This window comes from Spirosoma spitsbergense DSM 19989 (assembly GCF_000374085.1).
Classification (GTDB): Bacteria; Bacteroidota; Bacteroidia; order Cytophagales; family Spirosomataceae; genus Spirosoma; species Spirosoma spitsbergense.
Window position 1 is genome coordinate 1 of record NZ_KB893576.1, and the last position, 47379, is coordinate 47379.

General features: G+C 51.6%; 47 protein-coding genes and 2 pseudogenes. 22 read left to right on the plus strand and 27 right to left on the minus strand.

Translation table 11 applies throughout. From position 1 onward, the window contains the following. Positions 1 to 137: pseudogene (locus B157_RS38535) on the plus strand (ISLre2-like element ISRsl1 family transposase); the annotation flags it as partial. Here B157_RS38535 and B157_RS0125095 read toward each other — a convergent pair. After that, the gene (locus tag B157_RS0125095) at positions 119 to 556 is read right to left on the minus strand and encodes a hypothetical protein (RefSeq protein WP_020606068.1); all 438 of its coding nucleotides are present in this window, start codon (positions 554 to 556) and stop codon (positions 119 to 121) included. The pseudogene B157_RS38535 and the gene B157_RS0125095 sit on opposite strands and share 19 nt — an antisense overlap. Then, a complete protein-coding gene (locus B157_RS0125100) occupies positions 553 to 1896 on the minus strand; it encodes a DNA cytosine methyltransferase (RefSeq protein WP_020606069.1) in 1344 nt (447 codons plus the stop codon). The genes B157_RS0125095 and B157_RS0125100 overlap by 4 nt, the downstream gene beginning before the upstream one ends. A 219-nt stretch (positions 1897 to 2115) precedes the next feature. Here B157_RS0125100 and B157_RS0125105 point away from each other — a divergent pair, with 219 nt between their 5' ends. The 4 genes from B157_RS0125105 (at position 2116) to B157_RS0125130 (ending at position 5227) form a co-directional block, all read left to right on the plus strand. Next, positions 2116 to 2853 carry a TIGR04255 family protein gene (locus tag B157_RS0125105; RefSeq protein WP_020606070.1) on the plus strand — a complete coding sequence of 246 codons (738 nt, stop codon included), beginning with the start codon at positions 2116 to 2118 and terminating at the stop codon, positions 2851 to 2853. Next, a complete protein-coding gene (locus tag B157_RS0125110; protein WP_020606071.1) occupies positions 2850 to 3344 on the plus strand; it encodes a hypothetical protein in 495 nt (164 codons plus the stop codon). The genes B157_RS0125105 and B157_RS0125110 overlap by 4 nt, the downstream gene beginning before the upstream one ends. Before the next feature lie 208 nt (positions 3345 to 3552). Then, on the plus strand, positions 3553 to 3732 hold the full coding sequence (locus B157_RS0125120; RefSeq protein ID WP_020606073.1) for a hypothetical protein: 180 nt from the start codon (positions 3553 to 3555) through the stop codon (positions 3730 to 3732). Positions 3733 to 3967: 235 nt separating this feature from the next. Continuing rightward, positions 3968 to 5227, plus strand: a complete 1260-nt coding sequence (locus B157_RS0125130) for a plasmid pRiA4b ORF-3 family protein (RefSeq protein WP_020606075.1) — start codon at positions 3968 to 3970, stop codon at positions 5225 to 5227. A 12-nt stretch (positions 5228 to 5239) separates the two neighbouring features. Here B157_RS0125130 and B157_RS0125135 read toward each other — a convergent pair whose 3' ends face one another. From B157_RS0125135 to B157_RS0125175, 9 genes are all read right to left on the minus strand, one after another. Then, positions 5240 to 7054: an SWIM zinc finger family protein gene (locus B157_RS0125135; RefSeq protein ID WP_020606076.1), complete on the minus strand. Its 1815-nt coding sequence runs from the start codon at positions 7052 to 7054 to the stop codon at positions 5240 to 5242. Positions 7055 to 7086: 32 nt separating this feature from the next. Continuing rightward, positions 7087 to 7428 carry an L-rhamnose mutarotase gene (locus B157_RS0125140; protein WP_020606077.1) on the minus strand — a complete coding sequence of 114 codons (342 nt, stop codon included), beginning with the start codon at positions 7426 to 7428 and terminating at the stop codon, positions 7087 to 7089. Positions 7429 to 7464: 36 nt separating this feature from the next. Further along, entirely contained in the window at positions 7465 to 8277 is an 813-nt protein-coding gene (locus B157_RS0125145) for a sugar phosphate isomerase/epimerase family protein (RefSeq protein WP_026308957.1), read from the minus strand. 19 nt (positions 8278 to 8296) lie between these two features. Continuing rightward, a complete protein-coding gene (locus tag B157_RS0125150; protein ID WP_020606079.1) occupies positions 8297 to 9322 on the minus strand; it encodes a zinc-binding alcohol dehydrogenase family protein in 1026 nt (341 codons plus the stop codon). A gap of 59 nt (positions 9323 to 9381) precedes the next feature. Then, positions 9382 to 10338, minus strand: a complete 957-nt coding sequence (locus B157_RS0125155) for an aldo/keto reductase (protein ID WP_020606080.1) — start codon at positions 10336 to 10338, stop codon at positions 9382 to 9384. A gap of 251 nt (positions 10339 to 10589) precedes the next feature. Continuing rightward, positions 10590 to 11057, minus strand: coding sequence for a pPIWI_RE_Z domain-containing protein (locus tag B157_RS0125160; protein ID WP_020606081.1), 468 nt, complete (start codon positions 11055 to 11057; stop codon positions 10590 to 10592). Positions 11058 to 11155: 98 nt separating this feature from the next. Then, positions 11156 to 11413 (minus strand): hypothetical protein, encoded by a 258-nt coding sequence (locus B157_RS0125165; protein WP_020606082.1) that lies wholly within the window; start codon positions 11411 to 11413, stop codon positions 11156 to 11158. A 1-nt stretch (position 11414) separates the two neighbouring features. Continuing rightward, the gene (locus B157_RS0125170) at positions 11415 to 12026 is read right to left on the minus strand and encodes a poly(ADP-ribose) polymerase family protein (RefSeq protein ID WP_020606083.1); all 612 of its coding nucleotides are present in this window, start codon (positions 12024 to 12026) and stop codon (positions 11415 to 11417) included. Positions 12027 to 12047: 21 nt separating this feature from the next. Continuing rightward, positions 12048 to 12443, minus strand: coding sequence for a pPIWI_RE_Z domain-containing protein (locus B157_RS0125175; protein WP_020606084.1), 396 nt, complete (start codon positions 12441 to 12443; stop codon positions 12048 to 12050). Positions 12444 to 12637: 194 nt separating this feature from the next. Here B157_RS0125175 and B157_RS0125180 point away from each other — a divergent pair, with 194 nt between their 5' ends. The 3 genes from B157_RS0125180 (at position 12638) to B157_RS0125190 (ending at position 15647) form a co-directional block, all read left to right on the plus strand. After that, positions 12638 to 13714: a helix-turn-helix transcriptional regulator gene (locus tag B157_RS0125180; protein ID WP_020606085.1), complete on the plus strand. Its 1077-nt coding sequence runs from the start codon at positions 12638 to 12640 to the stop codon at positions 13712 to 13714. Between the two features lie 124 nt (positions 13715 to 13838). Next, positions 13839 to 15110, plus strand: coding sequence for an amidohydrolase family protein (locus B157_RS0125185; RefSeq protein WP_020606086.1), 1272 nt, complete (start codon positions 13839 to 13841; stop codon positions 15108 to 15110). Between the two features lie 30 nt (positions 15111 to 15140). Beyond that, the gene (locus tag B157_RS0125190) at positions 15141 to 15647 is read left to right on the plus strand and encodes a YdeI/OmpD-associated family protein (protein ID WP_020606087.1); all 507 of its coding nucleotides are present in this window, start codon (positions 15141 to 15143) and stop codon (positions 15645 to 15647) included. A gap of 3 nt (positions 15648 to 15650) precedes the next feature. Here the strand turns inward: B157_RS0125190 and B157_RS0125195 are convergent, their stop codons facing one another. Beyond that, positions 15651 to 16586 (minus strand): tryptophan 2,3-dioxygenase family protein, encoded by a 936-nt coding sequence (locus B157_RS0125195; RefSeq protein ID WP_020606088.1) that lies wholly within the window; start codon positions 16584 to 16586, stop codon positions 15651 to 15653. A 98-nt stretch (positions 16587 to 16684) separates the two neighbouring features. On the opposite strand from B157_RS0125195, the gene B157_RS0125200 reads away from it, so the two are divergent. Continuing rightward, positions 16685 to 17407, plus strand: coding sequence for an SDR family oxidoreductase (locus tag B157_RS0125200; protein WP_020606089.1), 723 nt, complete (start codon positions 16685 to 16687; stop codon positions 17405 to 17407). Positions 17408 to 17629: 222 nt separating this feature from the next. Here B157_RS0125200 and B157_RS0125205 read toward each other — a convergent pair whose 3' ends face one another. Next, on the minus strand, positions 17630 to 19825 hold the full coding sequence (locus tag B157_RS0125205; RefSeq protein WP_020606090.1) for a TonB-dependent receptor: 2196 nt from the start codon (positions 19823 to 19825) through the stop codon (positions 17630 to 17632). Positions 19826 to 19958: 133 nt separating this feature from the next. Between B157_RS0125205 and B157_RS0125210 the strand changes: the two genes are divergently transcribed. Continuing rightward, on the plus strand, positions 19959 to 20162 hold the full coding sequence (locus B157_RS0125210; RefSeq protein ID WP_020606091.1) for a hypothetical protein: 204 nt from the start codon (positions 19959 to 19961) through the stop codon (positions 20160 to 20162). 218 nt (positions 20163 to 20380) lie between these two features. Then, a complete protein-coding gene (locus B157_RS38540) occupies positions 20381 to 20635 on the plus strand; it encodes a PIN domain-containing protein (protein WP_157618586.1) in 255 nt (84 codons plus the stop codon). Here the strand turns inward: B157_RS38540 and B157_RS0125225 are convergent. The 3 genes from B157_RS0125225 to B157_RS0125235 are packed head-to-tail and all read right to left on the minus strand — an operon-like array spanning position 20615 to position 23592. Then, positions 20615 to 21886 (minus strand): sensor histidine kinase, encoded by a 1272-nt coding sequence (locus tag B157_RS0125225; RefSeq protein WP_020606093.1) that lies wholly within the window; start codon positions 21884 to 21886, stop codon positions 20615 to 20617. The genes B157_RS38540 and B157_RS0125225 overlap by 21 nt on opposite strands. Then, positions 21883 to 22560, minus strand: coding sequence for a response regulator transcription factor (locus tag B157_RS0125230; protein WP_026308958.1), 678 nt, complete (start codon positions 22558 to 22560; stop codon positions 21883 to 21885). The genes B157_RS0125225 and B157_RS0125230 overlap by 4 nt, the downstream gene beginning before the upstream one ends. 60 nt (positions 22561 to 22620) lie before the next feature. After that, a complete protein-coding gene (locus tag B157_RS0125235) occupies positions 22621 to 23592 on the minus strand; it encodes an aldo/keto reductase (RefSeq protein ID WP_020606095.1) in 972 nt (323 codons plus the stop codon). Positions 23593 to 23708: 116 nt separating this feature from the next. Between B157_RS0125235 and B157_RS0125240 the strand changes: the two genes are divergently transcribed. Then, the gene (locus B157_RS0125240) at positions 23709 to 24038 is read left to right on the plus strand and encodes a putative quinol monooxygenase (RefSeq protein WP_026308959.1); all 330 of its coding nucleotides are present in this window, start codon (positions 23709 to 23711) and stop codon (positions 24036 to 24038) included. A gap of 35 nt (positions 24039 to 24073) precedes the next feature. After that, positions 24074 to 24289, plus strand: a pseudogene (locus tag B157_RS0125245) (carboxypeptidase regulatory-like domain-containing protein); the annotation flags it as partial. A 140-nt stretch (positions 24290 to 24429) separates the two neighbouring features. Here B157_RS0125245 and B157_RS0125250 read toward each other — a convergent pair. Together B157_RS0125250 and B157_RS0125255 are read right to left on the minus strand one after the other, a co-directional pair. Beyond that, on the minus strand, positions 24430 to 24834 hold the full coding sequence (locus B157_RS0125250; RefSeq protein WP_020606098.1) for a putative toxin-antitoxin system toxin component, PIN family: 405 nt from the start codon (positions 24832 to 24834) through the stop codon (positions 24430 to 24432). Then, positions 24831 to 25094, minus strand: a complete 264-nt coding sequence (locus B157_RS0125255) for a hypothetical protein (protein ID WP_020606099.1) — start codon at positions 25092 to 25094, stop codon at positions 24831 to 24833. The genes B157_RS0125250 and B157_RS0125255 overlap by 4 nt, the downstream gene beginning before the upstream one ends. 162 nt (positions 25095 to 25256) lie before the next feature. On the opposite strand from B157_RS0125255, the gene B157_RS0125260 reads away from it, so the two are divergent. Both B157_RS0125260 and B157_RS0125265 read left to right on the plus strand, forming a co-directional pair. Next, the gene (locus B157_RS0125260) at positions 25257 to 25586 is read left to right on the plus strand and encodes a putative quinol monooxygenase (protein ID WP_026308960.1); all 330 of its coding nucleotides are present in this window, start codon (positions 25257 to 25259) and stop codon (positions 25584 to 25586) included. 35 nt (positions 25587 to 25621) lie between these two features. Then, positions 25622 to 29179 (plus strand): carboxypeptidase regulatory-like domain-containing protein, encoded by a 3558-nt coding sequence (locus B157_RS0125265; RefSeq protein WP_020606101.1) that lies wholly within the window; start codon positions 25622 to 25624, stop codon positions 29177 to 29179. Between the two features lie 49 nt (positions 29180 to 29228). Here the strand turns inward: B157_RS0125265 and B157_RS0125270 are convergent, their stop codons facing one another. The 3 genes from B157_RS0125270 to B157_RS0125280 all read right to left on the minus strand — a co-directional run bounded on the left by B157_RS0125270 (position 29229) and on the right by B157_RS0125280 (position 32430). After that, positions 29229 to 30464 (minus strand): hypothetical protein, encoded by a 1236-nt coding sequence (locus tag B157_RS0125270; RefSeq protein WP_020606102.1) that lies wholly within the window; start codon positions 30462 to 30464, stop codon positions 29229 to 29231. A gap of 89 nt (positions 30465 to 30553) precedes the next feature. Further along, on the minus strand, positions 30554 to 31093 hold the full coding sequence (locus B157_RS0125275) for a putative metallopeptidase (protein WP_026308961.1): 540 nt from the start codon (positions 31091 to 31093) through the stop codon (positions 30554 to 30556). A 98-nt stretch (positions 31094 to 31191) separates the two neighbouring features. Further along, positions 31192 to 32430 carry an MFS transporter gene (locus B157_RS0125280; protein WP_020606104.1) on the minus strand — a complete coding sequence of 413 codons (1239 nt, stop codon included), beginning with the start codon at positions 32428 to 32430 and terminating at the stop codon, positions 31192 to 31194. 158 nt (positions 32431 to 32588) lie between these two features. On the opposite strand from B157_RS0125280, the gene B157_RS0125285 reads away from it, so the two are divergent. After that, positions 32589 to 32864, plus strand: coding sequence for a hypothetical protein (locus B157_RS0125285; RefSeq protein ID WP_020606105.1), 276 nt, complete (start codon positions 32589 to 32591; stop codon positions 32862 to 32864). Further along, positions 32854 to 33063 (plus strand): hypothetical protein, encoded by a 210-nt coding sequence (locus B157_RS40320; RefSeq protein ID WP_342664715.1) that lies wholly within the window; start codon positions 32854 to 32856, stop codon positions 33061 to 33063. Before B157_RS0125285 ends, B157_RS40320 begins: the two co-directional genes overlap by 11 nt. Before the next feature lie 122 nt (positions 33064 to 33185). On the opposite strand, the gene B157_RS0125295 is transcribed toward B157_RS40320, so the two are convergent. Both B157_RS0125295 and B157_RS0125300 read right to left on the minus strand, forming a co-directional pair. Next, the gene (locus B157_RS0125295; protein WP_020606107.1) at positions 33186 to 33944 is read right to left on the minus strand and encodes a LytR/AlgR family response regulator transcription factor; all 759 of its coding nucleotides are present in this window, start codon (positions 33942 to 33944) and stop codon (positions 33186 to 33188) included. A 132-nt stretch (positions 33945 to 34076) separates the two neighbouring features. Continuing rightward, the gene (locus tag B157_RS0125300; protein ID WP_041952275.1) at positions 34077 to 36050 is read right to left on the minus strand and encodes a histidine kinase; all 1974 of its coding nucleotides are present in this window, start codon (positions 36048 to 36050) and stop codon (positions 34077 to 34079) included. Positions 36051 to 36283: 233 nt separating this feature from the next. Here B157_RS0125300 and B157_RS0125305 point away from each other — a divergent pair, with 233 nt between their 5' ends. The 3 genes from B157_RS0125305 to B157_RS0125315 are packed head-to-tail and all read left to right on the plus strand — an operon-like array spanning position 36284 to position 41212. Next, the gene (locus B157_RS0125305; protein WP_041952276.1) at positions 36284 to 37678 is read left to right on the plus strand and encodes an OmpA family protein; all 1395 of its coding nucleotides are present in this window, start codon (positions 36284 to 36286) and stop codon (positions 37676 to 37678) included. 36 nt (positions 37679 to 37714) lie between these two features. Continuing rightward, positions 37715 to 38470, plus strand: coding sequence for a hypothetical protein (locus B157_RS0125310; protein ID WP_020606111.1), 756 nt, complete (start codon positions 37715 to 37717; stop codon positions 38468 to 38470). 27 nt (positions 38471 to 38497) lie between these two features. Continuing rightward, positions 38498 to 41212: a M4 family metallopeptidase gene (locus B157_RS0125315; RefSeq protein ID WP_020606112.1), complete on the plus strand. Its 2715-nt coding sequence runs from the start codon at positions 38498 to 38500 to the stop codon at positions 41210 to 41212. 72 nt (positions 41213 to 41284) lie between these two features. On the opposite strand, the gene B157_RS0125320 is transcribed toward B157_RS0125315, so the two are convergent. Together B157_RS0125320 and B157_RS0125325 are read right to left on the minus strand one after the other, a co-directional pair. Further along, positions 41285 to 42325 carry a sensor histidine kinase gene (locus B157_RS0125320; protein ID WP_020606113.1) on the minus strand — a complete coding sequence of 347 codons (1041 nt, stop codon included), beginning with the start codon at positions 42323 to 42325 and terminating at the stop codon, positions 41285 to 41287. Continuing rightward, entirely contained in the window at positions 42300 to 42965 is a 666-nt protein-coding gene (locus B157_RS0125325; RefSeq protein WP_020606114.1) for a hypothetical protein, read from the minus strand. The genes B157_RS0125320 and B157_RS0125325 overlap by 26 nt, the downstream gene beginning before the upstream one ends. 289 nt (positions 42966 to 43254) lie before the next feature. Between B157_RS0125325 and B157_RS0125330 the strand changes: the two genes are divergently transcribed. Together B157_RS0125330 and B157_RS0125335 are read left to right on the plus strand one after the other, a co-directional pair. Beyond that, the gene (locus B157_RS0125330; RefSeq protein WP_157618587.1) at positions 43255 to 43848 is read left to right on the plus strand and encodes a hypothetical protein; all 594 of its coding nucleotides are present in this window, start codon (positions 43255 to 43257) and stop codon (positions 43846 to 43848) included. A gap of 132 nt (positions 43849 to 43980) precedes the next feature. Continuing rightward, positions 43981 to 44634, plus strand: a complete 654-nt coding sequence (locus B157_RS0125335) for a hypothetical protein (protein WP_020606116.1) — start codon at positions 43981 to 43983, stop codon at positions 44632 to 44634. 17 nt (positions 44635 to 44651) lie between these two features. Here B157_RS0125335 and B157_RS0125340 read toward each other — a convergent pair whose 3' ends face one another. Beyond that, positions 44652 to 46250: a serine hydrolase gene (locus tag B157_RS0125340; RefSeq protein ID WP_020606117.1), complete on the minus strand. Its 1599-nt coding sequence runs from the start codon at positions 46248 to 46250 to the stop codon at positions 44652 to 44654. Between the two features lie 119 nt (positions 46251 to 46369). Then, positions 46370 to 47344, minus strand: coding sequence for an IS701 family transposase (locus B157_RS0125345; RefSeq protein WP_020605019.1), 975 nt, complete (start codon positions 47342 to 47344; stop codon positions 46370 to 46372). Positions 47345 to 47379 lie beyond the last annotated feature (35 nt).

The following is a 47379-nucleotide window of genomic DNA, read 5'->3' on the forward strand; positions in this document are numbered from 1 at the left end:
GGTTGAAGCGGTCTGGGCAACGCTGGAGTATTCGGGGTGCGCAGCGTGTTCTAAACTTGCGCGTTTGCCTGATGAGCAACCGATGGAATTTGGTTCGTCAGCAGATTGAGCCAATCAACTATGCGATGGCCGCATAGCGACATTTTGAATTGCACCCGACTGGTTGACCATCTAGCCAAAGTAATAGCAGAAAATCTATTTGCCCATTTATATCGAAAAGACCAATTCTCCCTTTAATTTCTACTTCGCGAGCGTATGCAGACTGTCCCAGTGGAATACTTGTTAACCCAGCTAAAAAACCATTCCAAGATGTGGTCGCTTTACCATGATTGTTTTGATCAGTTTTTATTTCGATCAGCCCACCTTTACGAAGCGCTTGTTCCCAAGATTTCTCTTTGTCTTTCCCTGTTTGAGCTAATACAATATTTAACGGATTATTTAAGCGATTCCAAAATGGTATAGTTTCGCTTATTTGATTATCTGTAGTGAGTTTAAAACGTCTTTCGCAGGAGTTATACCGGATGAATTCTCCTATCGTTGAGGCTGTGGTGTTCATATAGTTAAGTTTACTAAGGGCGATATAGAAGCTATTTTTTGTACTTTCTGCGAATTAATTCTGATTACTTTTTTAGGCCTGATTAATTGGTCAGCTATCAACTTAACTATATAAGAATTAACAGCATTACCTAATGCCTTGAAGCACGTCGTATCATTTTCTGGCAGTGTAATCCCTTCAAGCGCTTGAAGTTTTGCACCCTCTTGTGATGTTATATAGCGTCTTTGCCAACCTATAATAGGCTTTTGAGTATTTGTGCAAACTAATGAAGGAAAGAAGTCTGTTTTCTTAACGCGTATTCCTGATGCTCTAAATTGAATAATGTAGTTAAATAAGTTTCTATCGGCACTCTCGCCCACGTTCCATTCTAATTTTTGCCAACTCTGAGAACTGTATTGGGCAATTTGAGCTACAATTTGTTCAACGTAGCTTTTGTTTAATTCATAAAATTGACGGCTTTGACGAATATAGCTCTGTTTCCAAGTGGGGAATGGCTCATCATTTCTGGCATAACTTGGTAAATTCTGCAACTGCTCTGTACGATCCATCCCACTGAGACTTATGCCAAAATTACCTTTGTATTTGCCGAGTTCTTGGACAGATAAAGTTGTAGGCGAAGCTTCTTCAAAGGGATACGTGGCTCCAAATTCCATCCCCCATATTGGTGCTGCCAATATTTTATTTTCTGCTGGAATAGCGTTTATAAATGCTTGCCATAAGTTTAAGCAATTCATTTCTTCCTTCCCAATAGCCGTATTTTCTGAAGGATTATCTTCAATATAATGGCTTATATTCGCTTCAACGATACTTGGTTGAGGCCATTTAATATGGGATAAACCATTTCGGCTGCCAATAATAAACACGCGGTGACGATGTTGAGGGATTTCAAATTGATGAGGGGAGTAAATTTGATGGTCGACATGATAGCCAGCGGCTCTCAACTCACCTTCCATGTAATTCCAAGTTTCTTCATTCTTATGCTTCGCCAAATAAGCAACATTCTCTAATATGAAGAACTGAGGCTTTCTGAATTTTAGGATTTTCACGATCTCGTCAAAAAGGGTTCCACGGTTTTCATCGCCAAAGCCTTGTTGTTTACCTGCCTTTGAGAAGGGCTGGCAGGGAAACCCTGCACATAAAATATCGTGCTTAGGGATACTTTTGAGATTGGTGCTAATTATCTTACGAATGTCACCTTCAGGTAATATTCCCCAATTCTTAAAATATAACTTTTGTAGCGTTAAATCAATTTCACTGGCAAAGACACATTGGTGTCCCAACTCGTGCAATGCTTTGTGAAAGCCGCCCAAGCCAGCAAACAAGTCAATAAAAGTGGACATTTAGTTAAGAAAGTCTTGTTTCGCTAAGCTAACTCATGTTCATGATTTAAATGAATATTTGTCTATAAATGTTGTAAGTCTAGGGATATAAGAATAATGGCGGTTACAAGCAAGGGTCTAGTTTTCAGTTACTTATTTATCCTACCCACCTTATTGTATACTCGCGGTGTCATTTTTCTGCATATTGCATTGAAATAATAGTAACTGTTCAAACAATTTATGAACAAACTGCCTAAAGCTCCCCTAAAAGAGGTTGTGTTCGATATACTCTGGGAAATGAAGCAGGCCGAGGGCGGGTTCCCATATGATCCTGGTTTTGAATTTGCTCAGGGAATTTTCGCGCAAAAGATAAAACATTTTTTACCTGTTCGTAAACGTACAGTGCCTGAAAATGCCCCCTTTACAGTTTATCCACAGGTGATTCATCAATTTTGGCAAGATGAACTGACATGGCCACTAGTACAGTATGGACCCGGTATTCTAACGGTCAATGAAGTAGAAGGAAGCTATGATTGGAAGCATTATGGCCAACTTATTGATAGCGCACTAATTATGTTGGATGACAGTTACGAACAGTCTTTATCTTTGACCCAGATGCAATTACGGTATGTAGATGCTGTTGAACTTACAAAAGAACAATTTCAGGCTCTGGACCGTTTTGTGGCTGAAAACTTGCGAATTAACATAACAAATGGATTCGACTTGCCAGGTGTATTAACATCCCTCCAAGTGCAACAGGGTTTTCGGCTAGATGACGGTACACTTTTGAACTTAAGTATAAACGACGGTCGTAACACCATTACACAACAACTAGCTGTTATTTGGACAACTACTGTTGTTAAAAGAGGTCGTTTCTCATTACAGGAAGCGAAAGATTGGAAAAATGTTGCCCATCAGCAGGCATCGGATATATTCCGTAAAATGATGAGCCCATCTTTTTACCAAACATTTTTATGAGTTTGCTCTTAGATACCTACGCTGTTAGTCCTGAATTAAACCACCTACGTAATACAGGAGTAGCTAATGTATGGCAGTACGAATTTAACCGACCTAAGCGAGTAAATGATGGATTTGTGTTGATTCGACCTGATGAGGCATTTGATGTATTGACCCTAAACCGTCAAAAACTATCCGATATTGTCTCGTATAAAAATCTTGTTGATAATTGGGACGAAGACGATGCGGTTGCCCCCTCGCCACAAACTATAATGGTTGCACTTGGTGTAGCACTGTTGCTTACTGCAACCGGGCAGTCCATCTATCACATAGTGCCAGGTCCTAATGGGGAAATTATGATTAATCTTCGCAACGGCACTAAATCCGCTGAATTATTAGCTTATCCGGGTGGGCGTAACAAATTTGTACGGATTGGACCGAGCGAAATGCCTGAGCAGGGAGCATTAACGCCGGAATCACTACGGGAAACGCTACAATGGCTAAACCGGTAAAGTAAGAGTTAATGAATGACAGCCTCGTAGCGGACGAAGAAGAATTATACCGAAGTATTTACCGTACTCCTTGGCACAAATACGTTGACCCGGACGGCCAACATCAAGAAATTTCAAACTTCGGCCCAAAGATGACGGAAAATTATCAGTCGATGCGGCCAGCCTGACTACGCCGGAACAATCTGTACGGGACCTCACTAAATTCGCTTTGGCATCTGTCGCAAACGTCGATGTGAAAGCGATTGGCCTATCGACTTATCTTGATCCTTGCACCCTGGAAGAACACGGATTCGACAATCCAGCTCACGCCTATATCTGGGGAATGGACGAAGAGGATGACATTAAACCGGCTCTTCTTGCACAAAAGGCCGCCGTTATTTTAAAGTAACTACCCCCGGTGCAGGTGCAACCTGCTCTCCCATTTATCCGTTTTCGCTTTTGAAATGGTTTTCAGCAAATCATCAATAGTTAGCAGTATATTCTTGAGATACTTTAAGGCCATCTCCCATAGCTAACCTTAAAATAGTCTCATTTTAAGGTTAGCTACTAGACGGGAGACAATCACTACTTCGTTAACCGGAAATTGTACCCTATTTTGGCCGGGTAATAGGACTACTTCCATCATGTTAACTCCGTACGATTTTTCATCCTCCCTTCTCATTGACGACGTTGATATCTTCCTTCGGTATCTGGAAGGCAAACCCAATTTACCGCTGACAGCAGCGGGCGACCTGAAAGCCGCCGATTTGTGGATACTCAACGACCGGGTTAACTACAAAGCGCCGGATTACGTGACGAACCGCAGTCGGCAAATCGACTACCCGTTGCTGGGTTTTCTATTCCAGATTGCTACGGCCAGCCGGTTGTTTTTGGTAAAGTCGGTAAAGGGGAATGTGCTGGTAGCCGATGCGGCCCGGCTCGACATGTACCGTTCGCTAACCGTAGAGGAACAGTACGTTTTTCTGCTGGAAACCGCCTGGTGCTATGCCGACTGGTCGGCTATCGACGGCGACGAACGGAGTGGGGTGGGGGCTAACTGGTTTCAGAGTGGTATCCGGCAACTTCTTCAGAATCCGGTTGGCGCAGTAGTTACGTTTTTTGAGCGGGGTGGGTCGCTGGAAAAGAATCCGGCGGTTATTCATACGTCGTTCTCCGCCAATGCGTACATCCGGGTTGGGTACTGGTTCGGGTGGTACGACATTCGGGAGGTGGCCCGTACCAAACGGGATAAATACGAACTGGATATCGATCAGCTAATCCTGACTGAATGGGGCCAGCAATGCCTGACGGTGCTTCTGCGCGACCGCCCCTTCCGCCAGTGGAATAGACAGGCCGGGAATTACGCGTATTTTGATGAATATCAGGATGATGACGAACGCGTCAATATCAATGCCTTTGCCGATGTGTTCCGAACGCTGCTCGATGAGCCGGACCTGCTGAGTCTATACCCAATCAACCCGAATCCGCCAACCGGGGTGTACTGGATTCGCGCTGAACTGCCCGCTTTAAAGGTGTCGCGGACCATTGAGTTGCCTACCGACATGACCCTCGAAGACCTGCACGAGATGATCCAACAGGCGTTCGACTTCGATAATGACCACCTGTTTAAGTTTTGTATGAACCTCCGTAACCCGTACCGGGGTGAGCAGTATTATGATCCGCGCCCGGAAGCGGGCTGGTCTGACGGATACCCGGCCGATGATGTATCGCTGGCTAGCCTGAACCTGTATGAAGGCCAGCAGTTTCTGTACATCTTCGATTTTGGCGACCGGTGGGACTTCAAAATTACCGTTGTCCGGCATTTGCCCGATGAACGTACCGACAACCCCCGAATTGTGGAAGCAGTGGGCGAGGCCCCCGCGCAATACGGTGATGAGGAGTAATAAAGCCAAACCTTATCGCCGTACCAGCCCCTGCATCCGTAACTCATCCCGGAGAGCAATCAGTCGGCTATAGTTCGCGACGAGTTGACTGGCGAAAAGCGTTACGGACGCTTTGAGCGATGGTAGGGTGTTGAGCGCGGCAAGCCAACCGGCAATGGTGTGATACAGGCTCCGGTCGCGCTTGCCGTTTTCGAGTAAGTTGGTAGCGTGTTTCTTCACCAGGTTCATGCATTCGGTGGGGTGGGTTTCGGCGGCTAATGGCAGTATATCAGGCAAACTCCGGGTGTATTGCCACGATAGGGTTTCGATCCAGGCAAACAGATCGTTAGAGCGGCCTTCGGTGTGTAGCACCTGGGCATAAAACAACGGGAGCGACGTGTAGGGTGTTTTCAGACTGTCGGCAAACTGACGACGCCGGCTCTCCGTCCAGTATTCGCGTAATTTCAGGTAATCAGACAGCTGCCCCGCCGACCGACATCGGTTTTCAAGGGCGTTCAGGTATAAATTCAGGTCCACGCCGGGGGTGAGTTGTTTATCATCAAGCGTATCCAACACGAAATTGTCAAACGTGTTGGGGAACTGCTTTGTCAGCCGGTGCAGCGTCTGAATCAGTACCGGCATGTCGCCCATCTGCCGCCGACGCTGGAGCAGTTGCAACGCAATGACCGGGTCGTGGTTAGCAAACTGATCGGCGGTGTTGAGCCAAAGGTCGGCATCGGACAACACCTCGGCGATGCGGAGTTGTAAGTATTCGGTGTTCCGGTTTTGCCAGGTATGCTGCCCGATGGCCTGCTGCACTGCCCGCGCCGAAGGCGTATCCGTCACTAAGGCCAGCAACAGCGGCTCAAACGATTTCAGATTATAGTAGATTTGAGCGGGCTCCTGTTCGTCATAATCGTCCTCCTCGTCATAGTCCTCTTCGTCTTCCTCATTCTCGTCAAAGAACGTTACGCGTTCGGCTAACTGGCTTAGTGCCTGACTGATCTGGTCGGGATGCAGTACCCGGCTGGCTAATTGTGTATAGGCCTCGGCCAGCAAGCCGTGCCAAACGTCCCAGGTTTGCGATGGGTAATCGTCAATAGAGCCATATTCGTCATATTCAGGTTCTGACGCAGCCTGTGTCCCTTCATACACGCCCATATAGCTGGTCATCGCATCGGTAAGCCGCCCTTCACGGAGGGCTTTTATCACATCGTCGGCATATTCGGTCAGGACACTTTCAATGAGTGGGTCAGGGTCGGGCGACTCTTCCGAGTAATAATCCTCGACTTCCATCTCCAGTCCGTCGTCATCGAAACGCAGGTTGGAAAGTGCCGCAAATACGTCGTTACCAATACCCTCCACACTGCTCACGTTGTCGGCCTGGGTAAAGAAAACCAAGGTAGGCGTGCTGCTTTCCATCACCGCAAACTGAGCAAATTGCGCCCGGAGATCAGGTTGTTTATCAAGCAGTTGATGCAGGAAATCTAGTTTCTGGTCATCTGAAATTTCCTGCCAGAGCGTGTTCAGGTCGACAACCGGTGTTTCTATGGATGGGATAGCATCGACCAGGTCGATGACTGGCCCAAACTGGTCGATGACCGCCAGCCCAAACGCTACGCTGTGTTTGCAGATGCCCTCGAAATTATACGGGCAGTCGCAGGAGAAGTCAGGCTCTACTCCGCCGATTGTGAGCGAAACGCTATACAGTTCCGAGCCTTCGACGTTTCCCGTGAACGTATTGCCCGACCGTTTGATGCGCCGGACGTAACTATTCCGGAAATAGCTTTCGCCTTTGCTGTAGCTGCTGGGATTAGCGAGTTGTTGAAGGATAGTTTTGGTTAGCATGTCTGTCCTGCTTTAGTCCGTAAAAATAAACCCTACTTCTCAAACTGGAATATTTGCTCCATCAGGACCCATTTTTCGCCGGGTTTCGCATCTGGCAGGGGTTGTTGATAACCCCACATCAGCCGCTCCCATTCCTGCACGTGTGGGTTGGTGGCATCCAGAGCGGCTTTTTTCTCGAACGAAAAATCGTCGTCTGTTTCCATAATCATGAACATCCGGGTGCCGGTTCGGTAAATCTGAAGGTCGATTATCCCGGCGTTCAGGTCGTTTTTCCGGACTTCCGGCCAGCCCGCACCGGGCGCATGCCAGCGTTCGTATTCCGCAATCAGTTCGGGGTCATCTTTCAGGTCGAGGGCCAGGCAGTAGCGTTTCATAGGAAGAACGTTAAAGGAAATGTTAGTGGCTGGTTATCAGCCAAAATACTGGTTGAATGATTGAATTGTTTGTTGGGCGGCTTCGTCAGGCGTGGGCCAGGGAAAGGCTTCGGCGGAAATATATCCCTGATAAGCAATGTCGATCAGCGCTTGTGCTACGTCAGCCATAGCCGTGTGTCCCATGCCGACTGGCCCCCGGTTGCTGTCGGCAAAATGAACGTGGCCAATCAGCGAACCGGCCCGGCGGATGCTGTCGGGCAGCGATGCTTCTTCAATATTCATGTGGAATAAATCGGCTAGCAGCCCCACGTTCCGGGTGTTGAGGGAGCCAAGAAAATCGACGCCATCATCCAGTCGGTTAATCAGGTTGGTTTCGTACCGGTTCAGGGGTTCATAAATAAGCGTTACCCCGTTCGTTTCGGCAAAACTGCCCAGCGTCGTCAACCCTTCCGCCAGCCAGTCCATTGCCTGCTCCCTGGCAATGCCGTTGGGTACATTGCCCTGCATGGAACCGATAATGGCTGGTGCGCCAACCGACGCCCCGAACGAAATCATGTCCTGAATGAAGGCAACGGCCCCGGCACGAATCGCTGGATCGGGGTCGGTGAGGGTCAGGCCGTGAATCACTTTTCCGGCCCCAGTACCTACCGCCCCCACTGATAAGCCCAGTTCCCGGGTTAGCTCCGACAGGTTGTCGGACGCAACGGCATCGGCCGAAGCGGTGAATAGTTCGATACCCGAAAATCCCAACGCAGCCGCTTTCCGGGCACTCACTTCCAGCTCGTCCCAGTAAATCCAGGGGCCCGATGTGATGGATGGCACTAACGCAATGGTAACGCAGGATTTCATCACAGATTTCATGAAAAGGCTAGTCGAAGTGAACCATGATTTTGGTAATGGGGCCGGAATTTTCCGACCATTCGGCCAGTGCCGAGCCGGCCTGATCCAGTGAAACCGTCCGGCTGATGACGTCCTCCACCGGAAACCGGCCCGATTCCAGGTAGGCGATTACGTCGGGGAATTCGCCCAGGCAGTTGCGGGAGCCCAGTATCTCAATTTCCTTACGCACGAAGGTTCCGGTTTGATAGTCGACCGGTTTTTTAGCGTACCCGATATACACCACCCGCCCTGTATAAGCCACTTCGTCAACGGCGGCCCGGTAGGTAGCCGGATTTCCCACTGCTTCGATGATTACATCCGGTCCGTCGCCGTTGGTGATATGCATCAGGGCTTCGTGCAGGTCGACTTTGGCCGTATTGATGGTATGCGTGGCCCCCGCTTTTCGGGCAATAGCCAGTTTGGAGTCGTCAATATCGATAGCGATAACTTCGGCACCCCGGTGCGCGGAAGCGGCAAGTGCGCCCATGCCCACGATGCCGCAGCCAATAACGGCTACGATGTCGCCGGCCGCCACCCGTCCCCGGGCAGCCGCGTGGAAACCCACCGTCAGCGGTTCAACCAGGGCAAGCTCCCGTAAGGATAATCGGGAAGACGCGTGGAGTTTTTGCCAGGGAACGGCCACCAGGCTGGTCATGGCACCCGGTCGCCGGACGCCCATCGTTTTGTTGTCCTGACAGGCATTTGTCCGGCCCTTCCGGCAGGAAACACAAACGCCACAGTGCTGGTAGGGATCGATGGTTACGCGCATGCCCGGCTGAAACTCGGCTGGTACCTGCGCACCGGTTTCCAGGATGGTAGCCCCTATTTCGTGTCCCAGTACATTGGGGTACTCCTGCAACTCAAATAAGCCCCGATACCCGTTCAGGTCGCCCCCGCAAAAGCCTACCCAGCTCACCTGTAACAGTACTTCGCCCTCCCTGGGGATGGGTGTGTCAATTTCCCTTATTTCGGTTTTGCCGGGTTCTACCAGCACAAGCGCTTTCATTTTATCCATTTTTCAATGAGTGAATCAATGCATGAGCGAATAAGAATCAGAACGGAGGGGTTTTCACTTTACTCATCCCTGAGGGGTTGTTTGGGAATGTTGTTTTCAGGTTTCCCCTCAAACCACATCCAGTTTTTTACCGGGGCCACTAACGCGTCAATCCGGTCCAGCAGCCCGTCGTGAATCCGGAAATCCAGTACGCGTACATTTTGCTCCACCTGCCGTTGCTCCGACATGCCAATGATAGTCGTGGCAATGGCCGGATGGTCGAGGGCGAAACGAAGGGCTACATCACTCAGCGCTACCCCATACTCCCGGCATAACTGAATAAGGAGCGGTTGCAGGTCTTTTACTGGCTGGGGGGAACTTTGCCAGACGGGCACCGGAGCATCGGAAAGGATGCGCTGCATCAGCGGGGCCGCATTCATCAGACCAAACCCTTCCTGCTGAGAAAGCGGTACCAGTTCATCATTAATCTCATCATCGAGCAGGGTGTAATGGCCCCATGACAATACCGTGTCGACCGCCACCCGTCGGGCAATCTGGGCCAGGTAGCGGACTGGCAGGCCGGAGAATCCAACATAACGGGCTTTTCCCTGTTTTTTCGCTTCCAGTGCGGCCGGAATCGCTTCCTCCAGTACCTGTTTTCGGTCGCCAAACTCAATGTCGTGGACCTGAAGTAAGTCTACGTAGTCGGTCTTTAGTCGCCTGAGGGATTCGTCGATACTAGTCAGTACGCGCTGGTACGAAAAATCGAAAATACCGTTTCCGTATCGGCAGCACTTTGTGGCCAGAAAAATTTCGTTTCGTTTGCCGGACAGGGCATTGCCCAACCGTGTTTCTGCCAGGGTATCGCCGTAGAAGGGGGCAACGTCAAAGAAGTTAATACCAGCGTCGATGGCGGTATGAACGGCCCGAAATCCTTCCTGTTCATCCGTCACATCGAAAACGTCGCCCAATGGGGAGGCACCAAAACCAATAACCGAGAGATGCATATCTGTTTTCCCCAGCTTTCTATACTCCATACGTTGGCTCCGTTTTTTGAGTCACGAAGCTAGAAAACTCTGCGGTGCCGGTCAACTTAAATTCTGGAAGGGTTCGCCATCCAGCATACATTCATGCGCTGCTTGAGAGCTGTTGCACCTACTCATCCGATAAAAAAAGCCCGCTGAATTTCCGGAAAATTCAGCGGGCCGAAACGGTTCTGTGTATTCTTCTGCCAGTACTACTCGTCAGGCAACGTTCAGTGTGTTGTTGTTACGTTATCAAACAGGGGCTAAGCCAGCGCCCGGGCGAATAGACCCACCCGTTCGCGCAACAGATAGCTGCTGACGTCCGAACGCAGGTTACCATTCAGGGTGAAAGCCCGCAGGTCGGGGGTAAGGTTTGCGTATTTATCCAGTGCCCGTAACCAGGCATTGCGGTCCAGGTAAGGGGCCAGCAGCATGCGGGCCTGACCCAGGGCGCGGTGCTGCCGGGGCGACCAGATGGGCCGTTGCCGGTAAGCGGCTCCCTGTTCGTTCAGCAGGTCGGGTAAAAACTGGGGGGGCACCAGAGGCAGTAATTCGGCCAGCAGGTACAGGCCCAGTTCAACGTTTAGAATGCGGTTCGCTACCATGCCGGGCAATGCGTGCCGGAAACGAAGCCGGGTTGCCAGCGGCTCCTGCCACTGTAACAGACTGGCAAGAGCCGGACGAGTAGCAGAAGCGGTAGTAGGATATGCCGATGTGAAAGCCGTGTTCATTGGTAGGTTGTTGTTTATTGTTCTATACAAATATCAATCCCGTAGAACGTAATCTTTTTACGTTGTTCTATTTATTTTTGATTATTTTTTTGTTCTTATCAGTTCGTTGCCAGCTGGGCGGACAACACGCGTGGGAACGAGTACACCCGCTGCTGCCCCGTGTCTTTCACGGCCCAGTTTTCCCAGAAACAAATGACCAGCAGCCACTGCGCTACATCGGCCTGCCGGGCTTCGTAACCGCGTCGGCGCAGGGCCTGTTTAACCGTCTCGGCGGTGGTGCTGCCATGAGCCAGAATGAGGGCGGTGGCCACAAAACGGACAACGAGCGGTTCCAGTTTTTTGCGTTGTGTATGCATACTAGGCATTGATTTGGACGAGATACCGAATGGTATACTGCGACGGGTTGTAGACGATAAATTCGCTGGTTTTCAACTGGTTGTCCTGGCGGACGAACACGGAATCGTAGTGATCGTCCAGGCTGTTCAGGAATAGGGGGGTTACCTGTTCCGGTTTGTGCATAGTCAGTTCCAGCTGGTTGCCCAGGTGTACTTCACAAATAGCTCCGTACACGATGCGCTGTTGACTGTCAGGCCAAAGGCTTGCCTGTTTGAACTGGTCTGTGAAGCGGATTCCCTGCCCGAACGGTTGCCTGCCTTTGACCGCCGTTCGGGTTACACCGCCCGGCTGGAGCATACGCAATCCATCCGGACAGTCGTGCCAGAGGGCCAGTGTTTTTCGGTTTGGCCGCTTTCGTACGTAGGCGTTGAAGGCCGCGTCTGTTGTGGCCTGCCGGACGCTGAAAACCGCGCCAAAATTGCTTTTTCCGGCACCCATCATGCGCTGAATGAGCGTCAGTACGTGGCTGTCTGTAACGGGTTCAACGGTTATGTTCCGCTGTCCAGACAGGTGGGTTAAGGCATTGGCCGGGTTTGACCGGCTCCATACCCGTTGCAGCAACTGGTTGAGCATGATGATGGGTCGTTAGCGGGTTTAAGCCAGCATTTTACGCAACACGCCCAGGCGATTGCGCGAGAAGCCAACGGTTTTCTCGGCAAAATGCGTGCATTCCTGGTTGAGGTCGTAGGCCAGTCGGTAGTCGGGTGCCGAGGCATAGACGCGTAGCAGGGACTGCCAGTGCAGTTTATCGGTAAACTGGGCCAGAAGCATCCGGCCTCGGTTCAGGTATTTCTGCTGCCGGGGGGTAAACTGGTTGCTGGTTTCATCGCTGAACCGAAGCAGCTCCGGCAGGGCGGCAGGAGGGGCAGATGGATGAAGTTGATGAAGCAGGTACAAGCCCAGTTCGAGGTCAACTAATTGCCGGGTCGAAAGAACCGTGCGGGGCGCAGTGGCCGGGGTGTTTGAGCGGGGACGCGATGTATGAGTCATGAGATAAGCTATGTAAATGTCCGTGTCAAAACTATATCTCCTAAAACGTAATCTATTTACGGCCTTCTTTTTTTGTTGAAAAAAAAGTCATTAGCTTCACGTCATTAAAAACTAGTCATCGGTTGTCACTCATCGCCGGTACCAATAAGGCCGCGCAGCGAATGACAACCGATGCCAATAAGTGACACATAAGTATGCCCATCACCCGTTCTGCGTTTCAGCGTTATCGTTTGATTGACGAGACCATCAGCCGGTATCCGCGTCGCTTTTCCAAACAGCGTTTGTTTGAACTCTGTCAGGAAAAATGCGGCATTCGTTCCATCTCATCGCTCGAAAAGGACATTCAGCGGATGCGTGAAGACCACGAAGCCCCCATCGAATACGACAAACGGGCCAATGGCTACTATTACAGCAATCCGCAGTTTCGGCTGCTGAGCCTGATGCTCTCTCCCGACGATATGGACGCGCTCGATTACGCCCGTGAGGTGCTGGCCGCAACGCAGGGCGCTACCGTGGCCGACGAACTGACTAATGCGCTGCAAAAAGTACGGCAGAGTCTGGACATTATCCGGGAGGTGAAAAGTGACGGTAGTCCGGCTAACTCCCGCCGGATCGTGTATGTGGAAGAGAAAATTCTGGGGGGAAATCGCCAGTATGTACCCATGCTGATTCGGGCGGTGAACCAGAACCGGCAGGTGGCCTTTCGTTACCTCAAACATGAAGATGCCGTATCCATGCGTACCATAGCGGTCACGGTTAAAAGTAAGACGAGTGCCCGCCCGCTTCCGGTAATGCCCGAACGCCCAAAGCTGCGGATTCTGCACCCTATTTTATTGCGAGAAGTAGCGGATAGCTGGTACGTAATTGGCTATGACGCGGCTAGTGGGGGCGAGCGTACCTTCGCCCTCGACCGCATGAGCGAACTGGAACTGCTGGACGACCCCTGCGATGTGCCACCCGCCATCCTGACCAATGTGAGTGAGTTGTTCGAGCATATTTACGGCATCACCGACAGCCACGGGCCGGTGGAGGATATCGTGCTGTCGTTCAGTCCGTTGTTTGGTCGGTACGTAAAATCCAAACCCATTCATCAGACGCAGGAAGTATTGAGCGATACCCCCACCGAGTGCGTCGTACGACTCCGGCTGGCGCCCAATCGGGATCTGCTGATGCACCTTCGCAGCTACGGCGAGCACCTCACAATACTGCAACCGGCCAGTCTGGTCCAGGAGATGAAAGAGTCGCTGTCTGCTACATTGGCGCGGTACTGAACCAGATAAAGCCGCCATAGCCTGTTTCTTTGTGGTCGTACATGCACGAGTAAGAGTCTTTTTTGATTATTAACCAAACCTGGGCTAGCTTAACCCAGATTCAACAAACTTAAAACTGAGTTCTATGAAGAAGTTATATTATGCGTTGGTTATTGCCGTAGCAAGCCTGGTTTTTGGTTCACCCGGCGCCCGTGCGCAAACCACTACACTCCGGTTTGGAAAGCTCATAACAGGTCAGGGAGACGTTATTGCCGATGCCGTAGTGGTAATTGAGGGAAATAAAATCAGTAAAGTTTCTTCCGGGGAAAAAAGTATTCCGCCCAACACAACGCTGATTGATCTTCGTCCGCTTTGTGCCATTCCGGGCCTTATTGATGTGCATACGCACATCACCTATTATTGGGATAAAACCTCCGGAACAAATCCGTGGGGTAGTCGGCTGGACCCCGTCACAACGGTTTTTCTGGCGCAGGAGAATGCGTTGAAAACCTTAAAAACCGGTGTGACAACAATCCGGGATTTAGGCTCATCGGGGGGTACGGATATCGCCATGCGGGATTTGATCAATCGCGGTGCTATGAAAGGCCCCCGCATGTTTGTTGCCGGTAATGGCCTGCACATTTCAAGAGCCCGGGTAACGCCCGGCGTTAGCACTGTGGATCCGGGTCGGGCCGATGGGGTCGATGAGGTGATAAAAGTAGTGCGGCAGGAACTAGGGGCGGGGGTGGATTGGATAAAGATCTACGGTTCTACCGGAAGTGCCCAGAACGTTACCGGTTTTCAGACGTTTACGCAGGAGGAAATGGCGGCTGCCGTTACCATTGCTCACCTGGCGGGCAAACGGGTGGCTATCCACTCCTACGGTCCGGATGGATGCAAAGCGGCCGTACTGGCCGGTGCTGAATCCGTCGAACACGCTACCGATGTGGATAAAGCAACCTTTGAGGAAATGATTAAACGGGGTACTTACTACGTGCCAACGGTTGATCATAATCGTTACTACATCGATCATCGGGACGAGTATGGCTATACGGACCAGATTGTAAAAGGGCTAAATGACTACATCGACCGGAATTTTAAAAGCCTTCAGTTAGCCATTAAAATGAAGGTAAAAATAGCGATGGGGTCCGATGCTGTTTTTACCGGATTTGGCGAGAACACCAGAGAGCTGCGCTGGTTTGTAAAAGCAGGAATGACCCCGCAGCAGGCCTTGCAGACCGCTACGGTCAATGCCGCCGAGCTGCTGGGAAAAAAGAATGAATTAGGGGCCATTGCCCCGGGCTTTCTGGCCGATATTGTTGCCGTTGATGGGAATCCAGCAGAGAATATCGATGTCGTGATTGATAAGGTACGCTGGGTGATGAAAGACGGGAAAGTCGTTGTCGATGAACGATAGTCATGTTAGAGAAAAGTAACGCTTTTACCCATGCTCACCTTTACAACCACCCTGCTGAAATTTGACGATAAAGGGGAGAAAACCGGCTGGACGTACATCAGAATTCCGCTGGACATCGCCGAAGCCATCCGGCCCGGCCAGAGAACAGCCTTCCGGGTAAAAGGAAAACTGGATGAATTTTCCATCAGTCAGGTGGCGGTATTGCCCATGGGTGAGGGTGAATTTATTATTCCGGTCAATGCGGCTATGCGCCGGGGCATCCGTAAAGAAGCGGGGGCGTCGGTTCGGGTAGCGCTGGAAGCCGACGACTCGCCCATGCCGCTATCCACCGATTTGCTGGCCTGTCTGGACGATGCCCCCGATGCGCTGGCCTATTTTCAGCAGTTGAGTCAGGGGCATCAGCGGTATTTCAGCAACTGGATCGATGAGGCCAAAACAATGGAAACCAAAACCAAACGGCTTACCCAGGCCGTTCGGGGGTTATCCATGCGCCTGGATTTTGGGGAGATGATCCGCTATTTTAAAAAGCAGTCGTAAGGGTTAGCAGCGAGGGGCAGGCTGGTGAAGGGACTGTCCCCAGTTTTGTAGTTCCTCAGCTGACCATAACGATGGAAAAAACACCCGTTGCTGTTGCATAGGGGGTAAATAGGCCTGCCAGTTAGTGCCGCCCGTGGCTTTAATGGCTTCCGGCTCTTTGTGCAGGTACTGTACCGCCGACCGCAGGTGGGCCAGTTTCCAGCGGACGTTTACCCGCCAGTCGTACTCACGTAGGGTAGCTATCAACTCATTGGGGGCTTGGCTACCCTGCGAAAATTGCTGGTAACGGTGGTACAGGTTTTTCGACTCGAACGATTCGCCCAGCCGAACCAGGCGCGGTTTGTAGTGCTGGTCGAATTGTCGCAGTGTCAGCGTTTTTTGCTGGGTAGCCAACTCCGTAGCGCCCTGCTTCCAGTACAAAAATTCGTAGAGGTCGTCAATGAAGGAGGGTTCCTCCGGCGGGGCAATAAGCAGATTGCGGAAATCGGTGGAAACGATTTCGATTTCGCGAAACTGCACCGACTGAAAGCCGCTTGAGGGTAGCAGGGCCATCCTGAATTTAAGGAATTGTTCCCGCTCCATACCCGTAACCATAATGCTGAACGAATCTTCCAGCAGTTGAAAATACTGGTTGACGCGTTGCATCCGGGCGGTAAAGAATTCTGCCGTTAAGGGGCTTGCTTCGGCAATCTGCCTGATTTCGTGCAGGACCAGTTTGAAATATAATTCCGTAATCTGGTGATACGTCACGAAAATAAGTTCGTCCGGGTAAGCGGTTTTGGGGTTCTGCAGAGACAGCAGCGTTTCCAGGTGAATATAATTCCAGTAGGTCAGGTAATCGGCCTGTAGCAATCCTTCCAGATAGGAGGCCATGTCCTGCCCCATAGCGGCAAATTTCTGTTCCAGTTGGTTGAGTCTGTTGCTTACTGTATCGTCCATATCGGTATTCTGTCCACTTCCGAAATAAAAGACCAGACCTGCCTGTTTCTTACCAGACTTTGCCTGATCCTTTACGACCTTTGTCTTTTAACTGAACTATGAACGTCGAAAATAAAACCATCATCATTTCCGGTGCCTCGCGGGGCATTGGTCGGGCCACGGCCCTGTTACTGGCTCAGCATGGGGCCAACGTAGTGGCCACCGCCCGTAATGCCGATGACCTGAAAGACCTGGAGAAAACGGCTACCGAAGGATCCGTTCGCGGGAAAATTATAACGGTGCCGGGTGATGTGGCCGATGAAGCCGACATGGAGGCCGTGGTGAAAACGGCGCTGGACCACTTCAAACGCATTGATGTCGTTATCAATAACGCGGGCTATGGCGTCTTTAAAAATGTAGAAGAGATAACTGTCAGTGAATGGGATGGCGTGATGGCCACTAATGTAAAGGGCACGTTTGTGCTGACCAAAGCGGCTTTGCCCACCCTGAAAGCCCAGGGTTCGGGTCATGTTGTAGTGGTCGCTTCGGATGTAGCCAAGCGTACGTTTGCGGGCGGCTCGCTTTATACTGCCAGCAAATACGCGCAGGAAGCCTTTATGGGGGCGTTGCGCAAGGAAGTTCGACCGTTTGGTGTCAAAGTGACGGGCGTGTATTCCGGACTGGTAGATTCCCACTTTCATGAGAAAGGCCACGGCCACGAAACCTCAAAAAACTGGCTCAAGAACGAAGATATGGCGGAGTCTATGCTGTTCATCGTCAGTCGCCCGGCCCACGTGGTCATCGACGAATTCATGGTGCATCCGCTGGAACAGGAGTATTAAGCAGGATAAAAGAGAAGCGTGGGAGGAAGGGGATGAGGGAAATTAAACCGGTTACTTTCTTACTGTCTACTGTATTTATTCTGTCTTGAAAAAAGGCACGGCAATTGTAAGACAGAACCATCGTACGATAAATCTATCGCACAAGTTGAAAGATATAAGAACACCCGGTGAACAGGTTGATAACCTGTTCACCGGGTGTTCTTATATTTACTGGTTGATGACCTACAGCGTGTATTTCAGCGCAATATTCACGATGCGGCCTTCCAGCGGTGCCCAGATGGGGCGGAAGGTGGGCTGTACGGTTGGGTTGGCTCCCAGCACTACGGTTTCGTAGTTGGCCTGCCGGACGTTGAACAGGTTTTCGCCGTTCAGCACCAGCCGCCAGTGATCGTTGTAATGGTATTCGGCAGCCCCGGCCACAATCCAGTAATTAGCCACGCGCTGATTGTCGTACAGATACTGCCGACCCACGAAACTACTTTCGACACCAAACCGGAAGTGCTCATTTTCCCAGGCTACCGTGGTCGAGAATTTGTCCTGCGGAGCTAGCGGAAGGTACGTATTATCGGTTGGTCCGTCGCGACGGGCGAGGGTGTGGTTGTAGCCCAGATAGAGTTCATAATCCTTGTATTCGAGCCGCACGTAGGTATCCGTTCCCACGCTGAACAGGTTATACGGGGCGTTGATCAGTTGCGTATAAAGCCCCAGACTTCCCGATACGCTGGAAAATGCCGACACTACCGGCGTGTTGACGCGCGTGTAATAAAACGCCTGATCGACCTGCACCGAAAAACCACTCTCGAAGGTTTTTGTATAGGCGATATCCATATTTGCCCCGACAGACCGTTCGGCTTTGACCGTGTTTACGTCGATGGGCAGCAAACGCGGGAAAATAAGGCTGACATTCAGCGCACCGGGCGTCTGGTTCACGAACAGGTTGGGCGCTTTGTAGCCCGTGCCAACGCTCAGCCGCACCGTCCAGGGGTCGGCCGGTTTGATTTTAACGGACAGCCGGGGTAGCAGGAAACTCCCGAACGTGTTATGGTGGTCAAAGCGTAAACCCGCCTGCAATGCCACTTTCTCCGTTAGCTGATAATCGTCTTGCACAAAAGCACCGATGGTCTGGTAGGTATACTCCACAAGCCGGGTGCTGTCGGGGTTCTTACGAAAGGCTTCAACCGTCAGGTTGGCCCCACCGATGAGCTGGTTTTTGCCGAAGCGTACCAGGTCATTGGCTTCCAGGTAAACGGAAGCCTGTCGGCCGTCGGATAGTTTCTGGTAGTCGGTATTTTTCCGGTTAAACGAGCTAACGGCCCCTTTGAAGCCGATCACGTTATTTTCGCCTGTATTGTGGCTGCTGTTGAAATCGACCGTATGGCGTTGCAGGTCCGTGATGTTTTTGTACCCGTTGGCCTGTGTACCTTCCAGCCCCGGCAGATACCCGCCTTCGCGGTGTTCGGTCGTAAAGGCGTACCCGACATCGATTTTGGTACGGTCGGAGGGGTCCCAGAAAAAACGGGGGTGAAAATTGAACTGCTTAATACCGGGACTATCCGTAAACCCGTCGCCGGTTACGTCCTGCGCCTGCTGATTGGTGTAGCCGGAAAAAAGCGTCAGGCCCGTCTTATTGTACTTCTGCGAGTAATAGGCGTTCAGGTTATTTTCCTGTAGACCTGAATGGTTGAGCAGGGCCGTAAATTCGGGCGTGGTGGAATGAGGTTTTTTTGAAACGATGTTAATCATACCGCCAATGGCACCACCGCCGTACAGCGTTGAAACGGAACCTTTCACCACTTCAATCTGCTTCAAGTCCAGCGGTGGAATCTGTAGTACGCCGAGGTTGCCCGAAAAGCCTTCGTACAGCGGTAATCCATCGTGCAGAATCTGGGTATACTTCGGGTCGAGGCCCTGCATCCGGATGGCGTGATTGCCGTTTACCGCCGAAGTGCGCTGAACGTGGATGATGGAAATGTCGCCCAGAATACTGCTGATATTTCCCGGTACCACGGCACTTTCTTCGTTCATATCCTCCAGCCCCAGTACTTCTACTTTTATCGGCAAATCCTCGATGCGGGAGTTGGTTCGGGTGGCCGACACCGTTACTTCTTCGATGTTCTCTTCAGCGGCTTTGAGCCGAAAAACCAGTGTGTCGGCTCCCGGCGTTATCGGAAACTTTTCGGTTTCGTAGCCAATCGCACTCACGGTCAGGGTAGCAAGGCCAGCGGGTAAATTTGTGATGCGGGCAAGCCCGGTAACGTCAGTCACGGCTCCCACAACTGGTTTTGTGGCTGTACGAACCGTTGCCGCAATAACGGGCTGTCGGGTCAGGCTATCCTCCACCCGAACGAGTAATGTAGTCTGGCCAAAAACGGGAGCAATGGCCAAAAAGAGTAAAATAAAGAGAAAGAGATGTTTCATCACGTACTGAATTTGTCGGCAAGTTACGGTGTGAATTTGAAGAGAATTTGAAGAATAAGGTTTAGCCCAATCTACCGGTATGAATTATGGGCCTTTTTCCGGTGTTTCGTAGCTGAACGTAAACCCAAAGTCAATGAAGCCAAAAGAACTAAAGGAACGCCCACCCTTATTCAAGAAATTCAAGACCTATTCGGCGGCTGAAATCATTGCTGCGGGGGGAGCTACTGAGTTTGCAAAATTGACTGGACATGACCCAAAAAAGCTGTATCATCTGGAGGGAGAACCCATTTCTCAGGAGGAGTTTGAGGCCGCTCTTAAAGAGTTGGAGCGTAAATGAATATCCTACTGGATACTAATATTCTGCTCTATATAGCGCGGGACAAGTCAAATGAGCATATCATCCGGCTTGTCAAGCCTAATGACGTTATTGTTTATGTGTCATTTGCCTGAATTTCTGAGATAGAGTCAATTGCATTTCAACAGAAATGGACTGGGCGTAAGAAAAAGAGAATAGAGGCCTTTCTGGACAATGTACGTGTCATTGATATCAGCGATTTGATTCTCAAAAATTACATTGACCTTGATGCGTACAGCCAGCGAAACCATCCAGGGTTCTCTGCGTACTCCTTCAAAACGTCCCGCAATATGGGAAAGCATGATTTGTGGCGGTCCGTCGTTACGGTAGCCGCTACGGCTTCGCTGCTGAACCTGACGCTTGTAACGACTGATGGTGATTTTGATCACCTGCATGGGACTTTTCTTAATCTACAGAAAATAGTCCCGGCAACGCTACTCGCTCTCCTTCAGTAGCCCTATCCGGAACGAGTGTTCTTCTCGTTTTGCCTCATACGAATACGTGAGCGATAAGCCGTACCGGTCGCAGATTTGTTTGACCAAAGCCAATCCCAGCCCCGTTGAGTCGGGCCGGGCGGGGTCTTTTACGAAGCGGTTGAACAACTGACTATCGGCGAAGGGAAGTGGTGAGCCATTATTACGAATCGTCAGGGCACTGGCCGTCAATTCAATACCCACGCACCCACCTAATCTGCCGTGCCGGACCACATTTTTGAGCAGGTTGGTCAGCATCACCCCCGCCAGTTGCCGATTTATCCGTAGGTACACATCGGGCCAGATAGCCTCCTTGATCTCCATGTGTTTATGCTCAAAAAAAGGTTCATATTCGGTTACGCTCTGAGCTAGTAAATCACTTAAGTTCAATGGCTCGTTCCGGGCAAACTGGTTGTTTTCCACCTGAGCCAATAACAACAGCGAACGGTTTAGCTGGCTGAGCCGGTTCAGCGCGTTCGTTGCCCGTTGCAGGTGAATATGGTCGGCTTCGGTCAGGTGGCTGGACTGTAGCAGGAAATCCAGTTCGGCCGAGGCTACGGCCAGGGGTGTCTGCAATTCGTGCGAGGCATTTTCGGTGAACTGCTTTTGTAGCAAAAACTGCCGCCGGAGTTTCTGGGTGAGGTCCTGGAGTGACTGACTGAGCAGGCTAAATTCCCGAATGTTGCTTTGTGGGAAAGACGGCTCGTTTCCGGCATCGAGCCGGACGCTCCCCAGTTGACGAATCGTTTCATAAAACGGATGCCACAACCGGCGCGATAGCCACAGCCCGATAATGACGGACAGGGCCATCAGTAGCAGAAAACCAATGATAACACTGACGGACATTTCGCGGGCCAGTTCATTGAACTCAAAATACGGCTGCCGTACTGTAATCAGGTACGTTTGCCCGTGAGCGGTTACTGTTGCCTGAAGCTGACGTACGTCGATGGGGTCGTTATTATCCAGCGAATCAATCAATAGCACATCGCTGAATTCGGCAGGTCTGGGCTGGGCGATGCGCTCAATATGCGGGTTGTCATCAAGGTCGTACAGCCGACCAGCCGGCCGTTGTTGAAGTCGCCGTTCCGTCCGCTCAACCTGCCCCGTCAGTAACTCGTCGACTTCGTGCCGGATACGCTGATGGATGAATGTATAAAAACCGATAGCGCCAACCAGCGCGATAAAAAAAGCCGTCAGCAGCAGGTAACGGGCGGTTTGGCTATACAGACTCATGTTGTTTTGAAGAGGTAACCGGCTCCATAACGGGTCTGAATATAGTCCGGGCAACCGGCGGCCAGCAGCTTCCGGCGAAGATTTTTTACGTGGGTGTACAGAAACTCGTGCGAATCAGCTACATCCATGGCATCGCCCCAGACGTGCTCGGCAATGGCTGATTTAGACAGCAGCCGGTTGACATTTGTTACCAGGAACAGTAGTAGCTCATACTCTTTACCGGTCAACTTTATATCGGTTCCCTGAACGCATACCCGCTGCTGGTCGGGCCAGAGGGTGAGCACACCCGCCTGTACCTGCGCCTGCCCACCAAATAACCGCCGACGCAGTACCGACCGCAACCGGGCGTTGAGTTCGGGCAGGTGAAACGGTTTGGTCAGGTAATCGTCGGCACCGGCATCGAGGCCAGTCAGTTTATCGGCCAGTGCATCTTTAGCCGTTACCATAATAATCCCCGCCGACGATTGCCGATTTTTTAACGCCCGCACCAGATCAAGCCCGTTGCCATCAGGTAGCATCAAATCGACCACAATACAGTCGTAGTCGTAATCGTGGGCTTTTTCGGCCCCCTGGCGGAATGTATCGGCGGTTGTAACGGTATAGCCCTCCCCTTCCAGATAGGTACACACCGCGGTGCGCAGGGGTGGCTCGTCTTCAATGAGGAGGATTTTCATGCCATTGGGGTAGTCACCCGCCTGGTTTTTCAGCAACAAACGGGTGACTGTTTTTGTCGGCTACTGGCTCCACTCGGTGGGTGTTCTATCCCAGCGATGCCCTTTCAGTTCGTGCAGTAACTCGGGTGCCAGGCCACGCCCGTCACTCACACCGGTGTTGGCTTCTACGTTCCGAATCTGACGCATGCCGGGTATGGTAGTGTGTACATCGGGGTTGGCGAGAATAAACCGCAGGGCCATTTCGGCCATGCTCATCCCGGCCGGAATAAGGGGCTTCAGCGCGTCGGCATGCTCCACGCTGCTGTTCAGGTTTTCGGGAACGAAATACGTCGACCGCCAGTCGCTGTCCGGAAAGGTCGTTTCTTTAGTAAACGTACCGGTCAATGTCCCCTCATCGAACGGCACGCGGGCAATCACGCCAATGTTCAGTTCGCGGCAAAGGGGGAACAGGTTATCTTCCGGGTTCTGGTCGAAGATGTTGTAAATGACCTGCACCGCATCAATCTTGCCCGTTCGGAGCGTGTCGAGACAATTGTCCGGCTCCCAGCGATTGACCGAAACGCCCCACGCCTGCACTTTACCCTGCTGGGTGAGTTTGGTAATCACTTCCTGCCATTCGTCGTGACTGGCCCAACTGTCTTCCCACACGTGAAACTGCATCAGGTCGATGGTTTCTACGTTCAGATTTTTCAGGCTTTTCTCCGTGTATTCCACAATGTAGTCGGCAGGGAACACATCGGCAATGCTGGAACCGGCTTTGGAAGGCCACTGCCGGTTTTTGGGTGGTATTTTGGTGGCAGCGTACAGTTTTTTATCCGGGAATTTTTTGAGCAGTTGCCCCAGTATTTCCTCGCTAACGCCTTCGCCATAGCCCCAGGCCGTATCGAAAAAGTTACACCCCAGTTCAACGGAGCGTTCGAGGGCACGGAGCACTTCCTGTTTGTCGGAGCCGGTCCAGCCTGCCAGGCCCCACATGCCGTAGCCAATTTCGGAAACCTGCCAGCCAGTGCGGCCAAATGTTCGGTAATTCATACGTTTGGTTTGGGTTTTGTTATTTGTAGTTTAGTCCACCGTCGTGGTTTGCACGGACAAATAGTTATGCAAACATCACCCGACAAACCGCAAACTGCAAACGAATTCAAAAAAACATGCTTATTCGTATCGTTCGTATGACGTTTCAAGCCGATAAGCTCGATGACTTTCAGGCCATCTTTAATCAGTCGAAACACCACATCCGGGCTTTCCCCGGCAACCTCCACCTCGAACTCCTGCGCGATCCTGACCACCCCCATGTCCGGATGACCTACAGCCTGTGGGCGTCGGCCGATTCGCTGGAAGCCTACCGCCAGAGCCACCTTTTCCGGACCACCTGGGCGGCTACGAAGGCTCTGTTTGCCGAGCGGGCCGTGGCCTTTTCGGGCCAGAAACTGGAGGAGGTGCCCGGCGATTCGGGTGTAAGTAAATTGGGTTACCTTTAGGCTTCTGAAACGGGTAAATCTACGGCTGACTATCCATGAACTATCGGTCTATTCGTATCTGGTTAACCACTTGCCTGTTCCTGGGACTGGCAACGCTGTCGGTTGCCCAGACCACGACCCTNACCGGTATTGTGGCCGATGCGGTNACGGGAAAGCCGATGCCTTTTGCCAATGTGTATGTAGATGGCAGCACGCACGGTACGCTGACGAATGAAGAAGGCCACTATTCGCTGACGGGCGTGCCGCTGGGTAACGACGGTTACTATTACTGGCGTTGGTTGATTTGGATAAACATACGAGCGTAAGGTCAAAAAAGCCCGGTCATTGCGGAAATTTTGACTCTACCTGCCAAAAACAGAGCGCAACTCCATCCTGAAATAGATACAACAAATTAAGCCAGGAGAGCCAGAAATTCATCAGCCCTGAGCAGATTGATCGTTGGGAATGGTACGGAATTTAGTACATCAAAATGCCGGTCTTCTGTAACGATGTAGTCTGCATTGGCGAGTAAAGCGCAATCGGCAAATTTATTGTCGTCGGGGTCAGCTGTTATTAGCTGCCAGAAAAAATGCTTAGTAATCAAGGTTGTATTTGGACTTTGCAAAATGATGTCGAGAATTAAGCTGGCCAGGGCGGGCGTAGCATGCCGGGTAAGGATTTCGGCGTATTCAGTCAGCATATCAGTAGTTACGCACAGGGTATAGCGTTGCTGACGGAACGCCTGCCAAATAGGGTACAGCCGCGATTTGGGCGAATAACAGGCCAGCAGCACATTGGTATCCAGTACGATAGTCATGCTTTATCGCGCTGTTGCTGTAAATGGCGGGTTTGCGACGTGTAGGGTGTGCGGTGGTGACTGTTCAAGCGCTCCGTAATGGTTTGCTCCGTCATGCCTTTGGCAGCCCATTCCTGGTCGGCTAGTTTGTCTAACTGGTCGAATTTGAATTGAAGTAACAGTTGCTTTAGTTCCAGCAGTGTATCGTCGGGTAGTTGTAGCGAGAATAAATCCAATAATTCAAGTTGAGCATTGCTCAACGGTGGCTGAATAGCATTCATATCGGTGTTTTTTTGTGAAGTTAATAAATCCAGGCCAATGGTGTACCTGGTGGCTATGCGAATGGTGGCGCAACAGCATGAATCTGCCTTACCCTATTGAATAGGAAGCTCGTTCCAGTGCGTAACGTAGTTTTGTCTCTTACCCCTACATCACCTGCCCTCATGCTTATTCGTATCGTTCGTATGACGTTTCAAGCCGATAAGCTCGATGACTTTCAGGCCATCTTTAATCAGTCGAAACACCACATCCGGGCTTTCCCCGGCAACCTCCACCTCGAACTCCTGCGTGACCCCGACCACCCCCATGTCCGGATGACCTACAGCCTGTGGGCGTCGGCGGATGCGCTGGAAGCCTACCGCCAGAGCCACCTTTTCCGGACCACCTGGGCGGCTACGAAGACTCTGTTTGCCGAGCGGGCCGTGGCCTTTTCGGGCCAGAAACTGGAGGAGGTGCCCGGCGATTCGGGTGTAAGTAAATTGGGTTACCTTTAGGCTTCTGAAACGGGTAAATCTACGGCTGACTATCCATGAACTATCGGTCTATTCGTATCTGGTTAACCACTTGCCTGTTCCTGGGACTGGCAACGCTGTCGGTTGCCCAGACCACGACCCTAACCGGTATTGTGGCCGATGCGGTGACGGGAAAGCCGATGCCTTTTGCCAATGTGTATGTAGATGGCAGCACGCACGGTACGCTGACGAATGAAGAAGGCCACTATTCGCTGACGGGCGTGCCGCTGGGTAACGTGGAGATCGTGGCGTCCTTTGTTGGGTACACTCCGCAGAAGGGTACCTTCCGGTTTGAGGATGGACAGACAAAAAGTGCTAACTTCCGGCTTAAGCCAACCGACAAAATGCTGGCTTCGGTAACCGTTCATGGCAACTACAAGAAGTGGCAGCAGCACCTCAAACAGTTTAAAAAACAACTCCTTGGCGAGCCTTTTGTGGGGCAGTGCCAGATAATGAATCCCGATGCCCTCAATTTCACCGAAGAAAGGGGCCACCTGAAAGCGACGGCCGCTGAACCCGTCGTTATCGAAAATCTGGCTACCGGCTATCGGATGTGGTACGATATGCTCTATTTCGACGGGACCTCCCGGAAAGTGTATTTTGCCGGTACCACCCGATTCGAGGAGATGAAACCGGAAAACGAACGGCAGGCGAATCGCTTCCGGCGCAACCGGATGATTGCCTACAAAGGCTCGACCCGGCACCTGATGGCCAGCCTGATTGACAGTACCTACGCGCAGGAAGGGTTTATGGTGTATCAGGAAAATATGGGGGTGCCGATGGCTAAATCACTGGCCAACCGAATTACGCTGGAAGGCTCGGTTGGTGATAGCAGCCGAAAAGGGCATTTGCAACCCATAAACCTGAACCGGTTGATTCTGCCGGGCCGGTTGCCCTTCGAACGACGGCTGGTATCGGATAAATCGCTGATCGTCTTTTATACTTTTGCCACATCGAACTATTCACCCTATGTGGATGCCCGGTATGCCTATTCGGAAATTAAGCTCCCCACTGGCCAGATACAACTGACTGTCGATGGGACGGTGACGGTGCCGAACGGCATGGAAGAGTCCGGCTCGCTGGGCGACGACCGCCTGTCGCGAATGCTCCCCGCCGACTGGCAGCCGAATAAAATCGATGCAGATTCCGTCAGCAGCAAGCCGGTTGTGGCGCAGGGAAAATTACTGCCGCCCGATGCCCGGATGAATCGCATCGCTACGGCCTTCAATGACCGGTTTACCCTCCGGGCACCGGTGCTGTTCGTCCACACCGATAAACCGCTCTACGCCACCGGCGACCGTATGTGGCTCAGTACCTACCTGCTCGATGCCAGCACTAATAGTCGGCCTCTGGGCGAAACGGCTGTCCATGTAGACTTACTGACGCCCGCCGGTAAACTCGTGCAGCACCAGTGGCTGCGGGTAACGGATGGCCGGGCTGCGGGAAGTTTTCGCCTGTCAGACTCGCTGGCTTCCGGTACGTATCGACTGCGGGCGTATACCGATGAGGATGATGCCCAGCATGGACCGGCTTTCGAACGTTCGATTGCGGTGTACAACCTTGTTCAGTCAACAGCAGCCGGAAATATTGAAATGGAGTCGAAGCCCCTGGATGTCCAGTTTCTGCCCGAAGGTGGCCGCTGGATAACGGGATTACCCGCCCGACTGGGTATCAAAGCGATTGGGCCGGATGGAAAGGGCGTTTTGGTCTCGGGGCGGGTTGTAAATAATGAAGGGGCAGAAATCACCCGGTTCAAAACGAGTGCGCTGGGCATGGGTAGTGTCATATTAACGCCGGTTGAAGGACGGAAATACTACGCTGAACTGGCGTACAACGGGCAGCAGCAGGTTGTATCCCTTCCTGCCATAGAGTCAGAAGGACTATTGCTGTCCGCTGATGTCGTCAGCGATACTAACCGATTAGGTATCACCATTACCGGCACCAGCCGGTCGGCGCAGGATTCCGCGTATATTCTGATTCAGCAGCAGGGGCGGATTGTGGACCAGCGAAAAGTACTACTGGAAAACGGCGTGGCCCGCGTGAGCCTGCCCGTGGCAGGGCTTCCGGCGGGATTGAATCAGCTAACCCTCTACGATGCCTCGGCTCATCCGCAGGCCGAGCGGCTGTTCTTCATTCCCGACCGGTTGCCGCCCCTTCGCGTGTTGCTGGGCCTGAATAAAACCACCTATCAGCCCCGTGAGCGGGCCATCCTAAGCGTCAATTTGTTCGATGATGGCATTCCCGTGGTGGCAGCTCTGTCGGCTTCGGTTACGGACGTGGGGCAGGTGCCGGACGATACGGCTGCGGCTACATTTCAAACCCACCTGCTGCTGACGGGCGAACTACGGGGCCGCGTGGAGCAACCGAATAGCTACCTGAAAGACAATACCCCCGAAACGCGCCGGGCGCTGGACGACCTGCTGCTCACCCAGGGCTGGCGACGGGTGACGGGTACGCCCCAAACCGAACTACTGGGGGGCGTGTCGCTGATGGGCCGCATACTTGACGCTAAAAACCAGCCCATTGCCGATGCACAGGTCATCGTGGCCTCTACCACGTCCGACCCATCGTTCGTCCGGTCGGCGGGGGCCGACCGGAGAGGGCGGTTCCGGCTGGCGGGACTCCCCATTGCCGACACGGTACAACTGATGACCCAGCTTACCGATCACCAACTGAAGGAACTGCCCGATAAAGCAGCCCACCTCGTGCTGGAGGGTCCGGGCACGGCCTGGGAGAAAGATACCATGAGTAGTATGCCTAACTGGGTTGCCCTGCGTGCTCAGTTAGCGGCCGCCCGCGTTCGGCAGGAAGCCGACGTCGATTTGTATAGGGATAAAACCGTTAAACAACTCAAAGAAGTAGTGGTACGGGCACGAAGACCCGATGAACGCCCGGACGATATTCGTCGCAGGAGTATACATAATTCGGCTGATGCAACGCTTATTTTCGACGAGAACAGTTCCAGTTTTGCCAATCTTTACGAAATGATACGGGGAAGGTTAGCTGGTGTAAATGTGCTGCAAATAACGACATCGGAAAAATCCGGGTATCAGGTACTGATTCGGGGTGCCAACAGCGTGAATGGGAGTACATCGCCCTTATTTTTGATAGATGGCATGGCTATTCAGGATCAGGATGGAACGGGCCTGTTGAATTTTAGTCCGGGCGATATCGAACGGGTCGAGTTGCTGAAAAACGGCGGAACGGCTGGTATTTATGGGGTTCGGGGTGGTAGCGGAGTGATTGCTTTTTATACTAAAACCTACCGGCCTGACCAACTCAAAAACGAGGAGAAGAAGGGTATGAAGGCTGTTCAACTGATTGGCTACCCTTCCGTGCAGCGGGAGTTTTACGTGCCCCGTTACGCTACCGAGTCCCAGCCCGTTGCCCTGAATGACCGCATCGACCGACGGGATGTATTATACTGGAAACCGCTGATGCAAACCGATGGGCAGGGACGCTGTCAGGTACAGTTCCCCCTCTCCGATGTGGTTCGTACCCTTCGCGTAACCGTACAGGGCATCAGCATGAGCGGCCGCCCGGTAGTGGGGGTGACGTTGATAAAGGTGCAGTAAGGAGGTTTCCGTACTGGAATCGGGGTAGGGCTAAGCCAACGCAAGAACGCTATTCGCCTGCCACGATTAATTTCCCCTGTGTATCGAACCGGATTTTGCCATTCTGATTCAGCGTTACTTTCCGGGCGGTTACGGGTTCAGGAATGGATACGGTATGGTTCTGACCGATAACGACCGCATCGCAGGGGTAAGGAACGCGCCCGCCCGACCAGATCCCCGCATTTGTCCAGACTCCCGTCTGACTACTGGTGATGGTGCCACAGGTCGTAAATCCGGCCATTTTGGTTTCTGTATTAGCCCAGATTCTCCCCGTATTCGTGAATCGAAAGTGTTCGTTACCCGTCCGTGAAAACTCGGTCAGGAAGCGATTACCTGGTGTAGTAATCGTGGGGGGTGTTCTGAACGGGGCCAGATTAGAAGAGGTAATGTTGGGCGCATCGGAACTGTAATTCTGCTCGCTCCAGCCAGTAGCTTCGTGGCCCCAGAGCCAGGCGCAGTACCAGGCAAAATAATGTTTGGCCTGCGTATAGGTACTGAAATAATCGGGTGTGGTGATGGAGAAAACCTTAAAGCCTATCTGTTTCTGAAACTGCCGCAAGGTGTCGGATTTGGCCCGCCAGTAATCCCACTCATCATACTGAGAACCATTTTCTCCGGCAAAACGAAAGTAGTTGCCGTTAATAATTACGTGACTCTCAAATAAATAACCATCCTGACTACCAAGCGCACTGGGTATCTGGGTCGGGTTATACACCGGGTTGTAGGCATTCTGGAAGAGACAGGTGGAGTAGAGCGTATTGGCCAGCACCACCAGGTTTTTAGTGTGGGCGTACTGTACGGCGTTGGTCATGCGGCTGCGCGATACGCCATCTACATACCCGCATTCGTCAAAAAGTACGCCTTTAAAACCAAATGCGCTGATGGCATCCAGCCGTTGAAAAATCTGCGCTTCGGTGAGCGGAGTGGGTATTTTCTGCGACAGACTAACGTATCCATATACCTTGGTGGCTGGATTGATAAGGTCCAGAATCGTTTTGGCCTTAGGAGCTTCCGCCGGGTTTTTACTGTAATCCTCAATCTGATCGGGCCAAACGACGTATGCGTAGCGGCTAAACTCGGTAGCGGCTTCTTGCGCGGTGGTCAGGCCGTTTATTTTAGCGGGGAAGCCGTAATAAATCAGCAGTGGTTTGGGCGAAACCGTCTGGGCGGAGGTTGGTTCTTTGCTAAGGCAGATGAGGATAAGCTGGATAACGAGAGTGGATAGGACCTGTCTGGGTAAGTTCATGGGGGGATAGATAATTGTGATTGGATAAGGTGCTGGTTGTAAAAGCGTTGGCTGGTCGGGTACTACTACTTGTCCGTGCTTGGTAAGGGCTACTTGGCCCAGGCTGGTGTTGGCGTAGCAGGGGCGAATAACTCGTCGATGTAGTAGTCCCGACGGCTGCGTTTATCGCACTCTTCCCCACCGATTGGGTAATGACAGGGCGCATACACACCTACATTATCGGGGTTCATCAGGCTCTCGTAAGCACCCATCGTAAATTTACTGGTTCGATGGATTCGTTTGAGCAGACAGTGGCCTAATTCATGAAAAACCAGGCCTTCCCGTTCTTCTTTGTTGGCCTTCTGCCAGCAGAAGGAGTCACTGTTCAGGACAATGCGGGGCGTTTTCCCGTTCTCCAACAGGCATTCCCCGCAAATATCTTCCTTTAGTACCGTTCCGAATGTGATGATCAGATTGGCTGTTGACACCGGATTATTCCGCTTGCCGGCTTCTTCCCGGAATGACTTCACATACAGTTCTACCTCTGCCGGGACGCTGTACTGTATCGGTTCCGGCTCGGCCGTTTGGGAGGACTGACAACTGAGCAGAATCAGGAGTAGTAACAGCAAAAATTGCGATATCGTACGCATAAAGGAGCGGGAAGTCATTGAAGGTACAAAAAAGACGGATTCGTCCTGATTATGAATTCGCTGAATGAACGTACCATTCCGGGCAAGCCGGTTAATTTTTACCGTAGAAGGGCATTCTGTTTTTTGGGCTTCATCCCTCGCCATGCCAGCCACGCCACCGCCCCCACGCACAGGGCAAACCAGATGAAGGGCAGGCGCAGGTCGAGCAGGGATAGTCCGCCAAAAAGCACCGTTGTGGTTATACTTGCCAGCCCCTGCATGGCCTGATTGATGCCAAATATTTCGCCCCGGTCGGCGTCCGTCGTGTGCCCTGCCATTAGACCCTCTATCAATCCCTGAATCAGCGAGATGGTCAGGCAGTCGATGGTAACGAGTACGTATAAACTTACCACTGAGGTGCCAATAAAACTGTACCCTGCCAGCACCGGTACCGACAGGGCGGCCAGCCAGACAATGGCCCGGCGCTGATTGATGCGGTCGGCAAAGTAGGTGTAGAACACGTAGTTTATAACCACGCTCAGGAAGCCGAAATACATGAAGAAGTACGAAATCTGGCGGGCATCCATCTGCATGGAACCGAAGCTCACAAACGTGACGAAGTAAAAGTAGTAGCCCGTACTCATGGTGAGGGCTACCTGCATGAGTACCAACTGCTTCAGTCCTGGAGAGGCTGTGTCCTTACGGGCTAGTCGCTGCCAGAGCGTTGTAATATCCACTGCCTGCCCAACCTCGGTTTTTAGCTCGCTCAGGTCAATCGGTACAGGGGGTGTCTGTTTTGTTTCGCGCAGGAGTAGACTCAATACCACATTGACGGTCGATAGGATAATGGCCATCAGAATGACGACCCGCGCCTGGTTTTCGGCATCGGTTACGTCGAGCACGGTTAGCAGTAAGCCCGCTACGCCCGGCCCGACCACGAAACCAAGCGAGAGAATCGATCCTTCGATACCCAGATTTTTAAAGAGCTTCTCCGGGGGCGAAATATCCGTAATGGCTGATCGGACCGTAGCGTACATGCCATTCGTTAAGCCATCGCTTACCCGGTTCACCAGGTAAAATCCCAGCCGGACGGGGAGCAGCAGGCAGTTGGCCAGCAGGGTACCAACGGCCGATACGATGAAAATGGACCGGCGACCGTAACCATCAGACAGTTTGCCCAGCAACGGTCCCGAGAATAGTTGCACGCCCAGAAAAAGTCCCGTACCCAGAGCCAGCCACAACTCGGGATGGAATCGTCCTTTCACAAACGCTGGTAACACGGGAGCCACCGCTGAACCGACAACAACATCGAAAAAAATAATAGCATAAATGAGCAACAACCGGCGGTCCTGAACCATGCCGAAAGGTACTGGATTTATAGCCATTCACCATGGAGTCGGGCACTACTATCGGGGAGCTTTTACAGGAAATGACCGGTAGTGAATGACTGTCGGTAACGCGGAGCCATTAGCAAAACGATTGGATGAACGTGTGTATCTTTACCGAAAAAAGAGTCATGGCCACTACCGTACAATTTCAAACGCAACTGACCTTTCAGCAGGTAGCCCAGTTGGTTCGTCAACTGCCCGCCAAAGACAAGCAGAAACTGGCGAAACTCCTTGAAGAAGAAACCGATGCACCCCAACAGCCCGGATCAAACGACGAGGCTGGCCTGAGTGCCACTCAGCGTAAAACAGTGGCCAACATTAGGCAGGGTTTCAAGGGGTTGAAGCTGATGAAGGAAGGGAAGCTGAAGGCTAGACCGCTATCTGATTTGCTCGATGAATTATAAAGTCGAGACGATACCGAACTTCGACAGAGAGTTTAAACGACTGGCTAAAAAATACTCCTCGCTGAAAGGAGACGTGGGTGCCTTGGGTCAACTATTGGAAGAAAATCCCGACCAGGGAACGGCTATCGGCAAAAACTGCTATAAAATTCGAATGGCTATCAAGAGCAAAGGGCACTACTATCAGGGGGCGCACGGGTAATTACCTGTGTGGTAGCCATTGACGAACGGGTTGTGTTACTCTCCATCTACGACAAGGCCGAGCAGGCCGATATTGCCGATTCTTTCCTGAATCAACTTCTGAACGAAGCGGGCCTTTAACTTTTACCGGCGTTCGATGTTGCTGAGTTGCTCCAGCAGGTAATCCCGTTTGGCTTTGGTAACCGGCACCTGAGCGCCATCGGCCATGAGCAGGTAGCCACCCTCCTGCTTCACAATCTTGCGCAGGTAGGCCGGGTTGATCAGGTGGGAGTGGTGTACCCGCACAAAACCACTGGGTTCAAGTGCCTGCTCCACTTCTTTCAGCGTCCGGCAAATGAGCAGGGAATGGCCACCATCCATATAAAAATGGGTGTAGCTGGCATCGGCTGTACAGCGTACAATGTTGGTAATGATTACGATTTCATGGCCTTCATGCGTGGGTAAGGCTACACGGGTCGAAACCACGGGGGAGGGGTTCTGGTAATACTCTTTGAACAGAGCGAACTGAGAAACCTGCAACTGCCGGGTTCTGCGCTGTTGCCACAGGTCAAGACTTTCCTTCAGTTCAGATTCCTGGATGGGTTTGAGCAGGTAATTGAGGGCGCTGAACCGAAACGCCCGGATGGCATACTGGTCGTAAGCAGTCGTGAAAATTACATCGAAATTGAACTCACCCACTCGCTCCAGCAGGTCGAATCCATTGAGCCGGGGCATCTCAATATCAAGGAATAGGATATCGAACGGGGTTTGGCGGATGTAGTCCACCGCCAGTTCGGGCTGTTGAAACGTTGCCAGTATGTCTACGTCCATCGCCAGTTTCCGGAGTTTGATAGCCAGTAGCTCTGTGGCGTATTTTTCGTCGTCAATCAAAATAACTTTCATGGTTAGTGGCGGTCATATAGATATTAGGTGGTCATTTATTGTCATTGGCGGTCATTGAGTTGGCATTAGTGGTCATTTTATTGGTTGTTTTGACATGATATGACCACGTCATGACAGCGAAGCGAATGATCATCAATGACTATTGATAGCGTTTAGTTGATAGGTCATCCGTACAAGGGTACCGGTCTGCCCGTTATTTTCCAGGTCGATGAGGTCAATGGAAAGCCGGGAAGCGTAATTTTTGTTGAACAGGTCCATGCGCTGCCGGGTAATATCCATGCCAAATGATTTACGCTGCGTGGCCGAACGACTCTTTAAATCAGCTGCCTGCCGACGCCCGATACCATTATCTTCAATCTCGAACCGAAGTGTTTGTTCGTCCTGCACCAACAGCCGAATCCAGAGCCGTTTGTTGGGCCGGTCACTCTGACGGAGTCCGTGCCAGATGGCGTTTTCAACGAAAGGCTGGAGCAGCAGGGGAGGCAGACGTACATCGTCCTGGTCGATGGCAGCATCGGCTTCAATCGTGTAGTGAAACTCGTCGCCAAAACGGGTTGCTTCCAGCGACAGATACAGGCGCAGGCCCATTAATTCTTCCGACAGCCGGACGGTTTCTTCATTGGAATGATTGAGCGTCAGTCGCAGCAGACGGGAGAAATCGGATAGATACCGGGTCGCCTTCTCTTCATCGCCCTTCAGCACAAAATATTCGATAGTATTCAGGCTGTTGAACAGGAAATGCGGGTTCATCTGACTGCGCAGGGCCAGCATCTCGACCTCGGCAATACGCTTTTCGTAGATCGTTCGCTGTTCAATTTCTTCGATATACGCCCGTTGTGTTTCTATCTTTTCCCGGTCAATGAGATGAATCCGGTAGGCCAGTGCCAGCGCAAAAACTACTATTTCGAGCAGGATGCCGAACGATAGCATGAGCAGGTTTTCGAGTTCGCTGATCAGAAATATACCGTCTGGCAGGACATTGCTCGCCCGTAGCGAGGCCATAATGCCAACTGTTATAAGCAGCGCATTGCCCAGCAGTACGTACCGGGTTAGGGGAGAGGGTACAGCCCGCGCGAGCCAGGCCAGTATGGCTATGTGCGCGGAGACGAACACTATGCGGCTCATCCAGAACCCAATTTGTTGCAGGCCTCCGTCATTGGTGAGCAGCAACAGAACCGCGTAGAGTAGGCTGTAGGCAATTGCTACGCGGGCACACCCCCGAATCCGTCGGGCGGCCAGGGGATGGCGTTGCCCGAGAGTCAGCAACGCCATCAGAAAGAATAGATAGGCGCTCCAGCCTGCCCAGATAACGGGTTCGAGCAGATGGGCCTGGAGCATAGGAGCGTAGCCGAGCCAGTGACCTACCGGCGTGTAGGAGCGGGCTTTCAGCAGGGCGTAGCTGCAACCCGCCAGCACGTATAAGGCGTAATAGCCATAGAGCGGCTGCGGATAACGGAGGTAGATGAACGCCACGAAAAACAGAAAAAACAACAGCGCCCCCTCTATCCACGACCGGTTTTGCAATTCGAGGGCGTTACGCTGCCGGTTGTGCAACAGCTGCTCGTTATAGTCTGTTGCCGTCTGAAAAGACAGACTCAGCGATGGACGGGGAAAAGAAGACCGGGTTATGGGCGGTAGTACACCACGGGCATTTGCCACCCGAATCCACAACTCTGCCACACGGCCATTGCCCAGCGTGATGGGCGCGTACTTTTCGTTTTCGGCCGTGGGCCAGTCTGGGGTAGATACGCTGCTGCCGAAGCGTTGCGAATGGGTATGCCCATCCAGCAACAGGTAGAGCGTTACAAGCTGATTATCCGCCGATGATAGGTAGGTTGTCTGTATCGTGTCGGTATCGTTTTTTAGGAAAATGTGTAGCCAGTAGGCCTGTCGGGCATCGGTCGTTTGCCCGTGCCGAAGAATAATCCGGCGGGTATCGCTCAGGGCTTTTTCATAGGTCGTTTCGCAGTCGGTACTGGTCACTGTGGCCCGTTCGTAGAGGGAGATACGACCGGACAACTGGCTAATCCTGACCGTATCGGCAGCGGGATTAGCCCGGACCAGCAGCGGCACCAGACCTGATAGTATAGCGAGTAACCAGCGCATCGGCTCTTTTTTATCAATACTACAAATTATTGCCAGGTACATCCGGATTGAATTAACCCAGATGCGGTTTGAGTATGCCGAATCGGATTTCAGGCCGAGAACCGTCTACATGCTTATTCACTCAAACCCACCGTTGACTCACCCGAATGACCGGTTAATTGGTTTGGTATTACCCGATTAACGACGATTTTTTAGATTTAGACTCGTTTAGTTTTCATCTAACCAGCCTGCTTGTGATACGTCATTCGTTGTTTTTTATAATCGGACTTTGCCCGTTAGCTACTGTTTCCCACGCGCAGGTTCAGGTCTACGATCCCAAACGAGCCGCCGAACGAAACGTCGAATACCGGGTAAACAACAAAGTTGACCAGGGTATTAACCGGGGACTCGATAAAGTTGAGGAAGGAATTGGCAATATCTTCAAAAAGAAAAATAAAAAAGCCCAGGACACAAAACCGGCTGATGATGCCTATACCGACCAGCAACCAGCCGACGGTAATGCAGGCTCCGTATCGGGCAGCAGTTCGGCCGGGTCAGCGGATAACGCTGCCAGACCGTCGGGCGCTAAAACCAATGAACCCGTTCCGCTGAAAGCCTATAGTAAATTCGATTTCGTGCCGGGCGATAAAATCGTTGCTGCCGAGGATTTTGAGCAGGATGCCGTGGGTGATTTTCCCGCCAAATGGAATACCAATGGCTCGGCTGAGGTAGTGACCATCGGAGGTAAACCCGGCAAGTGGCTCATGGTCCGGAAAACGGAAAGTACCTCGTTCATCCCCGATTTTGTGAAAGACCTGCCCGATAATTTTACGCTGGAATATGATTTGGTTTACAGCGGCTTCGATAAAGACTACGCCTACGCTCAGCGCCTTTACACAACGGTACACGAAACGAAGAAGAACGACGACCGCATTACGCACCAGGCCGCCGGGCGGGGGGCAACGTTCCTCATTAACGGGGGTATGGGTTCGGGTAACGCCGAGCTTCTCCAGACCAATGAAGAGGGTGGTTATACCGACCTGCGGGGCGAACGCGATATGGCTTTAGCTATCAACCCCGACAATAATGGTAAGGTATTTCACATGGCCCTGTGGCGGCAGAAACAACGGCTCCGGGTGTACGTTGACGAAGTGAAAGTGTTTGATTTGCCCCGCATTTTTCCGGCCGATGTAAAACTGAACGCGATGCGCTTTCATTCCGACATGTCGGAAGATCGCAACCAGTTTTTCATCTCGAACATCCGGCTGGCGGTGGGCGCCCCCGATACGCGTTCCAAACTCATGACAGAGGGTAAATTCAGCACAACGGGCATTCTGTTCGACGTTAATTCTGACAAAATCCGGCCCGAATCCTACGGTGTCCTGAAAGACATTGCCGGTACGCTGACCGAAAACGCCGGGGTTCGCGTACGCATCGTTGGTCATACCGATTCGGACGGCGACGACGCCAAAAACCTCGACCTCAGCAAACGCCGGGCGGCTTCGGTCAGGGCAGCCTTAGCCAGTGAGTTCGGCATCGACGCGGGCCGTCTGGAAACCGACGGTAAGGGGGAAACCCAGCCAGCTGCCCCCAATACCAGCCCCGAAGGTAAAGCCAACAACCGGCGCGTCGAATTTATAAAGTTGTAGAGACGCATACTTGCGTCAGCAAAACCCTCCATCGACATGAAAATATCTGTTCTCTTTTTCTCTGTTACCCTGCTGATGGCCTGTGGCGGCAAAACCGAAACGAACACTACCCAGGCCACTAATACTGCCGCCGTTGCAAACCTGTCGACCACCGAAAGCAGCAGCCCCGGAGCGGGCACGTGCCTGCTCACGTATCAGACGAAAATGGACGAAGCCCTGCCCCTGAATACTATCAAAAAATACTATACCGGCGATTTCTCCAAAGCTGAACTCGAATACCGGAAGTCGGAAAAATACGCAGAACACGATACCTACAAATACGAGTGGCCAACCGGTACGACTACCACCCGCGAGGTGATGGGCATGAAGGTGAACACGCCCGATGTTTACACGATTGGCCTGATGTGGATTGAGGAGGTCAGCGAAAAATACCATCCCGATGCAAAGGCTTATTTCAGGCAGATGTACCACACTCCGACCCCCGACGAACTGAAACGGGCAAAGGAGTACATGGACAAACAACTAGACAAAAAAATGGCTGAAAAGGGGCTGTCGGGTACAGCGCAAAAAGCGGGTAAAGCAACGGCCGGTACCCTGATGAACCGCAAAATTGAGTTCGACCCCGTAGCCGGGCTGGGTGATGCGGCTTCGTGGGACGTGCCTGCCAGTGAACTGCACGTACTGAAAGGGCGCACGATGTTTCGGGTAATGGCCAACGTTGGCCCCGATAAGGTGGCTAACCTCGATCTGGCCAAAAAACTAGCCGCCAGCGTACTGGCCAGGTGCCCGTAGGTGCCAAACCCTAAACACATGGCTGTTATGCGTTATCTGTTCTTTTTTCTTCTTTTCCTGACTGGCTCCATAGGCTGGGCACAGCAACTTACACCCGCGCAGCAGGCTGAACTCGATAAGGCGGGTCAGCAACTGAAAAATTATTCCGACCCGGTTTACATGGAACGGCTCCTGAACGAGCAGATTCAGGAGATGAAGAAAAACGGCGCGACACCGGACCAGATTCGTGAACTTGAAAAATCCAGAGATGAGACCATCCGGCAATTAAAAGATGACCTCGCCGAAGCGGCCCGCCAAAAAAATCAGCCCGCCAGTACGTCCGAAAAAGACAGCCTCAACCCCAGCGAAACCATGATGGCCGCGCTCAAAAAACGGATTGCTCAGCCGGATACCACGCCCGCATCGCTGATTTATGACGAGCAACCGGGGCACTATTCGGGTTTGCCCGCCCAGTTTCGATTTTATAGTGAGAGCAAACTTGCCGCCGACCAGTTTCCGGCTTTCATGCGCAAAAAATTTGGGGTCACCCTCCGCGAAACGGACCGCTATGACTTTGGGGGCCAGCAAACCATCCGCTATGAGCAACTGCACGCGGGCTATGTGGTTGGGTTAGCTCATTTTAGTATCGTTCTCGACAAAAACGGCCACGTAGCCCGCGCCAACGGCGATTTGTTCGAAATAAAGAACACCGCTCCCAGCCCGGATGCCCGAACGTTACCCGCTACGCTGTTGCCCAAGCTCCGCACTGCCACCAGTCAGCCCAGCCTGACGCTCGTAGCCAGCGATGCGGATGAATCTGCGTCGGTACCCTACGCCCGGGCGGAGCCTTTGGTCTGGATGTCTCCCGGTCTCGACCCGGCCAGTACCGCTATCGTACTCACGCAGCCCTTTGTGGTAGAGGGGGCGGGCAGCAGCAAACGCTGGTACCTCAACACCCGCACGGGAGTAGTCGTTGCGGTGGAATCCCTGACCCGGAACTGTCACGTAGCTCCCACCGGTCCGCTGCCGGCTACGGTGCCAACATTTCACCACGGTAAACAGCCCGTTTTTCTGACCCGACGGGTGGGACCGAAAGGGATTCCGGTATTTGCCCTGGCCGACAGTTCCGAAACCCCCACCATTGTCGTGGTGCAGCCTGGCATAGAGCCATTCGCTCCGATAGTTACGAAAGACTCGACGTTTGCCGATAACCAACTCCGGCTGCGGGGTGATTTCGACGTACTTTACGGCTTCCGAACAACCGCCCGTTACTTCAGGAAACTGGGGTTGAATAGTTACAATAATGCCGGTGCGTCGGTCCGTATCGAACCCTACAATGAACAAAATGCCGATTGGAGTTCCAGCCGAAAGCGATTTCGGTATGGCATCATCAGCCGCAAACCCGTTGCTACGCTTCAGATAGTGGCCCATGAGTTTACCCATGCCGTCAATACCTACGCCAACAAACTAATTTATCAGGGAGAGTCGGGGGCGCTCGATGAAGCCATTGCCGATATGTTTAGTATCATCATTGACCACCAGACGCTGAACGGTAACTGGCTCATTGGCGAAGAAATAAGCCCCGGTGGTTTCCGGAATCTGGCCAATCCTACGGCCAAAGGTGACCCCGACACATACAACGTTGCTCCCTGGAAACCAACCAGTGTAACCTTCGACGATGGCAACGTACACAGCAACTCCGGGGTGGGTAACCGCTGGTTCTATCTGCTCATAAAAGGCGGTAAAGGCCAGAACGGACTCAAGAAAAGCTACGACGTGAAAACTCCGATTGGCTACGACCGGGCTGCCCGGCTGCTACTACAGACGCTGCCCCGGCTGGGGCGCTCGGCCACCTACGACGATTTCTGTCGCGAAACGATTGCCACCGCCGAACAACTCTTCGGCGATTGCCACGACTTCACACAATCGGTCAAACAGGCATGGTATGCGGTGGGTGTACTGGCCGACCCGCCACCGCTCTGCAGACCCGGCTGGTCGATGGAGATGGTGCTGAAGTCCGGTAGCGAAAAGACCCGGTCTATGCTGTACGTTAAGGGAGACAGTATCGTGTGGGTTTACAAAGACCCGGAGAGTATCTCTAAAATATTTACGCGCCGGAATAGTGCTTACACCACTACCGTAGTGCAGAACGCCGACGGAGTAAACTCGGCTACCCTGCCCAAAGACTACTATGGCAGCTACCTGGCCCGGATGAACGATGAGCTGCTTCCAGCGCAGGAGGTGCTGATGGCTGAACAACTCCAGCAGGTACGGGCCGCTCTGGCCAGCCCCGCCACCAACCCCGAAGAGCGCGCCCAACTCAAACAGACCGAAGCGGCTATCCTGTACGGCCAACAGCAGATGAAGCAGGTGAAAGCCGACACGAAGGCTCAGGAGAAGGAAATGGCCGAAAGCAGTAAATCTATTTCCGAAGCCGCGTTCTGGCGTAATAAGGGCGGCAAGCGCCAGTTCGATAAAGACCACGTCAAGCAAACCACCCTGTATCAGGGCAAATACCTGACCCGGCAGTATGTGTTAAGCCCTGCCATGACCTGGTGGTCAACGACGGAAATTCCCCTGCGGCTGTCGGACGTATGCCAGATTATTCCAATGGCTGCGTTCATTCCTCAAAACTCCGCCATAAACTACCTCATGCGTGGGTTTCCCGTCAACTATCTGGATATGATACAGATGCAAAATATCAGCGAGAGCGTACCAAACAGTTTTGACAAGCTGTTTTCTGATGCTCCTGTGTTTCAGTAGTCGCCTGTTTCTCCGGTACCCGTTGCAAAATGTTTTGCCCCGGTCGGCTTGATATGTGTGGTCGCGATGGGGTCAGCGGGGGAGGGTTACGATAAACTCCGCCCCTTCGCCCTCCGTGCTGGCCATTTCCATGGTGCCTCCGTGGCCCTTTGTTACAATGTCGTAGCTGAGTGACAGGCCCAGTCCGGTACCTTCGCCGGTAGGTTTGGTGGTGAAGAATGGCTGAAATAGTTTGGCCTGCACCGCTGTGGGTATTCCTGTACCGTTATCCTTTACCCGGATGATCACCTGGTTTTCCTGCCGGGCGGTGCTGACCGTAACGACTGGCAGGAAGTGCCCCGGCTCTTTCCCTGCCCGCTCGGTTACGGCGTAGAAGGCGTTATTGAACAGGTTGAGCAAAACCCGACCTATTTCCTGAGAAACGACCTTGACCGACCCCATCTGTGGATCGAATGTAGTGATCAGTTCGCACTGGAAGGCAGGGTTCTTGGCCCGCAGGCCATGATAGGCCAGTTTCAGGTATTCGTCGGCCAGGGCGTTGATTGAGGTGGGCTGGCGCTCGCCGGACTGGCTATGCGAATGTTCGAGCATGGCTTTTACAATCCGGCTGGCCCGGATGCCGTGCTTGGCAATCTTCTCTATGTTTTTTGTGAGTTCATCCGATAGGCCCAGCGCATCGTCGGTGTGGCCCCCCCTAATCTCGTCTTTCAATTCCTCGATCAGTTCACCGCATACTTCTGAGAAGTTATTGACGAAGTTAAGCGGGTTCTGAATTTCGTGGGCAATACCGGCCGTCAACTCCCCCAGGCTAGCCAGTTTTTCCTGTTGAACCAGGCGTATCTGAGTGGCCTTCAAATGGCTTAGCGACGTTTGCAGAGCCTCCTTTTGCTGGTTCAGCTCCGTTGTCCGTGCCTGAACCCGTTGCTCCAGCAGGTTATTCTGTTCCAGTAGCAGTTGCCTTTGCTGTTCATGCAACAGTTGCAGTTCCTGGTTATACTGAATCTTCTTTCGCTGGGAGGTCACGAACGAAATCAGGAAGCCGGCAAACAGCAGTACCATGGCTGAAATGCCGATAATTACCCGGTACTCAATAGACAGGTCGAACAGGTACATACAGGGCTTTGGTTATGAACAGACACAGAATGATGTAGGCTACATTATGGACGCTCCACATGTGTTCAGCCAGCATGGAATTTTCCCGAAGCATGGGCACGTAGAACAGGAATATAAAAAAGTTTACCACCACATAGATACTTAGCCCGGTTACGATCCAGAATTCCTGATCGTCCTGCAGACTTTCCACATCCGTCCGGAGCTGTGACAGGTAAAAGAGCAGACAATAGATGAGCAGGCAATACGCTTCAATTGTAAACAGATTACCGCTCAATTGATTCTTATCCAGATAGTCTTCCAGAAAAAGGTAATTCACCGTGATCAGCAGTAGGTACAGCCAGGGTAAAAAACGCCTGAATAAGCGAAAATGGGATTGGTGCAGCCGGGCAAAGAAATACACAAAACACACCAGTCTGAATAAAGAGTGAACTGCATATAGGATAAGATTACTTTGTAGCCAGTTGGGTAAATACGCTTTAAAATCCCCGATAAAATCAATCGCCAGATTAAGCAACAATGCCCCGCACAGGTAGACGACGACCGGCTTGAAGTAAGCAGGCTGTTGGCGATGGAAGGAATAAGCAACCAGCGGTATTAGTAATGCCCATACTTCCGACCAATCAAGCAGTGACTGTACCATTGTGTTTGTAATAATTTATGGGTTGGATAAATGACTGCTATGGAAGGAAAAAACGGATGGCCACCGCTCTTATGGTAAACACCAATTTTATAGAAAGCGTATAGGGGATACCGTAAGGCAAGTCGTTTTGGTGAATGGTGGATAAGTACCGGCTTTTTTCGGGTAGTTGCCGTTATGAGATTACGTATGAATGCAGGAATAAGTGTTTGATTATTAGGGAGGTAATTTGTTCTGTAAAAATAAACGCTTACCTTTTGGTAACCTAATCCGGTCTACTCTAATCCTGTCCATGAAAAAACTCCATACTACCGCACATGTGTTTATTTGCGCACTAGTTTGCCTGCCTTTTTTGCTGACTTCCTGTCAGTCGAGCCAGACCAATACTGGAAGTAAAGATTCTACGACGATAACCTCAAACTTAAGTGGTACAGCAGGAAGTAACACAATTCCCACGATTTATCTAAGTTCATTGACGGTATCTTCTGGTGTATTTAAGGATAATAGAAATAAAAATTTCGTTTTTGAACACTTCTTTGGTGATACGGATATAACACTATATGGTTGGATACTTAAAAGCACAGGGGCGGGTCCCGGACAGTATAATGGCGAACCTGATGTGAAATTGACTCCTTTTGAACAAACAACACTGACCGTTGGGCCAAATTCGTACGTAGGTAACCAAGTACTTGGTAAGAATGATGAAAAAAATATGGTTGATTTCATCGCAGGTAGAAATGCGACTCTACACTTCAAGCCAACGCAGGATACCCCGGGGGGCAGAATCTATTACAAAATATTTATTCAGTTTTTACCGGTCAGCATAGTTGATACAGACCCAACCTATAGTACTAATCCGTCTCCTCCTCATCAGGGATTTGATTAATTGTGAGTAATATTTGAGACCTTATTTCTCCTTCTCCTGATGCCAATCCGGGGCTTGGTAATTGAATCGGACCGTCCCCACCGCATCAGAACTATGAAAATTATTGAATGAATTCTACCCCAATTCCATTCCATGAAGAATCTATTTGCCTCCATGAAGTTCCTTTTTCTAGGCCTGCTTGTATTATCGTTTACGGCGTATGGTCAAATTAAACAGACCACACCAGGTGTGATTGGTACGATTGCATTTAAATCAGGTGCGGCCGTTAGCCAAAAAATACCACTTATCTACCTGGATACCCTGCAGATAGGTGTCGATGTTCTTTTTAACCTACAGGATCCCCAAAAGAAACTTGATAAAGACATAAACTTTGTGTTCGAATTTTACGTAAAAGACGACGCGGTAACATTACACGGGTGGCGATTCAAACGAGCTTCCCGGAACGTGAACCAGTTTAGGAAATTTACGCCCGACAGTAGCGACGTTTTCCTGACGCCCATTGGCAAATCATCCGTAGCCATCGGTCCTGATACGTACGTGAACAACCAGGTCTTTTACGCGAAGGACATGAAGACCATGATTCAGGACATCGAGAAAGTAAGGGACAGAGGCCCCCAGTTGCTTTTCATTCCTACGAAAGACCCGGTTACGAAGAGAATCAGGTACAATGTACTAGTTGTCAGCTTCATATCAGCCTCGGGAGGAACGGGAACGATAATCGAAAATCTGACCGGTGCCACGTACCAAACCAACCCATCTCCACCGCATCAAAGCACTGATAATTGATTGTAGTTATTTACGGCCTATTTCTCCTTAACACGCTGAAAATCAAGGTTCTGAAAATTGAAACTGAAATCGGTGAGGGGCGAGATGGGCTTCATTTTTATGGCAACCGGTTTCATCGTATCATCGACCTGAAACGTAACGTAGGCATCGGCATCGAAGCTCCGGTTGTTCCATTTTACCACAAATTGGGGCGCCGAACCGGTGATGCCCTTGTAATAGAACAACTCGCCCGTTAGTTTGGGCGACCGCACCGACTGGAACGTAAAATGGCCATCTTTCTGACTCAGCACTACATCGCCAAACCAGCGGTCGCGGTAGGTACCTGCGTAGGTTGAGAAGTCAATTTTTGCCGTGTTGTTCTTTTGCTCGCTGGTGATATCGGCCCAGATATCCTTCGTGAGTTTATCCGCTTCATTCAGCCCTTTCTTCACCCGCTCGTCGTATTTGGCGACCCAATCCGATGCCGGAATACCCAGGTAACTGTCTTTTATGGTGTTGGTAATGGCACTGAAGGCCGCGCCCGACTGCTGATTGGTGAAGACGATAATGCCCAGTTTCAGTTCGGGGAACAACGTCACCTGGGTTACCATACCGGCCAGCCCGCCCGTGTGGGTCACCTGTTTATAGCCTTTTACGTCCGACAGAAACCAGCCTAGTCCGTAAGCGGCAAAGTGCGTGTTGTAGGGCGGGACTGGCGTGGGACCAACGGGGATGATGGTTTGCGGTGCCCACATTTCATTATGGACACTTTCGCTGAGCAGCTGCTTCCCGTCGCCGTATTTGCCGTTGTTCAACTGGGTGATGACCCATTTGCTCATGTCGGCCACGCTGGAATTAATTCCTCCTGCCGAATACCCAAACCGGAACATATCGCGGTCGATGACCTGCACCGTCCCATTGACCGGCGCGTGCGCGTCAATCACGTTGACCTTGTCGGCCAATCCAACGTAGGAACCCGCACTGCGATTCATGCCCAGCGGCTTCATGATGCGCTCTTCTACGAATACTTCCCAGGGCTTGCCGCTGACCCGCTCTACTACTTCGCCCGCCACCATGTACAGCAGGTTATCATAGTCGTACTTGGTCCGGAAACCCGATACCGATTTTAGGTAGCGCAGGTTATGGATGATGTCGTTGATGGTGAAATTACTGGAATCGGGCCAGAACATCAGGTCGCCCGCACCCAGGCCCAGACCGCTGCGGTGCGTGAGCAAATCCCGAATCGTAAATTCTTCGGTCACGTACCCATTATACATCCGAAATTCCGGAATGTAGTCGATCACCTTATCGTCCCAGGTCAGTTTTCCTTCATCCATCAACATCCCGATGGCGGCTGACGTGAAGGCTTTACTGTTGGATGCAATACCAAACGCGGTGTTTTCGTTTATCTTCTCCTTCGTTTTCAGCGAGCGAACCCCGTACCCTTTCGCGTGTACTACCTTACCGTCCTTTACAACCGCCACGGCAATCCCCGGCACCTCGAACGTCGTCAGTGTGCGTTGAACCAGCGCGTCAATCTGCGGGGATGTAATCACTTGGGCCGTAGTGACCTGTAAGCTTCCGGCAGTCAGGTAAATCAGCCAGAAAAGGAGGGGGATTTGGCGTTGTTTTTTCATGGGTAACCGTTTTGTGATTCTATAATGGCGGTTGGGCAAATGTGCCGCAAAGCGTTGTTCGCTATCGGAGGTAATGGGCAAAAAAAGTGTAAATTTGTATAAAGTCAATACTATAGGAGTTACGCAAATTCATGTATCCAGTTTCGTTGAGTCTCTCGATAGAGTTCGTCTCGTAGGCCGTAAACCGACCCAATGAGCCCATCCCGACTCATGGCCGCTAACTTTTGGAAGGCCCGTAAAACACTGTATAGATGAGTCGTAATGGCCGAGGTCAGCCGAACATAAAACCGCTCGGCCTGACAGACCTGTTTGATGCTACGAAATAAGTCCTCTACCTGCCAATGAGCCAGATGCACCTGCTCAAAACAAGCAACCGTGTACAGATGGGCCTGTGCATAAGCCCCATCTGGGTGATACAGTAGATAGTGTCGCGCGTTGCCGTCTTTGCCAACTCTCCGAAACACCGCTATAAAATCGAACCCTTTCAGGTGAGTGAACAAGCCGCTGGCTGGTATATCAGCCCGTCCGACTTGCTCATACTCACCTGGTTGACTGGACACCAGCCGGTTCTTCTCCAGACCCATCATGACCCCTATTTCTAAATTGCGCAGGAATTTGAGGTTGTCCAAACTACAGAACCAGCTATCAGCCGTCACCCAAGCCGGACGCAATCCCCACTGCCAGAGCTCCCGCATCATCTGCTGAAAGTAGTCATTCTTAGTTTTACCCTCTTCTTTTCGGTAGAGTCTGAAGTTAACCGGCACGCTATGACCCTTGTGGGTATAAATCAGTACCAGCAAATCAATACCCTGAACGGCTCGGTGATGCTTGCCGGACCAGAACTTGCCTACTAACTCGGTGGTACCTGCCTGGGTATAGGGTTTATCAAGTACACTATCGTCGGTTGAGAGAATACCACCCTGTAAGTCAAGACTATCCCGAACCGATTCAAACAAATCACGGCCTGTATATTCGGCGTTAATTAGAAATCGATTGACCTCATCATGAGACACTTGTAAGATTTGTCCCGCTTTGACGCAACTACTTCGAGACACGTTGCTCATTAGATAGGCTACATACTCATCAATTGCCATAACGCCTGATAAAATTTGATCCTTACTCTAACTTA

Coding starts and splice junctions, on each gene's coding strand:
- B157_RS0125135 (WP_020606076.1), bottom strand. CDS start 7,054: ATGCTAACCAAAACTATCCTTCAACAACTCGCTAATCCCAGCAGCTAC.
- B157_RS0125170 (WP_020606083.1), bottom strand. CDS start 12,026: ATGCTCAACCAGTTGCTGCAACGGGTATGGAGCCGGTCAAACCCGGCC.
- B157_RS0125130 (WP_020606075.1), top strand. CDS start 3,968: ATGTTAACTCCGTACGATTTTTCATCCTCCCTTCTCATTGACGACGTT.
- B157_RS0125110 (WP_020606071.1), top strand. CDS start 2,850: ATGAGTTTGCTCTTAGATACCTACGCTGTTAGTCCTGAATTAAACCAC.
- B157_RS0125320 (WP_020606113.1), bottom strand. CDS start 42,325: ATGTACCTGTTCGACCTGTCTATTGAGTACCGGGTAATTATCGGCATT.
- B157_RS0125270 (WP_020606102.1), bottom strand. CDS start 30,464: ATGAACTTACCCAGACAGGTCCTATCCACTCTCGTTATCCAGCTTATC.
- B157_RS0125165 (WP_020606082.1), bottom strand. CDS start 11,413: ATGCATACACAACGCAAAAAACTGGAACCGCTCGTTGTCCGTTTTGTG.
- B157_RS0125185 (WP_020606086.1), top strand. CDS start 13,839: ATGAAGAAGTTATATTATGCGTTGGTTATTGCCGTAGCAAGCCTGGTT.
- B157_RS0125105 (WP_020606070.1), top strand. CDS start 2,116: ATGAACAAACTGCCTAAAGCTCCCCTAAAAGAGGTTGTGTTCGATATA.
- B157_RS0125190 (WP_020606087.1), top strand. CDS start 15,141: ATGCTCACCTTTACAACCACCCTGCTGAAATTTGACGATAAAGGGGAG.
- B157_RS0125100 (WP_020606069.1), bottom strand. CDS start 1,896: ATGTCCACTTTTATTGACTTGTTTGCTGGCTTGGGCGGCTTTCACAAA.
- B157_RS0125140 (WP_020606077.1), bottom strand. CDS start 7,428: ATGAAACGCTACTGCCTGGCCCTCGACCTGAAAGATGACCCCGAACTG.
- B157_RS0125315 (WP_020606112.1), top strand. CDS start 38,498: ATGCGTTATCTGTTCTTTTTTCTTCTTTTCCTGACTGGCTCCATAGGC.
- B157_RS0125340 (WP_020606117.1), bottom strand. CDS start 46,250: ATGAAAAAACAACGCCAAATCCCCCTCCTTTTCTGGCTGATTTACCTG.
- B157_RS40320 (WP_342664715.1), top strand. CDS start 32,854: ATGAATTATAAAGTCGAGACGATACCGAACTTCGACAGAGAGTTTAAA.
- B157_RS0125195 (WP_020606088.1), bottom strand. CDS start 16,586: ATGGACGATACAGTAAGCAACAGACTCAACCAACTGGAACAGAAATTT.
- B157_RS0125235 (WP_020606095.1), bottom strand. CDS start 23,592: ATGAATTACCGAACATTTGGCCGCACTGGCTGGCAGGTTTCCGAAATT.
- B157_RS0125250 (WP_020606098.1), bottom strand. CDS start 24,834: ATGACTATCGTACTGGATACCAATGTGCTGCTGGCCTGTTATTCGCCC.
- B157_RS0125155 (WP_020606080.1), bottom strand. CDS start 10,338: ATGGAGTATAGAAAGCTGGGGAAAACAGATATGCATCTCTCGGTTATT.
- B157_RS0125330 (WP_157618587.1), top strand. CDS start 43,255: ATGAAAAAACTCCATACTACCGCACATGTGTTTATTTGCGCACTAGTT.
- B157_RS0125200 (WP_020606089.1), top strand. CDS start 16,685: ATGAACGTCGAAAATAAAACCATCATCATTTCCGGTGCCTCGCGGGGC.
- B157_RS0125275 (WP_026308961.1), bottom strand. CDS start 31,093: ATGCGTACGATATCGCAATTTTTGCTGTTACTACTCCTGATTCTGCTC.
- B157_RS0125255 (WP_020606099.1), bottom strand. CDS start 25,094: ATGAATGCTATTCAGCCACCGTTGAGCAATGCTCAACTTGAATTATTG.
- B157_RS0125295 (WP_020606107.1), bottom strand. CDS start 33,944: ATGAAAGTTATTTTGATTGACGACGAAAAATACGCCACAGAGCTACTG.
- B157_RS0125225 (WP_020606093.1), bottom strand. CDS start 21,886: ATGAGTCTGTATAGCCAAACCGCCCGTTACCTGCTGCTGACGGCTTTT.
- B157_RS0125240 (WP_026308959.1), top strand. CDS start 23,709: ATGCTTATTCGTATCGTTCGTATGACGTTTCAAGCCGATAAGCTCGAT.
- B157_RS0125180 (WP_020606085.1), top strand. CDS start 12,638: ATGCCCATCACCCGTTCTGCGTTTCAGCGTTATCGTTTGATTGACGAG.
- B157_RS0125175 (WP_020606084.1), bottom strand. CDS start 12,443: ATGACTCATACATCGCGTCCCCGCTCAAACACCCCGGCCACTGCGCCC.
- B157_RS0125325 (WP_020606114.1), bottom strand. CDS start 42,965: ATGGTACAGTCACTGCTTGATTGGTCGGAAGTATGGGCATTACTAATA.
- B157_RS0125265 (WP_020606101.1), top strand. CDS start 25,622: ATGAACTATCGGTCTATTCGTATCTGGTTAACCACTTGCCTGTTCCTG.
- B157_RS0125145 (WP_026308957.1), bottom strand. CDS start 8,277: ATGAAATCCTGCGTTACCATTGCGTTAGTGCCATCCATCACATCGGGC.
- B157_RS0125280 (WP_020606104.1), bottom strand. CDS start 32,430: ATGGTTCAGGACCGCCGGTTGTTGCTCATTTATGCTATTATTTTTTTC.
- B157_RS0125230 (WP_026308958.1), bottom strand. CDS start 22,560: ATGAAAATCCTCCTCATTGAAGACGAGCCACCCCTGCGCACCGCGGTG.
- B157_RS0125310 (WP_020606111.1), top strand. CDS start 37,715: ATGAAAATATCTGTTCTCTTTTTCTCTGTTACCCTGCTGATGGCCTGT.
- B157_RS0125285 (WP_020606105.1), top strand. CDS start 32,589: ATGGCCACTACCGTACAATTTCAAACGCAACTGACCTTTCAGCAGGTA.
- B157_RS0125210 (WP_020606091.1), top strand. CDS start 19,959: ATGAAGCCAAAAGAACTAAAGGAACGCCCACCCTTATTCAAGAAATTC.
- B157_RS0125205 (WP_020606090.1), bottom strand. CDS start 19,825: ATGAAACATCTCTTTCTCTTTATTTTACTCTTTTTGGCCATTGCTCCC.
- B157_RS0125335 (WP_020606116.1), top strand. CDS start 43,981: ATGAAGAATCTATTTGCCTCCATGAAGTTCCTTTTTCTAGGCCTGCTT.
- B157_RS0125160 (WP_020606081.1), bottom strand. CDS start 11,057: ATGAACACGGCTTTCACATCGGCATATCCTACTACCGCTTCTGCTACT.
- B157_RS0125095 (WP_020606068.1), bottom strand. CDS start 556: ATGAACACCACAGCCTCAACGATAGGAGAATTCATCCGGTATAACTCC.
- B157_RS0125300 (WP_041952275.1), bottom strand. CDS start 36,050: ATGCGCTGGTTACTCGCTATACTATCAGGTCTGGTGCCGCTGCTGGTC.
- B157_RS0125345 (WP_020605019.1), bottom strand. CDS start 47,344: ATGGCAATTGATGAGTATGTAGCCTATCTAATGAGCAACGTGTCTCGA.
- B157_RS0125150 (WP_020606079.1), bottom strand. CDS start 9,322: ATGGATAAAATGAAAGCGCTTGTGCTGGTAGAACCCGGCAAAACCGAA.
- B157_RS0125260 (WP_026308960.1), top strand. CDS start 25,257: ATGCTTATTCGTATCGTTCGTATGACGTTTCAAGCCGATAAGCTCGAT.